The 57,058-nt window shown below is 64.4% G+C and carries 54 protein-coding genes and 1 pseudogene (2 of these 55 cut by a window edge); 27 read left to right on the forward strand and 28 right to left on the reverse strand.

The features are described 5' to 3' along the window. Positions 1–863: the 3' portion of an aldehyde dehydrogenase family protein gene (locus ACZY1I_RS13465; protein ID WP_463754888.1), read on the forward strand. 592 nt of this gene lie to the left of the window's left edge; 863 of the gene's 1,455 nt are visible here — the last part of the coding sequence; its start codon lies off the left edge, out of view; it ends in the stop codon at positions 861–863. Between the two features lie 48 nt (positions 864–911). Here ACZY1I_RS13465 and ACZY1I_RS13470 read toward each other — a convergent pair whose 3' ends face one another. From ACZY1I_RS13470 to ACZY1I_RS13480, 3 genes are read right to left on the reverse strand one after another with little or no spacing between them, the layout of a single operon-like run. Continuing rightward, a complete protein-coding gene (locus ACZY1I_RS13470; RefSeq protein ID WP_463754889.1) occupies positions 912–1,328 on the reverse strand; it encodes a Zn-ribbon domain-containing OB-fold protein in 417 nt (138 codons plus the stop codon). Between the two features lie 19 nt (positions 1,329–1,347). Beyond that, on the reverse strand, positions 1,348–2,556 hold the full coding sequence (locus ACZY1I_RS13475; RefSeq protein ID WP_463754890.1) for a thiolase family protein: 1,209 nt from the start codon (positions 2,554–2,556) through the stop codon (positions 1,348–1,350). An 18-nt stretch (positions 2,557–2,574) separates the two neighbouring features. Next, complete coding sequence (locus ACZY1I_RS13480) at positions 2,575–4,794, reverse strand: acyl-CoA dehydrogenase (RefSeq protein WP_463754891.1); 2,220 nt, start codon at positions 4,792–4,794, stop codon at positions 2,575–2,577. Positions 4,795–4,934: 140 nt separating this feature from the next. Between ACZY1I_RS13480 and ACZY1I_RS13485 the strand changes: the two genes are divergently transcribed. Beyond that, positions 4,935–5,504, forward strand: coding sequence for a TetR/AcrR family transcriptional regulator (locus ACZY1I_RS13485; protein WP_463754892.1), 570 nt, complete (start codon positions 4,935–4,937; stop codon positions 5,502–5,504). Here the strand turns inward: ACZY1I_RS13485 and ACZY1I_RS13490 are convergent. After that, positions 5,501–6,103 carry a TetR family transcriptional regulator gene (locus ACZY1I_RS13490; protein ID WP_463754893.1) on the reverse strand — a complete coding sequence of 201 codons (603 nt, stop codon included), beginning with the start codon at positions 6,101–6,103 and terminating at the stop codon, positions 5,501–5,503. The two genes, ACZY1I_RS13485 and ACZY1I_RS13490, sit on opposite strands and share 4 nt — an antisense overlap. Positions 6,104–6,120: 17 nt before the next feature. Here ACZY1I_RS13490 and ACZY1I_RS13495 point away from each other — a divergent pair, with 17 nt between their 5' ends. From ACZY1I_RS13495 to ACZY1I_RS13520, 6 genes are all read left to right on the forward strand, one after another. Continuing rightward, a complete protein-coding gene (locus tag ACZY1I_RS13495; RefSeq protein WP_463754894.1) occupies positions 6,121–7,200 on the forward strand; it encodes a DUF1214 domain-containing protein in 1,080 nt (359 codons plus the stop codon). Next, positions 7,197–8,372: a sulfotransferase family protein gene (locus tag ACZY1I_RS13500; protein ID WP_463754895.1), complete on the forward strand. Its 1,176-nt coding sequence runs from the start codon at positions 7,197–7,199 to the stop codon at positions 8,370–8,372. The genes ACZY1I_RS13495 and ACZY1I_RS13500 overlap by 4 nt, the downstream gene beginning before the upstream one ends. A 72-nt stretch (positions 8,373–8,444) precedes the next feature. Further along, positions 8,445–8,825, forward strand: a complete 381-nt coding sequence (locus ACZY1I_RS13505; RefSeq protein WP_463754896.1) for a hypothetical protein — start codon at positions 8,445–8,447, stop codon at positions 8,823–8,825. 174 nt (positions 8,826–8,999) lie between these two features. After that, positions 9,000–9,449, forward strand: coding sequence for a hypothetical protein (locus ACZY1I_RS13510; protein ID WP_463754897.1), 450 nt, complete (start codon positions 9,000–9,002; stop codon positions 9,447–9,449). Between the two features lie 293 nt (positions 9,450–9,742). After that, positions 9,743–10,189: a hypothetical protein gene (locus tag ACZY1I_RS13515; RefSeq protein ID WP_463754898.1), complete on the forward strand. Its 447-nt coding sequence runs from the start codon at positions 9,743–9,745 to the stop codon at positions 10,187–10,189. A gap of 253 nt (positions 10,190–10,442) precedes the next feature. Beyond that, on the forward strand, positions 10,443–11,825 hold the full coding sequence (locus tag ACZY1I_RS13520; protein ID WP_463754899.1) for an acyltransferase family protein: 1,383 nt from the start codon (positions 10,443–10,445) through the stop codon (positions 11,823–11,825). Here ACZY1I_RS13520 and ACZY1I_RS13525 read toward each other — a convergent pair. Further along, on the reverse strand, positions 11,822–12,298 hold the full coding sequence (locus tag ACZY1I_RS13525; RefSeq protein ID WP_463754900.1) for a MarR family winged helix-turn-helix transcriptional regulator: 477 nt from the start codon (positions 12,296–12,298) through the stop codon (positions 11,822–11,824). The genes ACZY1I_RS13520 and ACZY1I_RS13525 overlap by 4 nt on opposite strands. A gap of 76 nt (positions 12,299–12,374) precedes the next feature. Here ACZY1I_RS13525 and ACZY1I_RS13530 point away from each other — a divergent pair, with 76 nt between their 5' ends. Then, positions 12,375–13,316: a CE1 family esterase gene (locus tag ACZY1I_RS13530; protein WP_463754901.1), complete on the forward strand. Its 942-nt coding sequence runs from the start codon at positions 12,375–12,377 to the stop codon at positions 13,314–13,316. Positions 13,317–13,342: 26 nt separating this feature from the next. Here the strand turns inward: ACZY1I_RS13530 and ACZY1I_RS13535 are convergent, their stop codons facing one another. The 6 genes from ACZY1I_RS13535 to ACZY1I_RS13560 form a co-directional block, all read right to left on the reverse strand. After that, positions 13,343–13,912, reverse strand: a complete 570-nt coding sequence (locus ACZY1I_RS13535) for a cytochrome b (protein WP_463754902.1) — start codon at positions 13,910–13,912, stop codon at positions 13,343–13,345. After that, positions 13,912–14,979, reverse strand: coding sequence for a catalase family peroxidase (locus ACZY1I_RS13540; RefSeq protein ID WP_463755129.1), 1,068 nt, complete (start codon positions 14,977–14,979; stop codon positions 13,912–13,914). The genes ACZY1I_RS13535 and ACZY1I_RS13540 overlap by 1 nt, the downstream gene beginning before the upstream one ends. 186 nt (positions 14,980–15,165) lie before the next feature. Then, entirely contained in the window at positions 15,166–16,158 is a 993-nt protein-coding gene (locus ACZY1I_RS13545) for an ABC transporter ATP-binding protein (RefSeq protein WP_463754903.1), read from the reverse strand. 3 nt (positions 16,159–16,161) lie between these two features. Beyond that, positions 16,162–17,211, reverse strand: coding sequence for an ABC transporter permease (locus ACZY1I_RS13550; protein WP_463754904.1), 1,050 nt, complete (start codon positions 17,209–17,211; stop codon positions 16,162–16,164). 72 nt (positions 17,212–17,283) lie between these two features. Further along, positions 17,284–18,276 carry an ATP-binding cassette domain-containing protein gene (locus tag ACZY1I_RS13555; protein WP_463754905.1) on the reverse strand — a complete coding sequence of 331 codons (993 nt, stop codon included), beginning with the start codon at positions 18,274–18,276 and terminating at the stop codon, positions 17,284–17,286. A gap of 3 nt (positions 18,277–18,279) precedes the next feature. Next, on the reverse strand, positions 18,280–19,329 hold the full coding sequence (locus tag ACZY1I_RS13560; protein ID WP_463754906.1) for an ABC transporter permease: 1,050 nt from the start codon (positions 19,327–19,329) through the stop codon (positions 18,280–18,282). Between the two features lie 307 nt (positions 19,330–19,636). Between ACZY1I_RS13560 and ACZY1I_RS13565 the strand changes: the two genes are divergently transcribed. From ACZY1I_RS13565 to ACZY1I_RS13580, 4 genes are all read left to right on the forward strand, one after another. Beyond that, complete coding sequence (locus ACZY1I_RS13565) at positions 19,637–20,014, forward strand: STAS domain-containing protein (protein WP_463754907.1); 378 nt, start codon at positions 19,637–19,639, stop codon at positions 20,012–20,014. A 47-nt stretch (positions 20,015–20,061) separates the two neighbouring features. Next, positions 20,062–20,508, forward strand: coding sequence for an ATP-binding protein (locus tag ACZY1I_RS13570; protein ID WP_463754908.1), 447 nt, complete (start codon positions 20,062–20,064; stop codon positions 20,506–20,508). A 153-nt stretch (positions 20,509–20,661) separates the two neighbouring features. Further along, positions 20,662–22,425 carry an N-acyl-D-amino-acid deacylase family protein gene (locus ACZY1I_RS13575; protein WP_463754909.1) on the forward strand — a complete coding sequence of 588 codons (1,764 nt, stop codon included), beginning with the start codon at positions 20,662–20,664 and terminating at the stop codon, positions 22,423–22,425. A 10-nt stretch (positions 22,426–22,435) separates the two neighbouring features. Beyond that, complete coding sequence (locus ACZY1I_RS13580) at positions 22,436–23,761, forward strand: aromatic ring-hydroxylating oxygenase subunit alpha (protein WP_463754910.1); 1,326 nt, start codon at positions 22,436–22,438, stop codon at positions 23,759–23,761. A 12-nt stretch (positions 23,762–23,773) separates the two neighbouring features. On the opposite strand, the gene ACZY1I_RS13585 is transcribed toward ACZY1I_RS13580, so the two are convergent. After that, complete coding sequence (locus ACZY1I_RS13585; RefSeq protein WP_463754911.1) at positions 23,774–27,106, reverse strand: LuxR C-terminal-related transcriptional regulator; 3,333 nt, start codon at positions 27,104–27,106, stop codon at positions 23,774–23,776. Positions 27,107–27,332: 226 nt separating this feature from the next. Here ACZY1I_RS13585 and ACZY1I_RS13590 point away from each other — a divergent pair, with 226 nt between their 5' ends. The 4 genes from ACZY1I_RS13590 (at position 27,333) to ACZY1I_RS13605 (ending at position 31,615) form a co-directional block, all read left to right on the forward strand. Continuing rightward, a complete protein-coding gene (locus ACZY1I_RS13590; RefSeq protein WP_463754912.1) occupies positions 27,333–28,562 on the forward strand; it encodes a cytochrome P450 in 1,230 nt (409 codons plus the stop codon). 85 nt (positions 28,563–28,647) lie between these two features. Next, positions 28,648–29,397, forward strand: a complete 750-nt coding sequence (locus ACZY1I_RS13595) for a PP2C family protein-serine/threonine phosphatase (RefSeq protein WP_463754913.1) — start codon at positions 28,648–28,650, stop codon at positions 29,395–29,397. Positions 29,398–29,466: 69 nt separating this feature from the next. Beyond that, the gene (locus ACZY1I_RS13600; protein WP_463754914.1) at positions 29,467–31,086 is read left to right on the forward strand and encodes an FAD-binding protein; all 1,620 of its coding nucleotides are present in this window, start codon (positions 29,467–29,469) and stop codon (positions 31,084–31,086) included. Positions 31,087–31,174: 88 nt separating this feature from the next. Then, complete coding sequence (locus ACZY1I_RS13605; RefSeq protein ID WP_463754915.1) at positions 31,175–31,615, forward strand: DUF6636 domain-containing protein; 441 nt, start codon at positions 31,175–31,177, stop codon at positions 31,613–31,615. A gap of 9 nt (positions 31,616–31,624) precedes the next feature. Here ACZY1I_RS13605 and ACZY1I_RS13610 read toward each other — a convergent pair whose 3' ends face one another. Genes ACZY1I_RS13610 through ACZY1I_RS13620 form a run of 3 tightly spaced genes read right to left on the reverse strand, consistent with a single transcriptional unit; the run spans position 31,625 to position 34,452 of the window. Next, a complete protein-coding gene (locus ACZY1I_RS13610) occupies positions 31,625–32,584 on the reverse strand; it encodes an alpha/beta fold hydrolase (RefSeq protein ID WP_463754916.1) in 960 nt (319 codons plus the stop codon). A 34-nt stretch (positions 32,585–32,618) separates the two neighbouring features. Next, the gene (locus tag ACZY1I_RS13615; protein WP_463754917.1) at positions 32,619–33,497 is read right to left on the reverse strand and encodes an alpha/beta fold hydrolase; all 879 of its coding nucleotides are present in this window, start codon (positions 33,495–33,497) and stop codon (positions 32,619–32,621) included. Positions 33,498–33,540: 43 nt separating this feature from the next. After that, positions 33,541–34,452 carry an SDR family NAD(P)-dependent oxidoreductase gene (locus ACZY1I_RS13620; protein ID WP_463754918.1) on the reverse strand — a complete coding sequence of 304 codons (912 nt, stop codon included), beginning with the start codon at positions 34,450–34,452 and terminating at the stop codon, positions 33,541–33,543. A 130-nt stretch (positions 34,453–34,582) separates the two neighbouring features. On the opposite strand from ACZY1I_RS13620, the gene ACZY1I_RS13625 reads away from it, so the two are divergent. The 3 genes from ACZY1I_RS13625 to ACZY1I_RS13635 all read left to right on the forward strand — a co-directional run bounded on the left by ACZY1I_RS13625 (position 34,583) and on the right by ACZY1I_RS13635 (position 38,533). Beyond that, positions 34,583–35,146: a TetR/AcrR family transcriptional regulator gene (locus ACZY1I_RS13625; RefSeq protein ID WP_463754919.1), complete on the forward strand. Its 564-nt coding sequence runs from the start codon at positions 34,583–34,585 to the stop codon at positions 35,144–35,146. An 8-nt stretch (positions 35,147–35,154) separates the two neighbouring features. Beyond that, on the forward strand, positions 35,155–36,174 hold the full coding sequence (locus tag ACZY1I_RS13630; RefSeq protein WP_463754920.1) for an NAD(P)H-dependent flavin oxidoreductase: 1,020 nt from the start codon (positions 35,155–35,157) through the stop codon (positions 36,172–36,174). 103 nt (positions 36,175–36,277) lie between these two features. Then, positions 36,278–38,533, forward strand: coding sequence for an NADP-dependent isocitrate dehydrogenase (locus ACZY1I_RS13635; RefSeq protein ID WP_463754922.1), 2,256 nt, complete (start codon positions 36,278–36,280; stop codon positions 38,531–38,533). 16 nt (positions 38,534–38,549) lie between these two features. Here ACZY1I_RS13635 and ACZY1I_RS13640 read toward each other — a convergent pair whose 3' ends face one another. From ACZY1I_RS13640 to ACZY1I_RS13650, 3 genes are read right to left on the reverse strand one after another with little or no spacing between them, the layout of a single operon-like run. Next, entirely contained in the window at positions 38,550–39,545 is a 996-nt protein-coding gene (locus ACZY1I_RS13640; RefSeq protein ID WP_463754923.1) for a VOC family protein, read from the reverse strand. Further along, positions 39,538–40,413 (reverse strand): alpha/beta fold hydrolase, encoded by an 876-nt coding sequence (locus ACZY1I_RS13645; RefSeq protein WP_463754924.1) that lies wholly within the window; start codon positions 40,411–40,413, stop codon positions 39,538–39,540. Before ACZY1I_RS13645 ends, ACZY1I_RS13640 begins: the two co-directional genes overlap by 8 nt. After that, positions 40,410–42,035 (reverse strand): bifunctional 3-(3-hydroxy-phenyl)propionate/3-hydroxycinnamic acid hydroxylase, encoded by a 1,626-nt coding sequence (locus tag ACZY1I_RS13650; protein ID WP_463754925.1) that lies wholly within the window; start codon positions 42,033–42,035, stop codon positions 40,410–40,412. The genes ACZY1I_RS13645 and ACZY1I_RS13650 overlap by 4 nt, the downstream gene beginning before the upstream one ends. 101 nt (positions 42,036–42,136) lie before the next feature. On the opposite strand from ACZY1I_RS13650, the gene ACZY1I_RS13655 reads away from it, so the two are divergent. Genes ACZY1I_RS13655 through dmpG form a run of 3 tightly spaced genes read left to right on the forward strand, consistent with a single transcriptional unit; the run spans position 42,137 to position 44,929 of the window. Further along, positions 42,137–42,973: a 2-keto-4-pentenoate hydratase gene (locus ACZY1I_RS13655; protein WP_463754926.1), complete on the forward strand. Its 837-nt coding sequence runs from the start codon at positions 42,137–42,139 to the stop codon at positions 42,971–42,973. 7 nt (positions 42,974–42,980) lie between these two features. Beyond that, positions 42,981–43,913 carry an acetaldehyde dehydrogenase (acetylating) gene (locus ACZY1I_RS13660; RefSeq protein WP_463755130.1) on the forward strand — a complete coding sequence of 311 codons (933 nt, stop codon included), beginning with the start codon at positions 42,981–42,983 and terminating at the stop codon, positions 43,911–43,913. Continuing rightward, the gene (dmpG, locus tag ACZY1I_RS13665; RefSeq protein ID WP_463754927.1) at positions 43,910–44,929 is read left to right on the forward strand and encodes a 4-hydroxy-2-oxovalerate aldolase; all 1,020 of its coding nucleotides are present in this window, start codon (positions 43,910–43,912) and stop codon (positions 44,927–44,929) included. Before ACZY1I_RS13660 ends, dmpG begins: the two co-directional genes overlap by 4 nt. A gap of 2 nt (positions 44,930–44,931) precedes the next feature. Here dmpG and ACZY1I_RS13670 read toward each other — a convergent pair whose 3' ends face one another. Continuing rightward, positions 44,932–46,038 (reverse strand): NDMA-dependent alcohol dehydrogenase, encoded by a 1,107-nt coding sequence (locus ACZY1I_RS13670; RefSeq protein WP_463754928.1) that lies wholly within the window; start codon positions 46,036–46,038, stop codon positions 44,932–44,934. 146 nt (positions 46,039–46,184) lie between these two features. On the opposite strand from ACZY1I_RS13670, the gene ACZY1I_RS13675 reads away from it, so the two are divergent. Further along, positions 46,185–47,405 (forward strand): acyl-CoA dehydrogenase family protein, encoded by a 1,221-nt coding sequence (locus ACZY1I_RS13675; RefSeq protein ID WP_463754929.1) that lies wholly within the window; start codon positions 46,185–46,187, stop codon positions 47,403–47,405. Then, positions 47,402–48,445: a phosphotransferase family protein gene (locus ACZY1I_RS13680; protein WP_463754930.1), complete on the forward strand. Its 1,044-nt coding sequence runs from the start codon at positions 47,402–47,404 to the stop codon at positions 48,443–48,445. Before ACZY1I_RS13675 ends, ACZY1I_RS13680 begins: the two co-directional genes overlap by 4 nt. Here ACZY1I_RS13680 and ACZY1I_RS13685 read toward each other — a convergent pair. After that, positions 48,442–49,710: an adenylate/guanylate cyclase domain-containing protein gene (locus tag ACZY1I_RS13685; protein WP_463754931.1), complete on the reverse strand. Its 1,269-nt coding sequence runs from the start codon at positions 49,708–49,710 to the stop codon at positions 48,442–48,444. The two genes, ACZY1I_RS13680 and ACZY1I_RS13685, sit on opposite strands and share 4 nt — an antisense overlap. A gap of 67 nt (positions 49,711–49,777) precedes the next feature. Between ACZY1I_RS13685 and ACZY1I_RS13690 the strand changes: the two genes are divergently transcribed. After that, positions 49,778–50,167, forward strand: coding sequence for a limonene-1,2-epoxide hydrolase family protein (locus ACZY1I_RS13690; protein ID WP_463754932.1), 390 nt, complete (start codon positions 49,778–49,780; stop codon positions 50,165–50,167). On the opposite strand, the gene ACZY1I_RS13695 is transcribed toward ACZY1I_RS13690, so the two are convergent. Together ACZY1I_RS13695 and ACZY1I_RS13700 are read right to left on the reverse strand one after the other, a co-directional pair. Further along, positions 50,164–51,201 (reverse strand): LLM class F420-dependent oxidoreductase, encoded by a 1,038-nt coding sequence (locus ACZY1I_RS13695; RefSeq protein WP_463754933.1) that lies wholly within the window; start codon positions 51,199–51,201, stop codon positions 50,164–50,166. The genes ACZY1I_RS13690 and ACZY1I_RS13695 overlap by 4 nt on opposite strands. A gap of 9 nt (positions 51,202–51,210) precedes the next feature. Further along, the gene (locus ACZY1I_RS13700; RefSeq protein WP_463755131.1) at positions 51,211–51,624 is read right to left on the reverse strand and encodes a nuclear transport factor 2 family protein; all 414 of its coding nucleotides are present in this window, start codon (positions 51,622–51,624) and stop codon (positions 51,211–51,213) included. A gap of 130 nt (positions 51,625–51,754) precedes the next feature. Here ACZY1I_RS13700 and ACZY1I_RS13705 point away from each other — a divergent pair, with 130 nt between their 5' ends. Continuing rightward, positions 51,755–52,318, forward strand: a complete 564-nt coding sequence (locus ACZY1I_RS13705) for a PadR family transcriptional regulator (RefSeq protein WP_463754934.1) — start codon at positions 51,755–51,757, stop codon at positions 52,316–52,318. A gap of 1 nt (position 52,319) precedes the next feature. Here ACZY1I_RS13705 and ACZY1I_RS13710 read toward each other — a convergent pair whose 3' ends face one another. From ACZY1I_RS13710 to ACZY1I_RS13735, 6 genes and pseudogenes are all read right to left on the reverse strand, one after another. Further along, positions 52,320–52,616: a hypothetical protein gene (locus tag ACZY1I_RS13710; protein ID WP_463754935.1), complete on the reverse strand. Its 297-nt coding sequence runs from the start codon at positions 52,614–52,616 to the stop codon at positions 52,320–52,322. A gap of 80 nt (positions 52,617–52,696) precedes the next feature. Further along, entirely contained in the window at positions 52,697–53,800 is a 1,104-nt protein-coding gene (locus tag ACZY1I_RS13715; protein WP_463754936.1) for a hypothetical protein, read from the reverse strand. Beyond that, positions 53,790–54,647 carry an ABC transporter permease gene (locus ACZY1I_RS13720; protein ID WP_463754937.1) on the reverse strand — a complete coding sequence of 286 codons (858 nt, stop codon included), beginning with the start codon at positions 54,645–54,647 and terminating at the stop codon, positions 53,790–53,792. Before ACZY1I_RS13720 ends, ACZY1I_RS13715 begins: the two co-directional genes overlap by 11 nt. Continuing rightward, entirely contained in the window at positions 54,637–55,392 is a 756-nt protein-coding gene (locus tag ACZY1I_RS13725; RefSeq protein WP_463755132.1) for an ABC transporter ATP-binding protein, read from the reverse strand. Before ACZY1I_RS13725 ends, ACZY1I_RS13720 begins: the two co-directional genes overlap by 11 nt. A 65-nt stretch (positions 55,393–55,457) precedes the next feature. After that, a pseudogene (locus ACZY1I_RS13730) lies at positions 55,458–56,451 on the reverse strand (ABC transporter substrate-binding protein). A 173-nt stretch (positions 56,452–56,624) separates the two neighbouring features. Next, on the reverse strand, positions 56,625–57,058 hold the 3' portion of the coding sequence (locus tag ACZY1I_RS13735; RefSeq protein ID WP_463754938.1) for a CehA/McbA family metallohydrolase domain-containing protein. It continues 1,918 nt past the right edge of the window; the window shows 434 of its 2,352 coding nt (coding positions 1,919–2,352); the start codon falls outside the window, past its right edge; the stop codon is at positions 56,625–56,627.

Here is a 57,058-nt window from a genome sequence, read left to right on the forward strand (position 1 = left end):
ACGAGGCCGGCGTACCCGAAGGCGTGGCGAACCTGGTGCTGGGCAACGGGCACACCGCGGGGGCGGCGATCACTGCGCACCCCGATGTGGAAAAGGTGGCATTCACCGGGTCGACCGAGGTCGGCCGTGCCATCGTGCACGCCGCCGGCGAGAGCAACCTGAAGAAGGTCACGCTGGAACTCGGCGGCAAGTCGCCGGTGGTGGTCTTCGACGACGCCGATCTGTCCAAGGCCGTCCCGATGGCGGCATTCGGAACCTTCATCCACTCCGGGCAGGCGTGTGTGTGCGGATCCCGGATCTTCGTGCAGCGCGGCGTTTACGACCAATTCGTGGAGTCGCTGGCCAAAGTCGCGGACCAGTTGCCCCAGGGCGGACCCAAGGACGAGGGCAGTTTGATCGGCCCACTGATCAGCCAGAAGCAGCTCACCCGCGTGCTGGGCTACCTCGATCAGGGCCGGTCTGACGGCGTCGAGGTCGTCACCGGCGGACAGCGCGTGGACCGGAAGGGTTACTTCATCCGCCCCACCGTGCTCACCAACGTCGCTTCCACGAGTCGGCTGTTCCAGGAGGAGATCTTCGGCCCGGTGGTCGCGGTCATCCCCTTCGACACCGAGGACGAGGCTGTCGCGCTGGCCAACGACAGCACCTACGGGCTAGCCGCTACCTGCTGGACCAAGGACCTCGGCCGCGCGCACCGAGTTGCCAAGCGGCTCAAGGCCGGAACGGTGGGGCTGAACTGCCAGATGCAGTTCGACCACTCCATGCCCTTCGGTGGTTACAAGCAGTCCGGGTGGGGTTACGAGTCCGGCAAGGCCGGCTTGGACACCTACCTGCAGACGAAGATCGTCTGGGCGCAGATGTAGTCACCCTCTCGAGTGCGCGGCCAGACGCACACTCGGCACAGGCGCCCGTCAGTCGGCGGGCTCGTACCGCAGCATGGTCACATCATGTTCGGGATAGTCGAAGAACACCGGGCGCACCCGCATGCCGACGCGCAGGTCGCCGGGCTCGACGTTGACCATCTCGGTGGAAAACCTTGGGCCCTCGTCCCATTCGACGATGCCCAGCAATTGTGGAACGGCGTCGGCGAAGTGCGGGCTGACCGGACGGTGGGCCACGGTGTAGGAATACAACGTTCCCATGCCAGAGATCTCGCGCCATTCCAGGTCGTCGGCCAGGGTGCGCGGGGCGCGCACCCGCGGATAGAACACAAAGCTCTGCGATGACGGCGAGTACTGGATAACGATGCGGTGCTGGGCCAGCGCATCCCAGAACGGCGCGGTCGTCGGCGTCTTGACAGGCATCGGACGATCAAAGCTGATAGCCATCTTGGTGACCCTTCCGTTCTCAATCGCCTTGCAGGACGAGCGCCGTTTGTTCGGAAAGGATTCCGCCGTTGCCCGACACGAAGGCACGGTTACAGTCGGCGACCTGCGCCTCTCCCGCGCGCCCCATGATCTGGCGGGTGGCGTCGCAGACATGGTGCATACCACCGGCTAACCCGGCCTGGCCGAATCCGAGTTGGCCGCCGGCGGTGTTGAGCGGAAAGTCACCGCGGAAGGTGAGGTCGTGGTTGGCGACGAACTCCAGGCCCTTGCCCTTCTCGCAGAAGCCCGCGTCCTCGAGCGACAGCATGACCGTGATGGTGTAGCAGTCGTAGATCGAGACCATATCCATCTGATCCCGGCTCAGGCCGGTCATACCGAACGCAGTGTCGGCAGCGGCCGTCATGGGCGTCTGCAACAGATCGTCGGCATAGGTCGGCGTCTTGAACGGCACGTGTTCACCGAAGCCTTTGATCCAAACCGGGCGATTGCGGCCCTTTTTGGCGAGATCGGCATTCGCGACTACCACGCCGGCACCACCTACGCACGGCATGACGATCTCCAGCATGTGCAACGGATCGGCGATGACCGGACTTGCCAGCACATCGTCGACGGTGAGCGGTTTGTCCTTCCAGATCGCGCCCTCAGTGTGGTTGGCATTGACGCGTTGGTCGACGACGATCTTGGCCATCGCCCGCTCGTCGTAGCCGTAGACCGCCGCATAGCGCTGGGCCACTTGACCATAGGGTCCGTTCTGGCCGAGGTTCCCATAGGGAATCTCGAATTCGGCTTGCGGAGAACCGTATTGGTTGCTCGATGAACCGAAGAACATCGCGTCCACCAACGGTCGAGGCTTCTTCTTCGACGTCGGCGTGATGTAGCGGGACGGCAGTACGCACAGGACGGCGTCGCAGATGCCGAGTTCGATTGCGGCAGCCGCGCGCCAGACCATCGCTGCGGCGCTGGCTCCGCCGAGATCGACCAGCTCCGCGAATCGGGCTGGCACTCCCAAGTATTCGGCGATCGTCGATGGCACGAAGATCTGCGACTCGGCCAGATGAGACGTGACAATGCCGTTGACGACTTCGCCCGACAGTCCGGCGTCGTCGAGCGCGGCGGCGCCGAGCTCAGCCCATTGTTCGAGAACGAAGGGCGCGGGCGAGGCCTTGTTCAGCCGCTCGGGTGGCAGCTCCACATAACCGACGATTGCGGCTTCTCCGCGTAATCCCATGGGCCGTACTCCTGTTCACTACTTGCGCGGCAGGCCGAGAATCATCTGGGCGATGATGTTCAGCTGGATCTCCCGGGTTCCGCCGCCGAGCAGTTCGGCGGGAAGATGCAGATACCGTTCCACCACAGCCGGTTCGGAGTCGGCGACCATTGCCAGCCGTCCCGTCAACTGCAGTGTGGCCTCAAATGTACGTCGCAGCAACACGTTCATTGCGACCTTGGCGATACTGGACGCCGGCCCCGACGGCTGACCGTCGAGTAAGCGAAGAGTTTCGCGCACCCCGAGGGCCTTGATGGCATTGGTGTATGCGTCGAGTTCGCCGAGCGCGCGCAGCACATCCTCGCGGTCCGGCCCCGGTTCCGACGCGATCTGACGCAATGTGGCCGCGCGGTCGAACTTGACGTAACCGCTGATCGCCGAACGCTCTTCGGCCATGGTGGCGATGGCCAGACCCCAGCCGCCGACTGCGTCCCCGAGCAACATGTCGTCGGGAATGAACACATCGGTGAGGAACACCTCGTTGAAGTGGGCTTCGCCGGTTGCGGTCTTGATCGGCTGGATCTCGATCCCGTCCGAACGCATGTCGAGGATGAAGTAGCCGATACCGCGGTGCTTGCTGGCCGCCGGGTCGGTGCGCGCCAGCAGCGCCCCGAAATCCGCCCGGTGTGCCGCGGACGTCCAGATCTTGTGCCCGTTGATGTTCCAGCCACCGTCGACCTTTGTCGCGCGGGTGCTCAGAGCGGCGAGATCCGAGCCGGCGCCCGGTTCGCTGAACAGCTGGCACCAGGCGATCTCGCCACGCTGTGTCGGCGGTATCAGCTTCTCCTGCAGTTCCTTTGACCCGGCCCGCACGATGGACGGCAGGATCCATTCGGAGATGCCCAGCGAGGGACGGACCAAGTCTGGCCGCTTGGCGAACTCGTCGTCGATGATGAGCTGCCGCAGTGCCCCCGCGTCAAGGCCCCACGGCGACGGCCAATGTGGCGCGAGCAATCGGGCATCGGCGATCAACGTGCGTTGCGGTCCGGTCTTGAATTCTTCGTAGTCGCTCTGACGTCCCGGGTGCTCATTACGCAATCCCATTGCGGTGTCCAGGGTTTCGGCGACACCAGACCGGAACTCCGCTTCCGCGTCACCCAAGTTCACCGACATGTCCCGTTGCAGGGTGCAGGTCAACCTGCCCAGCCGTCGGGCCCAGCGGTTGGCCGGGCCGATCGACGCCGCCAGGCTGATGGCTCTGCGCCAGTACAGGTGCACGTCGTGTTCCCAGGTGTACCCGATCGCACCGAACATCGTCAGCGCATCCAGCACCAGGTCCGGCGCCGGGGACACCGCGATCACCGCCGCACCCGCCGCGGCGATTCGGTGCTGATCGAGCGACTCGTCGACGGCGCGTATCGCATCCCAGGCCGCCGCGGTCGCCAGTTCACTGTTGATCAACAGCATCGCCGCGCTGTGCTGCAGCGCCTGGAAGGTGCCGATCACCTTGCCGAACTGCTCCCGGATGCGCAGGTGCGCGGTGACCGCCTGGACACACCACTGCGCGATGCCTGCCGTAGAACTGGCAACCAAACCGACCACAACACACTCGGCCCGGTCCGGGTCGATACCGGTGAGCACCTCGGTGACGCTGTGGTCGGTGAGGCGAAGCCGCCCGACGTCGGTGACGATGTCGGTGCCGTCGGCGGATTCGGCCGCAAGACCTGATTGTTCAGCGTCCGTCAGCGCCCACACGATGTCGTCGTCCTCCGTGGCGGCGGCCACCAGGATCGTCCGTGCCGAACAGACACCCGCGGTCACGTCCGAGGCACCGGACAGTAACCACCGATCACCGTCGCGCCGCGCGCGGAATTCCCCGTTACCCGGAAGGATCACCGCCGCAGGCGTTCCGGACGCAAGCTCGCGCAGCAATGCCTCAGCGGCAGGTGTGTTGTCGGCCAATTGCGCGACCGCACCCGTGGTCACCGTCGGCAGCAACGGACCGGGCAACAGCGCCTTCGCCGCGGCTTCCAGCACACACGCGGCGTCAATCAGGCGGCCCCCCTGGCCCCCGAGCGACTCCGGGAGGTGCACCGCGTGAAAGCCATTGGTTACCAACGCGTCCCACCATCCGGGCAACTCCCCGGCGGTAAGCGCGCCGATGTTCTCCCGCGTCCCGGCGATGGGCGCATGTCGGGCGGCGAACTGCACGACGGCGTCACTGAGCTCTTGCTGCTCGGCGGTCAGACCAACCGTCATCGAGTGATAACCTTCCCTTCACGAGACGAACCGTCTCGTCTTGTGGAAGACTACCGGCGCGATCCAAAATCTGTAAAGCCGGGCCCCAAAGGCCGGCCGCAGCACCTAGAGATTCGAGCAGCACGAACAAGGACCATGGAATGGCCACCGAACTCACGCCACGGCGCCGCAGCGAGAAATCGCGCACGGCGATCATGACCGCCACGCGTGAGTTGCTTATCGAGCGCGGATTCGACGGCTTGACCATTGAGGCTGTCGCCGCCCGGGCCGGCGTGGGAAAGCAGACCATTTATCGCTGGTGGCGCAGCCGCCCGGCGCTTGTCGCCGATGTCCTACTCGAAGATGCCGACAAGATCCTTGCGACGATGAATTACACCCACGATCTGGCCGCCGACCTAGTGGAATGGGTGGGCAAACTCGCCGCGAGTCTGACGACGGCACGCGGATCAGCGATGCTTCGCACCCTGACGGTCGCGAGCATGGAGCACGACGACACGGCGAACAGATTGCGCGACGGCTTCGGAATGCCGCTGCACGACAGCGTCCGCGCCCGACTGGTGGCCGACGGAGTCGACGAGACCACCGCGCAGTCCGCGGCCGATGCCATCGTGGGTGGGGTGGTCTACCCGATTTTGTCTGCCGGACAGGCATATTCGCGTCGGCGAGCCGAACTGACCACCCGGCTCATCGTTGCCGCACTGACTCGCTAGCCAATAGCGATCAGGGCCAGACCCTGGCGCACCCGGTCGGGTAACGAACCTCCGTTGGCTAGCCAGTCGTCCAGGGCGATCCGCACCGACGCCATGGCCAGCGCACCGATCAGGCGGGGGCGGGGATCCTGCTCGGTCAGCCCAGGCAAGCGCACTGCGATCAGCTCGGCAATCGCAGCTTCGTACCGCACGTAGATGCGTAGCGTCCAGGCATCCAGTGTTTCCGACGACCGCGTCAGGGTTGCCAATTCCCTTATCTGGTCTTCGATTTCGGCGAATCCGTCGCCGAGCGCGTGGAAGGCGGCGATCACCGCTTCGGTGGCGGTCAACTCCGGCGGCTGCGCTGCGACCGCCGCGGTGATCCGCTCCAGCCAAACTACGTTCACACCCTCGGCGACGGCATCTTCCTTCGAGTTGAAGTAGCGAAAGAATGTCGCCCGGCCGATCGCCGCAGCATCAGCGATGCGGTCGATCGTCGCGCTCGCCAATCCCACATCGGCCACCAGCCGCGCAGCGGCCGCGGCGATACGCTGCCGCGTCGCCGCGCGCTTCCGCTCCGAAAGAGATTCTCGCGAATCGCTGGATATTTGGTGAGACATAGTCTAATTATGAGACTATGACTCAAGCAGAGGCAAACAAGGCCCTGCCCGCGTGGCAGTTCTTTCAGCAGATGCTCAACGACGTCACGAAGATCGTGACCGAGGACGCCGAGTCCGAACGCGAACTCCTCGAGGGACTGCGGGTGATCGCTCGGGTGTCGTCGCTGTGTTCACAGATGGCCGTCGAGGCCGACCTTGCGCAACCCGTTTTCTTCGACATGTGCTCGCCGAACCGGATGATCGGTGGCCCCAATCCTGACGGCAACTACTACCTGGGGATGATCCGCGGTGATCGCCGCTACCGGATCACCGGCACCCGCGGCACCAGCGCCTACCTCGGCCTGCAGATTCTGGCCGGCACCGGGCTGACCCCGCGGCGGATGTCCGGGTACCTCAGCGATAAAGATCTGCAAGTGAATTCGGGCGATTTTGCCGTCGTGCTGTCTACCGATGAGCCCCCGGACGGCGCCGGCGGACAGTGGCTGCAGATTCCAGCGGACGCGTCGTCGATCGTCGTCCGCGAATACATCGGCGACCGCGCCTCCGAGGAACTGGCCACCCTGCAGATCGAGGCCCTGGACCCCGACCCGTTAGCTCCCGTGACAGATGCCGCCCTGGCAGACCAGTTCACCGCGATGGCCTGGTCGCTGATGAAGCTCGCCACCCTGCATCGCACGATCAAGCCCGAACTACTCACCAGTCCCAACACGCTGCTCACCGCCGAGGCCGCCGACCTGGGCGCAGCCGACACCACGCCGGACAACCTTTACATGATCGGGACGTACCGCCTCGAGCCGGATCAAGCTCTCGTGCTGGACATCGAACCGCCCGACACCAGGTACTGGAACGTCACGCTCGAGAGCATCTGGCACGAGTGCCTGGAGCCCCGCCGTCGGCACAGTTCGGTGACCAACCACGGAGTGCAGCCGGATTCGGACGGGCGGGTGCGCATCGCGATCTCGGCTGAGGACTTCGGATTCGGCCACTGGCTCGACACTGGTGGTCGCCATCGCGGCTTCATCGTGCTGCGCTGGCTGGACAACCCGAAAGCACCCGACGTCAAGGTGTCGGTGCGCCGGCGGGAGGTCCACGCATGACCACGCTGTCCGACAGGTTCGCCCCGGAGCAACTTATCGCTACCGCATGCGAGCAGTCCGGAAACGACGACTTCGGCGCGGACGGGTGGCAACACGGGCTGGAATTGGTTGCCGACGGGCTGGTCAACGAGGCGAGGCTGTCGGTCATCGGAGTCGAGATCGCCCATCTCGATCTGATCCGTGCGCTCAAGAACCGGCTCGACATCATCGCTTGGCGCAAGCAAAATCCCGACATCGCCACCAAGGGAATCAATGCACCGATCGTGATCGTCGGGCAGCCCCGCACCGGAACAACGATCCTCTACGACCTACTGGCCCAGGACCCCGATCTGCGGGCGCCGTTGACATGGGAAGTCGACGCGCCCTGTCCGGTACCGCAGCCCGAGACCTATCACGACGACCCGCGCATCGCGCTCACGCAGGCCAGCCTCGAGATGTCCGAGCAGATCATTCCCGGCTTTCTCAAGTTCCACCCGATGGGCGCGCTGGTCGGACAAGAATGCGTCCGGATCACCGCCAGTGAATTCACCAGCATGATCTTCTCGGTGCAGTACCGGCTGCCGAGCTACTACCGCTGGCTGCTGCATGACGCCGATCACGCCGGCGCCTACCGATTCCATCGAATTTTCCTACAGCACTTGCAGTCTGGCGTGCCAGGCCAGTGGCTGTTGAAATCGCCGGCACACCTGTGGCAGCTCGATGCACTCCTGACCGAGTACCCGGACGCTTTGATCGTGCAGACGCATCGCGACCCGCTCAACGTCATCTCCTCGATCGCTGCCCTCACCCACCATCTACGACGAATGGGCAGCGACGAGTCGGACATCGCCGAGTGCGCGACTCAGTCATATGAAGAGATCGTGGTCGGCTTGGAGCGTGAGATGGCGCAGCGCGACAGCGGCAAGGTTCCGACCGACCGCGTGATCGACGTGCTGTACTCCGACTTCGTCAACGACCCGTGGGCCACAATCGCCGGCGTCTATCAGAAGCTGGGGCGCCAACTTCGGCCCGATACCGAGCAGCGGATGCGGGATTTCCTGGCCGCCCATCCTGGCGACGGCGGGCGCGGACGCTACACCTGGTCGGACACCGGACTCAACGCCGATGAGGTACGGGAACGGGTGCGCCGCTACCAGGAGCGCTATGCGGTACCGACCGAACAATTGCGCTGACGGAACAAATCATCTAGAAATGAATTCGTTACATCTCCCACATGTGTGACGAAAGACATAGGATTCCAATTTGTGACGACTCCGTCCAATCCTTATCGCAACGAACGACGGCTTCTCTCGCATCAGCTGCAGATGCGAGGCCATGTCCTCCACCGCAGGCAGGCGCGGCGGCTGAGCCAGCGCTTCGCGGTCGTCGGCGTAGACATCCAGCCGACGCGCCTTCAGCAGCTGATCATCGGCTCACCGGTAGCGGACAAGGAATTGGTCGATGTCAATTTCGCCCTAATTGCCATGCAATACAATCGCGAGAAAAAAATCGCGAAAGGCGCGCGCTTAAAGCGCCGGTTCAATCATGCAATTATCTGCACTGGATTAATGCTGGTGGCGCTGAATTTCCTCTTCTGCGTTGCCTATCTTTTCTTTAGCCTGACCCAACACGCCTCCGGGATGTGAGGTCGACTCAGCCACTGCCTGCGCTATTGCACAGCTGCTGAACTGCGCTTTTGGGGTTGTGTAGGCGGTTCTGGGTCGTGACGCCAGCGTCGCAGCCCAGTGCCCGTCCCGACCTGCACTCGGATTGTTGACGGAATTGCCGATAGGTGATTGTTTGCTGAGAAATGTCATCGAATGCGTGCGGTGCGGCAGTCGCATGTGCTAAGCCGTGGCATTGCCGATTGCGATGGCGGCAAGAAATGCCGCAAACTTGAGCGCGACTCTATAAAGGCCAGTCCGGCCGCGAGGAATCAGCTGCCGCCGGAACCACCCGCCGGAGCCATCGACGCCACGACCATGCCGCGGAGCGATCGGCGCGCCTCACCCGCTGCCACCAACACACCCATCGAAGCGACCGTGCGCCGTCGGCTGATCGGCCGCACGCCGGCGGCGGACCGCGCCGAAGGTGGCCTGGGTCGATTCCCCCGCGACGGCGGAGCCGAAGGCTGGGCAGCGGTCACCTCCGCGGCAGCTCAACTCTTGACGGGCGAGTATGCCGCCGCGACGGGCGGAACCTGTGGTTTAGATCGGGAATTCATTTTCCGCAGCGCACCATATTTTAATCTTTTGTACACCGTCGGTTAAACGGCCGGCGCAATTCGCGCAGCCGCCCTTCGGCATGGCAACAATCCCCTACTTTGAATATTCGGCCCCTTCCGCGCCGATGGCATCGCGCGACAGCGCGCCTCACCAGCACTGGTGCACAACAGCTTTCACTGGCCGCCGAGCGCACCGGGGCCTCGGCGGCCAGTTCAAATCGAAGTCATACGAAAAACTATTGAGGACATCGATTTACGCCTCTTACAATCTTGAACATTGAGCGTCCGAGGCCTTAACCCGCTCCGACCGCGGCAAATCACCCCTATTAAGGCGGAAGCATGAAGATCAATGTATTTACCGCGGCAATTGCAATCGCTACCGCCCTGGTGCCTTTCGCAGCAGGCCCTGCCTGGGCCGAGGACTTAACGACCAACGGCGTCTACCTGTACCACGACGAAGACGGTGACACGGGAAAGTGGACCATCAGGACTACCTGCACGCCGGACTGCGTCGCCCACGTGACGACGTCATCAGGCCGGGGATTCGATGCCCAGCTCGTAGACGGCCGTTACACCAACACGCGAGAAATCCCGGAGGGTGTGACCTGTCCTGGTTATACCGCCGGGGACTATGGCCGTTGGATCCCTCCGAGCGTGCATCCGATCACCGTCTTTCAGTGGTGGGACCCGCAAACGCTCACCGGGGAGGTGGACTACATCGAACACTCTGCGCCATGCAACGTCTCTGACCACAACGACAGGTTCACACTCCACAAAATCGGCTAGTGCCGGTTCGCGAGTGAATGCTCCCCCGTCGTGTGGGGCTCCCACTTGTGCGCCTTTCATGAATCACCCGGGGCAGCCGCCCAATCTTCTCTCTTTCGCCGCTGCGATCGGCGGCAACGGCGGTCCCGGGGGTCTTCCCGGCGGGAAGGGCTCTCCCGGATCACCCGGACGGCCCGGTCCGGCACCGGCCATTGCGGCAAGTCAAGTAGAACTACGCAGGCATCTACCGTCACCTGTCGGCAATGCTGCTGGGATGACCACTGTGATGGGCTTTCCCAGCCCTGCTGACTTGGCCGCGCAAACTCCCGCTGACCGGGACCGCGCCATCGACGTCATTCGCATCACCGCCCTGATCGGAGTGGTGATCGGCCACACCGTGATGGCCATCAGCATCATCCGCGGTGGTGTGCTGATCTGGGACAACCTGCTCACCACCTCGACGGTGTTCCAGGCTCTGACCTGGATTTTTCAGATCATGCCGTTGTTCTTCTTCGCCGGTGCCGCGGCATGCCTGACCTCATGGCAGCCCGGCACTAACTGGGGAAATTGGCTACTGAAGCGCTGCACACGACTGTTCCGACCGGTGTTCTACTACTTCGCGTTCTGGGCAGTCACCCTGGCCGTGCTGTATCCGGTACTCCCCCAACATGTCTACGAACCGGTAGCCGGGATCAGCATCCAGCTGCTGTGGTTCCTGGGCGTGTACGTGTTCGTGTTGGCCGCGATGCCGGTCCTGTACCGAATCACCACCACCGCCCGCCTTGCCGCCGGGGTTGTCGTGGTCTACGCAATGGTTGCGGCCATCGACGCCATCCGGCTGCACTGGCCGGCGCTGACACCGATCGGGTATCTGAACATGGCGGCCTGGCTCATCCCCGGCATGTTCGGTGTCGCCTACCGACGACAACTGATCACCGGGCGTGCCGCGCTGGTCACGGCAGTCGGCCTACTGGCCGTCAACGTTGCTCTTCTGCAATGGGGGCCATACGAGTTGAGCCTGGTCGGCATCGAAGGTCAGCACCTGGCCAACATGAGCCCGCCGTCACTGCTGCTCGCCGGCCACGCGATCGTGCTGAGCGCATTGGCCATCGCGGTGGCGCCCGCGATCAACCGGTGGGCGCAGCGGCCGCGGGTGTGGTGGTTCACCGCGATCGGCAACTCGGGGGCGATGACTCTGTACCTGTGGCACATGCCGGCGCTGCTCGGCGTGCACGTGCTGTTCGACAGCTTCGGCCACCCGCGATTCCCGGGTCAGGCGGATTTCCTCGCGGTCACCTTCGAGCAGCTCTTCATCATGATCGGCGTGGTCGTCGTGCTGTTCGTTGCGCTGCGCCCCTTGGAAAACAATCCCCTGCCGGGTTGGGACGGTGTCCCGACGATCACGTCGGCGTGGCGTGGCACCGGTGTCGGCGTGCTGTTGTGCGTGGCCGGGGCGGCGATCCTGGCGGCAGTGAAGTGGGGACTCAAGGACGACGGGCTGGTCTGCGTCGCGGTCATGCTCACCGCATTGCTGGCCGCTCGCTTGCTGGCTTCTCGCTCGTCGGCCGCTCGCTCGCCGGCTTCGAAGCGGCTACCGCACGAACGCGCGGTAACCCGGGCGGACGCCGGCGATTCGCGCGGTGCGCTGACGGTCTAGAGCTGCGATGCCGCCGCGCCGGGCTCTTCGGAGTCTGGCGCGGCCAGCAGCATCTGAAGCGTCCGACGCAATTCGCTGAGGCGTTGCTCTCCCAGCACCTCCTCCCACTTCCTCTCCAAATCGACTGCGTTGGTACGCATTACCCGTAGCACCTGGCGCCCGCGTTCGCTGAGTTCGATGATTCGAGTGCGAGCGTCATCTGGGTTGGATGCGCGAGTCACATAACCGTGCCGCTCCAGCGCCGTGATCGCCTGGGCCACCGCCTGACGGCTGACCCCGAGCCGATCTGCCAGATCGGAAGCATGCAATCCTCCGGTGGCCAACGGAACCAGAGCTACCGCCTGGGCGGGGCGGATGCCATCGAATCCAGCGGCCGCGAACGCTGACCTCAATCGCGGGCCTCCGCTAGCCGCCAATAGTCGCACCAGTGCGGGCACGGTCGATTCCCACTGGCCATCTGCGAGTCGTCGCATGGCTGAAGAGCTTGCCACGTTCTGTGCTTTTGACAAGTTACTTGTCAATTTTCAGATCGGCTGCCACCATGGGTTGATGGCATCACGTTGCGCCCGGATCGTCGCCGTCCTCGCCCTTGTGGCGGTGTCGCTCTTGATGAGCGGATGTTTCGGCGGCGGTCACGCGGTGGGGTCACCAGATAGCCCAACAATCCCGGTCGGCCAGTCCTCACAAAACATCGAGTGGGCCGGTGCCAGCAGAACATTCAATCTTTATCGGCCGCAGGGACTCAGCGGTGCGGCGCCGCTGGTGGTGATGCTGCACGGCGGATATGGCGACGGAGCCCAGGCGGAACGCGCCTACTATTGGGACACCGAGGCCGATAAGGGCCACTTCCTGGTCGCCTTCCCCGACGGTCTCGGCCGGGCGTGGAACGCCGGATCGTGCTGCGGCAATCCATCGGCAACCAACCTCGATGACGTCGGGTTCATCACCGCGATGGTCGGCGCGATAGAGCAACAGACGCCGATTGATCCGGCTCGGGTGTATGTCACCGGCATGTCGAATGGAGCGATGATGTCGCTCCGACTGGCCTGCGAGACCGACATGTTCGCCGCAATCGCCCCCGTGGCGGGCACCACGATGACCGACTGCTCGCGGGCGCGTCCTACCTCGGTACTGCAGATCCACGGCACCGCCGACGCCAGCGTCCCGTATAACGGTGGGCCGGGTAAATCGTTGAAAGCCAACGGAACTCCACGTGTCGATGGGCCGCCGGTACCGATGGTGACGGCCGCGTGGCGGGCCATCGACGATTGCCCGGCGCCAACCTCGACCACTGCTGGGCAGGTGACCACCGAAACGGCCGGGTGCCCCGCTGGCCGCACGGTGGAACTAATCTCGGTGGCGGACGCCGGCCACCAGTGGCCCGGTGGTGTCCGCGGGCCGATGTTGGAACGACTCGGCCTCCCCGAGCCGTCGACGGCGCTCGACGCCACGGACACCATCTGGCAGTTCTTCAGCCAACACCAAAGATGAGCGGCGCCTAGGTCGTAACGGTCGTACTAGGAGTCAGCCTGCTCGGGTTGTTTGGTGGGCCACACCGCCATCCGGTCGATGAGCCGGTCGCGCAGCACGAATGTGTGAAACAGCACCGCGCAGACGTGCGCGGTGAAGGCCAGAAACAGCAGTAGCGCAAGGATTTCGTGACATTGCCGCAGCACCGCATAGAGATCGATACTGCGCGGTGCAATCGCCGGCAGCTGAAACGGGCCCAGCGAGACAATCGGGGTCCGCACCGCAGAGAGCATTGCCCAACCGACCAGGGGTTGGATCAGCAGCAATCCGTACAACAGATATTCCGACCACGAAGCGATACGGCGCTCGGCGGGCCCCATGGTGGCCAAGAACGGCGGCAGGTGGTGAGTGAGGCGATTCGCCAGGCGTATCACGGCGAAGATCAGGATCAGCACCCCCAGCGGACGATGAATGGCCAGCAGCAATGAGTACCAGCTCAGCGAAGCCACCATGGTCACGCCGATCAGTAGCTGCGCAATGACCATCGGAGCCATCAACCAGTGCAGGATTCGCGAGGGGACAGCGAAACGTGCTGTGGTGGTGATTGTTTCGGCCATCAGACGCGAACCTCGCTCGGCGACTTGGGTTCTCCGGCGCGGCGGGTGAACGAGCGTGCGTAAACTGCGGACCGGGCACGGGGAATGGGATCGTCCGACAGGGCTATTCCGTCCGGCAGCACCGTCGGGTCGAAGTTGATATCACGCGCATTGCCGGGCTCCTCGGTCTGCACCGCGGTGATGGTGACGGTGCCCGCGTCGATGGTGCGCCGCGCCGGTGGCCAGGGTTTTGTGGCGTCGTTGGTCGGATCACCGTTCTCACCGACGGTGAGGACCAGGCGCCACTGCAGCGGACGCTGCGCCACCGCGTGGGCGAGGTCGTCGAACAGGTAGTCCCTGCCCGGTGCGGGTGGCGAGGTGTCCGGTGCGCCCAGGGGAACCACCGACCAGCGCACCGGAACGGTGACGCCGGCTTCGTTGGTGAATCGAAAAGCGTTCAGACCGTTGAAGATACTGTTCGCGAACCCCGCACTCGGCGGTGACTGCTTGATGATCTTCATCGCCGCGGCGGTCTCAGGATGGCGTTCGAGAAACGCGGCCATCCGCTGCGGGTCGGGTTTTCCGGTGTCGGGTTGCGGCTTGGACGCGAGCAGACGCTCGTAGAAGCCCTCCGGTGTGCTGTCGGTGAAGACAGGAACATTGATCATCGCGGTGCGCCACTGTTGGCCGTCGGACGTCTGGAATATCAGCCCCAGGCCGCGGACCGTGTCCGGTTTGTCGGCTTGGTCGGGCAGACCACCCCCGAGCGAGAACCGACCGACAATCGGCACGGTGCCACGTCGGAATACCGAGGCCCGGCAGATCTTCGACCCCGACCCGCTGCTTGCGAAGGTCCCTGTCGCACTGAGTCCTTTGGCGTGATTGCGACGGAACCCATCGTGGTGGCCGTACACGTTCTCGAACCGATCGGTGAACCGTCCCGGGGTCAGCGCATCGGGTCGCAGCCAACCGCCGGCGTAAGCAAACCCGGTCACGTCCACCGCGGCGAAACCGGCCACCGCGCCCAGTCCCAGCAGCGCGCCCCTGCGCGTCAATGCGGAACGAAGCGGATTCTGTGCAGATTGCATTTCGGCGGAGTCGTCATTCTCATCGTTGCCGTGATCGCCGGTATCCGTGCCCACCATCTCGCTTCGTCCCCTCCTGGTCGGCTAATTCGTGCAGTCACAGTGTCGGTGTCCTGGGCACCATCCGCACTACGAGGTAGTGACGAACTCCGTTCAACGGACGATCGGAGTTGGTGTCGGCCCGCTGCGTCAGTCGGCGACCTGGCGGTGTTCGAACATGTCGGAAATGCCGCCCAACCCCAACCGCTCCCGGAAGGATTGCGCCGTATAGCCGACGGCAACCGCGTCGGTGCGGGCTCGTACGGTCGCCGAGCGCGGCATGTGGAACAGCACGCCCATCTCACCGAAGTAGTCGCCGGGACCGGCGATCTTGACCAATTCCTCACCACCGTCGGCTAATTCGCGCACGATCTCGAATTCGCCCTCGGACACCAGGTAAATCAGGTCGCCCATGGTGCACTGCTCGAACAGCACCTCGCCGGCCTTGCACCGCACCGTCTCCGGGGGACGGTTCGTCGACGCAACCGCAGGGGGCACCATCTCGATCACCCGATCGGCCATCGGCAGGATGCGGCTGTCGTGCGTCGCCACCACCACCACCCGATCTCCGTCGGCGAGGTCCCGAATCAGCCGCAGCACCTCTTCCACCTGTATGAAGTCGAGGTGCGCAGTCGGCTCATCGGCCAGAATCAGCGGCGGGTCCAGCGCGATCGCACGTGCGACCGCCACCCGCTGCTGTTGGCCACCGCTGAGGTCGCCCGGGCGGTGCTTCATCCGATCCCCAAGATTGACGCGCTCGAGCAATTCGATCGCACGCTTGCGCGATGCTCCGCGAGACATTCCGGCGCCGCGCAACGGAACCATGACGTTCTCCAGTGCCGTAAGGCTCGGCACCAGATTGAAGGCCTGGAAGACTATCCCGACCTTCTCCAGCCGATATCGCCCCATGTCCGCGCCCTGCAGCGTGGTGATGTCGAGGCCGTCGAACTTGATGGCCCCGGACTTCGGCCGCAGGATGCCGCCGAGGCACGACAGCAATGTGGTCTTCCCGCAACCACTGGGGCCCAACAGGATCAGCAGTGATCCGGCGGCTACGTCGAGGCTCAACCCGTTGATCGGCCGCAGCGCGTAGCCACCGCTCGAGTACTCGACCACAAGGTCCTGAATGCTCAGATCACCCATCGGTCAGGGACCCCCAAAGGCGAGTGCGGGATCGACCGAGACCGCCCGTCGCAGCCCTGCGACGCTGGCCAACAGGCCGATCGCGACTGCGATTCCCGGCAGCGCCAGATAGGCACCGGCGGGAATCACGACAAGCATCGGAAAGGCCGGCGCCAATAGCTGGGCCAGGATCACACCCAACACTGCCGCAAGCAACGCGACGACCAGCGCCTGGAGCGCGAGGCCCATCAGGATCGATTTCGTAGGGATCCCAATCGCTTTGAACACCGCGAAGTCGCGCAGTCGTTCGAGCGCCGACAGGTACACCACTGACCCGACGATCAGCACCGCCACGATCCACAGCAAAAAGGCCACGATCGTGATCGCATCGACCGCGACTTTCAACGGACGCATCAGATCGGTGACACCGACTGCCCGGTCGACGAGCTGATAGCCGGCGGGAACCTCCTTCGGGCTACCCGTGATGGCGATCGATGTCACCATCGGCTGCCCGTTGTACGACAGCTGCTGCAGCCCTTCGGTAGTCAGAAAGATGTTGGGCATCTTGGCCAGTGCGGTGGAGTCGGGCACGATGCCCACCACACGCAGGCTCCGCGAACCGACCTGCACGGTGTCGCCGACCAGGCGATGCAGGGTGCTCGACACCGCGACCTCGTCCGGTGTCGACGGCGCCCTGCCCTCCGAGACGCGAGGCATGCCGGGTCCGTGTTCGGGGGCGCCGAAGGCCGTCGAGTTTCGCGTCGCCGAACCTTCCCTGATTGCGGCCGCGGCGGTCGCCAGCGGGGCAGCGGCCTTGACACCCTGCTCGGCGGCTATGCGGGCCAGGTCGGTTGGCGCGAAGGGGGTGGAACCCAGAAACGGCCCGGCAGCGCCCGCCTTGACCACGAACGCGTCAACGTCCATGGAATCGACAGTTCGCTGCGCCTCGACCCGGAACCCGTTCGCGAGTCCGGTCAGCACGAGTGTCATCGCGAACACCAGACCCGTGCTGGCGATGGCGATGACCAGGCGACGCCTCCGCCATTGCATGTCACGCAATGCCGCGAACAGCATGCACTGACGCTACCGCCGCGAAACCCCGGTGAACAGGGCCTTTACCAACACTGTCAGCGCCACAGCGCCGAATTAATCGCTGTTGAGCTCGCGGTGTTCGATCAGGTCACGCATGCCACCCACGCCGAGACGCTCCCGGAACGCCTGGGCCGTATAGCCGACGACCTTTGCGTTGGTGCGGGCTCGTGCCGTCGCCGACCGCGGCATGTGGAACAGCACGCCCATTTCGCCGAAGTAGTCGCCAGGTCCGGCTACCTTGATCAGTTCCTCGCCGCCGTCGGCCAATTCGTGCACCAACTCGAATTCGCCTTCGTGCACGACGTAGATCAGCTCGCCCATCGTGCTCTGCTCGAACAGCACCTCGCCCTTTTTCAGCTCGAACGTTTCCGGTGCCCGGTTCGTGTCGGCGAAATCGGGTGTCAGCTCCACCACCCGGTCGGCCATCGGCAACATTCGGGCGTCGTGGGTCGCGACGACAACCACCCGGTCCCCGTCGGCGAGTTCACGGATCAGCCGCAGCACTTCCTCGACCTGAATGAAGTCGAGGTGGGCGGTCGGTTCGTCGGCGAGGATCAGCGGCGGGTCCAGTGCGATGGCCCGTGCGACGGCGACGCGCTGCTGCTGGCCACCGCTGAGGTCACCCGGACGATGCTTGATCCGCTCACCGAGGTTGACGCGCTCGAGCAATTCGGTGGCGCGCTTGCGCGACGCGGAGACAGACTTTCCGGCGGCGCGCAGCGGCAACATCACGTTCTCGAGAGCAGTGAGGCTTGGCACCAGGTTGAACGCCTGGAAGACGATCCCGACCTTGTCGCGCCGGTACTTGGCCAGGGCCGATCCCTCGAGCGATGTGATGTCGAGGTCGTCGAACTTGATTGCCCCGGACTTCGGTCGCAGGATGCCGCCGAGACACGACAGCAACGTCGTCTTCCCGCAGCCACTGGGTCCGAGCAGGATCACCAACGACCCTGCGGACACATCGAGGTTCAGCCCGTTGATCGGCCGCAGCGCATAGCCACCGCTGTAGTACTCGACGACGAGATTCTGAATGCTGAGATCACCCACTGCTTAGGGTCCTCCAAACGCCAGAGCTGGATCGATGGCAACCACACGCCGCAGGCCGGCGAGACTGGCCAGCAGACCTATCGCGATCGCGACCACCGGTAGTAATACATAGGCAAGCGTCGGCACCGAGACGACCATTGGGAATAACGGCGCCAACAGCTTGGAGAGAATCACGCCCACAACTGCCGCGAGCAGCGAGACGATCAGCGCCTGCAGCGCCAGTCCCGCCAGGATCGAACTGGTCCGCGTGCCGATTGCCTTGAATACGGCGAAGTCACGCACCCGCTCGAGGGCCGACAGATACACCACTGATCCGACGATCAATACCGCCACGACCCACAGCAGGATCGCGATGATCGTGATCGAGTTCACCGCGACCTTCAACGGCCGAATCAGGTCGTTGACGGCGCCGTTGCGGTCGTAGGTTCGGTAGCCGTCTGGCAAATTCCGGGCGCTGCCGGTGATGCCGATCGAGGTGACCATCGGCTGACCGTTGTAGGCCATCTGCTGCACGCCCTGGGTTGTCAGGAAGATATTCGGGATCTTCGCCAGGGCGGTGGAGTTCGGCACGATGCCGACGATCTTCAAGACGTGCGAACCGATCTGGATGGTGTCGCCGAGGTGGCGGCCCAGGACGCTAGACGCTGCGACCTCATCCGGCGTCGCCGGAGCCCGGCCCTCCGAGACCGGCGGCATGCCGGGTCCGTGCTCGGGGGCCCCGAACGCGGTGACGTTCCTCGTCGACGAGCCGTCCCTCATGATGGTGCCGACGCAGGCCAGCGGCGCCGCCGCCGTGACCCCGGCCTCGGCTCGCACCCGGGCCAGGTCGACATCGGGAAACGGCGTCGAGCCCATGAACGGTCCGGCCGCGCCGTCCTTGACCACGAATGCGTCGACCCCGAGCGAATCGACGGTCTGGCTGGCCTCGACGCGGAAGCCGTTCGCCAGCCCAGTGAGGACAAGGGTCATCCCGAAAATGATTCCGGTGCTCACGATGGCGATAACGAGGCGCCGTTTTCGCCATTGCATATCGCGCAGAGCAGCAAAGAGCATTCCCAGAACCTACCAACGCGCACAAGCCCCAGAGCGGATTTTGTCCAGGCGTTGGACGTCCGCGAGTTGGCCGCGGCAATCGGAAGGTCCCAGCCGACGCCTCATGGGACTGATTCGTCGACTGTTCGACCGGCACCTGTCAGGGCTTATGCGCGGGTGGCCTAGAATCGGCATCTGTTATCTGCCGCTGCGCTCCGTAGGTGGCGCAGGAAAATGGCGATGTTCGGCGGGTTGAATCCACAGCCCTGACTTGGCGTGGTTGTCTGAGAACTAGCATTGTCCCGCGAGGACGGATTTGAGATAGAGCATGGTCGATCAGCCCGGCGATCCAATCAATCGAGCGACTTTCGAGGTCGAGCAGAACGAGACGGATGGTGCCGTCGTGCTCGCTGTCGCTGGCGAGGTGGACATGCTCAGCGCCCCGCAGCTCGCTGAGGCGATACGCACGGCCGTTACCGCCAAGCCCGCGGCGCTCATCGTTGATCTCACCAAGGTGGAGTTCCTGGCCTCGGCCGGGCTGAGCGTTCTGGTCAACGGGCAGGCCGAGGTCGAGCCGCCCACCAAGTTCGCGGTGGTCGCAGACGGGCCGGCCACCAGCCGCCCGATCAAGCTGATGGGGATCGACAGCCTGCTCTCGCTGCACCGCACCCTGGACAGCGCGCTCAACTGGGTCAACGGTGCCTGAGCCGGAGCATGCCGGCGCGGGTTGGACCCGCTGACCAACGGCCTGCCATGACACCTTCTGACGATCGGTCCCGTTTCATCCGACGGCATGTCGCGGCAGATGCGTCCAACGCCACCCGTATCCGCGTGGAATTCCGAAACTGGCTTGACCGGCATTTCACGCTAGGTGCCGAACGGTTCAGTGACCTGGTGCTGGCCGTCAGCGAAGCTCTGGCCAACGTCGCCGAGTTCGCCTATACCGATGTTCCTGAGCGCACCGACATCCCTGACCACGGGACCATGGATGTCAGCGCCGCGTACGACGCCGACTCCGACACCCTCGCCGTGACGGTCAATGACCGCGGCCAGTGGCGGCAGCATCCGTCAGCTCTCGACTTGAGCCGAGGGCGCGGCATCCCGCTGATGCACGCGCTCGCCGACGAAGCGAACATCGAGGGCACACCGCACGGCACGCAGGTCACATTGACCTGGAATCGGCTGACCGCGGCCGGCTGAGTCGCGCCCGGGAACTCAACCCACCGCCCCGGACTCACACCCGGTGGCCTTTATTCATTGACTCGCGCCACTGGGGCGCATACGGTCGATACATACGCTACGCGTCGTAGCGTAATAACCACTCAGCCTTGGTTAGTTGCCCTTGGAGGCACCATGTTCGACCTGAAAATCATCGGTGGCACTGTTGTCGACGGCACGGGGGCCGAACGCTACCGCGCCGACCTCGGCATCAGGGACGGCAAGATCACCGACATAGTCCGCCGCGGCGATAACTCGCCCGGCCTCGACAGTGCCGAAGCCGCCGAGACCATCGACGCGACCGGGCACGTGGTGGCGCCCGGCTTCGTCGACATCCACACCCACTACGACGGGCAGGTGAGCTGGGACAGCTCACTGGAACCATCGAGCGGTCACGGGGTGACGACCGTGGTCACCGGCAACTGCGGCGTCGGCTTCGCCCCGGTGCGTCCCGGCACCGAAGACTGGCTGATCAGCTTGATGGAGGGCGTCGAAGACATCCCCGGTACCGCACTCACCGAGGGCATCACCTGGGGCTGGGAAACATATCCCGAGTACCTCGACGCCATCGGCAAGCAGCAGTACTCCATCGATGTCGGCAGTCAGGTCGCCCACGGCGCCATCCGCGCCTACGCGATGGGTGACCGCGGCGCCCGCAATGAGCCGGCCACCGCGGACGACATCAAGGCGATGGGCAGGTTGGTGACCGAGGCTGTCGAAGCCGGCGCGCTGGGGTTTTCGACGTCACGCACCATGGGCCACCGGGCGATGGACGGCGAGCCCGTGCCCGGCACCTTCGCCGCCGAGGACGAGCTCTTCGGTCTCGGACGTGCGATGGCAGCCGGCGGTCAGGCCGTCTTCGAACTGGCTCCGCAAGGCTCGGCGGGTGAGGACATCATCGCGCCGAAGAAGGAACTGGACTGGATGCGGCGACTGAGCGCCGAGATCGACCGGCCGGTGTCCTTCGCGCTCATCCAGGTGGACGCCGACCCGAAGCTGTGGCGCGAGATGCTGGACCTGTCCGCGGACGCGCACTCCGAAGGCGCGCGTTTGTACCCGCAGATCGCGGCCCGTCCATTCGGCATGATGATCGGCTTCCAAGGCCACCATGGCTTCAGTCACCGACCCACCTACCGGCGACTGAAAGCCGAATTCGGCCGCGGGGAGCTGGCGCAACGCCTGGCCGATCCCGCAGTGAAGGCCGCGATTCTTGCCGAGGACGACTTGCCCGTCGATAAGAGCCTGTTGTTCGACGGAATGTTCGCGTTAGTCCAGCACTCACTGCATCGTCTCTACGCGCTGGGTAATCCGCCGGACTACGAACCCGCACCGGACCGCACCGTCAAAGCGATCGCGCAAGCCCGCGGCGAGAGCCCCCTGTCGACGCTCTATGACCTGATGCTCGAGCGGGATGCAACCTCCATGCTGATGCTGCCGCTGTTCAACTACGCCGAGGGCAACCACGACGCCATCCGGGAGATGCTGTTGCACCCGGCCGGCGTGCTGGGTCTGTCTGACGGCGGCGCACACTGCGGAATGATCTGTGACGCTTCCTATCCCACCTTCCTCCTGACACACTGGGCCCGCGACCGTCAGCGCGGTGACAAGCTGTCGTTGGAATACGTGATCCGTAAGCAGTCCCGCGACACCGCGCACCTGTTCGGCCTCACCGACCGCGGCACCATCGAGCGGGGCAAGAAGGCCGACATCAACGTCATCGACATGAACGCTCTGACGCTGCACCCCGCGGCGATGGCGTGGGATCTGCCGGCCGGCGGAAACCGGATCTTGCAGAGCGCCAGCGGCTATGCGGCGACGGTGGTCAGCGGAGCCGTGACCCGTCGAAACGACGTCGACACCGGAGCGCGTCCAGGCCGTCTGGTGCGCGGAGCCCGTTAGGGTTTCGCGCGTGAACGTGATCGCGGGCAACCCCACCCGCACGCGTGACGAGGACGCGATCGGCACCCCGCCCGCATCGCCGACGCTGGTACCGGCCGAGCGCTACTACTCCCCTGCGTTCGCTGCACTGGAAGTCGAGCGGATGTGGCCGAAGGTGTGGCAGGTCGCATGCATGGTCGACCATGTCGCCGAGCCGGGCGACTACTTCGAATACCGTTGCGGCCCATACGGAATCCTGATCGTCCGTGATGACGACGGGATCTTGCACGCATTTCAGAATGCGTGCCGCCATCGCGGCAACTCGCTGTGTGCGGGATCGGGCTCGGGACTGCGCGAACTCAAGTGCGGCTACCACGGCTGGACCTGGGATCTTGCCGGTGCACTCAAGCGGGTGCCCAACCGCAAAGGCTTCGGTACGCTGCGCATGTCCGAATTCCCCTTGTTGCCAGCGAAAGTCGATACCTGGGGCGGGATGGTGTTCGTCAATCTCAACATCGGCGCGATGCCGTTGATCGAGTACCTGGACGCGATCCCCGAAGATATCGCCTGGTGCAAAATCGACGACTTCCGCTGCTACGCAACGCTTACCGTCGACGTCGAAGCCAACTGGAAGACAATCGCCGACGGCTACAGCGAGACTTATCACATTCAGACGCTGCACCCGGAATTGCTGCGCTGCGTAGACGACATCCATGCGCCACAACAGATCTGGGCTCACACCGGCAAATCCGATCAGCCATATGGCGTACAGAGCCCTCGCTTCGAGGGCGCGCTGAGTGACGAAGAGGTCTGGGAATCTTACGTTTACACCCAGGGTGCACTCATGGGCGCGGCCGAAGGCACACCATTTCCCAGCGATGAGCGGCAGCCGGGACAGACGGTTGCCGACCTGATTGCGGACCGTACCCGTGCCTTCGCGGCTAGCCGCGGGGTCGACCTGAGTTGGGCCGACAACGACCGGGTTACCCGACTGCATCAGTACAACGTGTTTCCGAATATGACGTTCCTGGCCAACGCCGACCATCTGACGATCATGACGTCGCGGCCCGGGCCGGATCCGGATCACGGTGAATTGACCATGTTCCTGATGACGCGGATGTCGCCGGGCTCAGCACGCAACAAGCCGACTGACATGCGGATGGCGGCCGGTGATGCCGAACCCGGAATCGTTCTCACCCAGGACATTCGGTTGCTCCCCGGCCTGCAACGCGGCCTGCATCAGCCTGGCCTCACCCACCTGACGCTGTCCAACGAGGAACGGCGTGTCATCAACATGCACCGCAACCTTGAGCGCTACCTCGACCTGCCGGAAACCGAACGGATGACCGGCGGCTGAGTTCCCGGCGCCTCAGCCGCGCCGTGCCGCCTCTTGGGCGAGTTGGACGCGCGACGCCAGACCCAGTTTTGCGTAGACGTGGGTGAGATGGGTCTCGACGGTACGCGGTGAGATGAAAAGCCTTGCAGCAATGTTTTTATTGCCCAAGCCATCACTGACAAGCCGGACCACATCGAGTTCGGCCGGAGTGAGCGAGGCCCAGCCGGTGGACGGGCGCTTGCGTTCGCCGCGGCCGCGTCGCGCGTAGGCGATCGCCTCGTCGGTGGACAGCGCGGCGCCCGCGGCGCATGCGACATCGAAATCATGCTGCCCCATGAATTCTCGAAGATTCGTGGATAAAGTTTCCCGGTCCGCGCGGTGCATCGCGTAGGGCACCTCCCCGGTGCGCTGCCGGATGGCGTTGGCGGCGCCGAATAGCCGGGCCGATTCCGGATAGCTCTCACTTACGACGCCAGTGCGAGCGAGGCAGTCGAGGATGTCGGGAACCCCGACCTGCACCTGCGTAACGGCCGCCAATTCCAGCGCGGCGTGCGCATCACGACCGGCCGATTCCAGGTCACCTGCGACGAGCGCCACGCGGGCATGGGTGGTCAGTGCCCACATCCGGTGGTAGCCCGCGGTCGCCGACACGGCTTGGTCGGCCCAGCCCCTCGCGGCCACGAGATCGCCTGTTGCAAGATCGATTTCGGCTCTGAACCGCAAGTTGTTCGAAGTGAACCCGACATCTGGTAGGCGACTGTAGACCTGCGCATGGGCGTCGTTCGCAGCGGTGACATCACCTGCGAAAAACCTTGCGGTAGCAAGCGAAAGATAGCCCAGATCTTCGAGGAGCCCACCGAGTTCGGCCCCGGTTTCGACGGCCGATTCGGACGAAGCCACCGCATCCACGGTCCGGCCCTGCCAACCCAGGACGAAGCTCTGTGTGAGCAGAGCGTTGAACCGGGCCAACGGATCGCCGGCGGCGTGGGCGCCGGCGATCAATTCAGACAGCTCAGCCTCGGCGCCCTTCAGGTCGCCGAACATCGCCAGTGACGCACCGATTCCCCACACGCGGCATAGACCTGCGGCGAATCGGTCACCAATCGCCTCGGCGAGCTCGCGGCCTTCTCGGCCGGCCGCATGCGCCGCCACTGCGTCGCCGGCCATGGTCGCGGTGTAAGCCTGAAAGGCCAACAACTGGCTCAGTCGCCACTTGTCACCCAAATCGCGAGCCAACTCGATAGCCTCGGCAAAGTACGTCGCGGCTTGCTCGGGCGCGAAGGCCGCCGTACCGCAGCATGCGGTCAGCGCACGCACCACCAGTGCAGGCTCTTTGAGTTGACGGGCGAGCACCAAAGATTCGTTGGCCTGTTCTCCGCGCTCCGGTACCCCCACCCAACCGTCGAGAAGTGCAGCGTCGGCCAGCGCGCGCGCCAACACCGCCGGCGCCACCTCACGGTCGATGCCGTCTGCATCGAGATCAATCTCGAGGTCAAGATCGGCCAGCGCCGTATCGATCCAACTCAACCCTTCGCGCAAACGGCCCCGAGTGAGCCATAGCGGCTGTAGCGACGACGCGATCTGCAGGGAAAGCTCAACGTCAAGGTTCTCTCGGCTCCACGAAAAAGCGGCACGCAGATTGTCGATCTCGATCTCGGTCTGCTCGACCAACTGCTGGTGTCCGGTTGCCGCGGGCACTTCGAGCAATCCCGCGATCCCGGCGTAGTGGTCGCGGTCGCGGGACCGCATTGCGTCCGCCTCACCAGACTCACCGAGCTTTTCCGACGCGTACTGACGCACGGTCTCCAATAGCCGGTATCGCGTTCGGCCGCCGGTGTTGTCGGCCACCACCAGCGATTTGTCCACGAGCAGCGTGAGCTGGTCCAACACCTGGAAGCGCTCCACCTCGGTAATTCCCGCGACGGCCCGCGCAGCGGCCAGATCGAACCCGCCCATGAAAACCGCGAGCCGTCTAAACAGCACCCGTTCGGCATCCGTCAACAGCGCATGCGACCAGTCCACCGACGCGCGAAGCGTCTGCTGGCGGCGCACCGCGATGCGACCTCCGCCGGTCAACAACCGAAAGCGGTCGTGCAGACTGCCGACGATCTCGTCCAACGTCAACGCACGGACCCGGGCCGCCGCCAACTCGATGGCCAGCGGCATGCCGTCGAGGCGGCGGCATATCTCTCTGATCGCGTCGACGTCATCGTCGGCGAAATGGAGATCAGATCGCGCCCGCCGCGCCCGGTCTACGAACAGCGAGACCGCGTCCCCATCCAGCGATAGAGACGGCACCCGCCAGGTCACTTCGCCGGGAACATCGATCGGCTCCCGACTGGTCGCCAGCAACGTTAATCCGGGGCAGGCCGTCAGCAACCTGGCGGTCAGCGAAGCAACAGCGTCGAGGAGGTGTTCGCAGTTGTCCAGCACCACCAGCATCTGGCGGTCTCCCACGGATCGGATCAGCGTGTCGGTTGTAGAGCGGCTCGGCTGATCCGCCAGGCCGAGGGCACCGGCCATCGCTATCGGCACCAGATCGAGATCGGCGATCGGCGCCAGGTCGACGTACCACGCACCGTCGGCGAAATCGGCTGCCAACTGCCCGGCGACCTGGATCGCCAGCCGGGTCTTGCCCACTCCGCCGGCGCCGGTCAAGGTGACCGGCCGGTCGTTCGCGAGGATCCCCCGCACGCCGTCAATCTCGGCACCGCGGCCGACAAAGCTGGTGAGCTGCACCGGCAAGTGTTCAGCAACAACATATTTCGACGTTCGTAACGGCGGAAAATCGTTCTTGATGTCCGGATGACAGAGCTGCACCACCCGCTCGGGACGTGCGATGCCGCGCAGTTCGTGTCTACCGTGGTCGGTCAGCCACGCATCGGCGGGAAGCGCGTCGACGACAATGTCCTCGGTGGTGCCCGACAACACCGTCTGGCCACCGTGGGCGAGATCGCGCAGCCGCGCCGTCCGGTTGATGGTCGGGCCGACGTAATTACCCTCGTCGCGCAACTGCACCTCGCCCGTGTGCAGGCCAATGCGCAACCGGATGGGCGCGAGCGGCGCCCGCTGCAACGCCAGGGCGAACTCGGCTGCCGTCGACGCGCGTGCGAACGCGACGACGAAGCTGTCGCCTTCACCCTGTTCGACCGGCCGCACCCCACCGGGGACAGCAAGCAGGTCGGCCAGCGTGCGATCCAAACGCGCGACGGCGGCAGTCATCTCCTCCGGCTGGGTCTCCCACAACCCAGTAGAGCCCTCGACATCGGCGAGCAACAGCGTCACGGTCCCGGTTGGTAGCTCGCCCACGCCCAACTCACTCCAGGTCAACGGCGGCATATCCGCACGTGGATCAGTTTCGGTCATGCTAGCCAGCATCCGGTGGCGGCGAGCTGCAAACATCGGGGAAATCCCGTAGACGGCGTGGCTCTGGCACGGGCGGGCTCGTTGACTCTGCGCCCAGGGCGGGGCCTTCTCGCACTTTGTCGCCCTAGCCGCAGAATCAAACGCTTCCACAATTTGCGAGCTATCCCCGATGGTCTGGCGCGGCCGAAACCCGATAGTCGATTTCGAACCGACCGAGGAGGACACCATGAGTGTGACGATTCACTGTCCCAGCATCTTCGAAGCCGGGCTGCCCGCGATCAACTACGCAGACGCTCAGCACCCCGACGAAGCCCACGCAATCATCGCCCGTACCCGCGCCCAATCGCCGATCGCCATCGGTCCGTATGGGCCCGAACTGCTGACCTATGATCTGGTGCACACCGCCCTGCGCGACCCGCGATTCCGGGTGCCACAGGGCATGTTCCTTGCGGCTCAAGGCATTACGTCCGGCCCGCTGTGGGAGCGCATCGCGACCAACATCCTCAGCCTCGACGGCGAACGGCACAACCGGTTGCGCCGGCTGGTGAACAAGGCATTCACCCCCAAGGCGACCATGAGGCTGCGCAGCACGATCGTCGACATCATCAACGGCTTGGTTGACAGCGTCAGCAAGCGCGGTCACTGCGACATTGCCACCGAGATAGCCCGCGAGTACCCGATCCCGGTGATCTGCGCGCTGCTCGGCGCGCCGGCCGAGGATTGGGAACTGTTCTCCAACTGGACTGATGACATCTTGGAAGCCTTCGGCTGGAACGCCGCGAACCAGACCCCGGCCATCCTGACCGCCTGGGAAGCTTTGGACACCTACCTCGACGACATGATCGCGCGCCGGCGCCGCGCCCTGACCGACGACCTGATCTCCGACCTGATCCGCGCCCATGACGACGGCGATCGACTCAGCGCCGACGACCTCCGCATGCTTGTTGCCGCGTTACTCCTGGGCGGCACCGATACCACCCGCCTGCAGTTGGCCGCATCGGCGCACGTCCTGTGCGATCACCCCGATCAGTGGGCGCTGCTGGGCCGGCGTCCCGAACTGGCGGCCAGCGCTGTCAACGAGCTGATCCGCCATTCGCCGATGACGTTCATTACCTTGCGCATCGCCGTCCAAGATGTCGAACTCGCGGGCGTCAGGATCCCCGCCGGCACCATCGTCGTCGTCAACACCGGCGCGGCCAACCGCGATCCCGCAGTTTGCGAGGATCCCGATCGTCTGGACATCAGTCGAGTAGGCGCCCCGCCGATTCAGACGTTCGGGGGCGGTACGCACTACTGCCTCGGAGCAAACCTCGCCCGCCTCGAGTTGGCCGAAGCGCTGGCGGTCATCACCCGGCGTCTGCCCAACGCCCGCCGCACCGGGCCGGCCCCGTGGCGGCCGGTAAACGCGTTGGGCGGACCCGTCACGCTGCCTATCCATTTCGACGTCACACCCTGACACGAGGGCCGCACCCGGTATCGTGCCGTTCTAACCATCCGGTGCTGTCCAACGAGGAGCGGCGCGTGCTCAAGTCACACCCCCAATGACGGAGGTCGGTTCGCTTTCATTCGCGGGTCTCAGCGATATCGGCCGACTGCGCGGCACTAACCAGGACCGCTGGGGTGCCGATCCCGACCAGTCCCTGTTCATCGTCGCCGACGGGGTGGCCTGTAGCAACGACGGCGCACTGGCCGCCGCCCTGGTGGTCGAGTTGTTGCCGGCCTATGTGACCCGGCACGTGACGGCTCTCGACGCTGACGACGCCGCCGAGGCGCTGGGACGCGCGCTCATCGAATATTGCGGCGACTTCCGCCTCTACGCCAACACCGATCCTCGTGCCGCCGGTTCCAACACCACCGTGGTCGCGGTCGTCGTCGCGGAGTCGCGTGCCTTGATCACCCACCTGGGCGACAGCCGCGCCTACCTGTTCCGCGAACAGCAACTGGACCAAGTGACCCGCGATCACAGCCTGATCCAGGAACTGATCGACGCGGGTGAGGTCGCTATCGAAGATGCCGGCCGGCACCCGGCCCGGGCCACGCTGACCCGGCACGTCGCGATGTATCCACGCGCGCTGCCCGATAGCGCCGCGGTCGCGCTGTTGCCAGGTGACCGGATTCTGCTGTCCAGCGATGGATTGCACGGCGTCGTCGAAGATGCCACCCTGGCCCAAATCCTGGATTCGCATCCCGACCCCGACGACGCCTGCGCGGCGTTGATCGAAGCCGCCCTGCAAGCGGGTGGTCCCGACAACGTCACCGCGATAGTCATCAACATCGCCATAGACACGTAATAATGCGCCGCTGCAACCCATTTCGGGCCATTCACTACAGTTCCCACGAGCAAGAGATCGGGGTAGGGCATGACCAGGTCCGTCGAAGACGATTCGACGAGCTTCACTGAATCCGCTGACGTCGTAGTAGTCGGCTTCGGCGCGGCGGGTGCCTGCGCCGCCATTACCGCCCGCGAACTGGGCGCTGAAGTGGTCGCATTGGATCGCGCCAACGGCGGTGGTTCGACCGCAGTCTCCGGCGGGATCATCTACGCCGGTGGCGGTACGTCGGTTCAGCGGCAGGCCGGCGTGCAGGACAGCTACGAGCAGATGCTGACCTATCTTCGCCTTGAAGTCGGCGACGCCGTCAGCGAGCAGACGCTGGAATCGTTCGTGACCGGCAGTCCCGAAATGATCAGTTGGCTAAGCGATTACGGAGTTCCGTTCGACTCCACCCTGTGTCCCTACAAGACGTCGTATCCGAACAATCAGTACTACCTGTATCACTCGGGTAGCGAAAACGCCGGCGCCTTCCGTCGCCACACGCCACCCGTGCAGCGCGGGCACCGGGTGAAGGGGAAAGGCGTGTCCGGCAAGCAGTTATACGCGCCATTGGCCGAATCTGCTCTGCAACTTGGGGTTACGCTGCATCCACACACCACGGTGACCAAGCTCGTGCAAGATTCCGCCGGCCGCGTGACCGGTGTGGAAGCGACGACGATGCACTACGCACCGGCCAAAGTGCGTGATTTGTATTCGAAGCTGGCGGCGCTGTCTACCAAGCCCGGCATCTACTACCCGCCGCTGCGCAGCTTGATGGAACGGCGGCTGCGAAGGCTCGAGCGACGCCACGCGCGCCCAGTGCGCATTGAGGCACGACGAGGCGTAATCGTCTGCGCCGGAGGCTATATGGCCAATAAGGAATGGATCCAGCGGTTTGCGCCGCAGTACACCGGCGGTTTACAGCTCGGTACCAGCGGCGACGACGGCAGCGGCATCGCGCTGGCGCAGAGCGTCGGCGCGGTCACCGAACGGATGGACAACGTCTCCGCCTGGCGCTTCATCACGCCACCGAGCGCATTCATCAGCGCGATCATCGTCGACGAGCACGGGCTGCGCATTATCGACGAAAGCCGCTACGGCGCCGCAGTCGGACATGCCATGGTGCGGGAACACGACGGCAAGGGCTGGATTCTCGCCGACGCGGCATTGATGAAAGAAGCTCGGCGGCAAATGATCAGGCAGCCGTTGTGGTTTCAGCGCGCCCAGTCCGCGGCGCTGATGTTCCTCGAGTCGGTCAAGGGCGTGTCGGTGCGCGACGTCGCTCATCGGGCCGGCATTGACCCGGACGGACTGCAAGCCACCGTCGAGGCGCACAACAATGCCATCGATGCCGGCATCGAAGACCCCGCGGGAAAGCCGACGGATTTTGTGCGCAAGATTGGCCAGCCGCCGTACACGCTGCTGAATATTTCGATCCGGCCGAACCTGTTTAATCCCACGCCCATGCTCACGCTGGGCGGTATTCGCGTCGACGAAGGCACCGGCGCCGTGCTCGACGAATCCGGCATGCCGATACCTGGCTTGTTCAGCGCGGGACGCACCGCCACCGGAATCTGTTCCAATTCCTACGTCAGCGGACTCTCGCTGGCCGACTGTGTGTATGCCGGTCGCCGTGCCGGCAGGTCCGCGGCGAATCAGTCCGTCTGAGGCATTTTTGGGATTGGTAGCGCGGCACACGTCCTGTACTTGCGGGTAGCTCCACTCACCCGACAGGACACCTATGAAGATCGCCAGCATGACGCTGCTCGCAGCGTCGCTCACTGCGGCACCGATCGCCTTTGCGACGACCGCGCAGGCCGAAACCGACTACCAGATGTTCCAATCGCCGTCGGGCAACATCCACTGTCACATCGACAGCACGCGACCCGAACCGATCGCGATGTGCCAGATCCGTGGCTACACCTATCAGAGGCCGCCGGCGTCGGTCGCGGCGTGCCCACGTGGATCGGAGCCGGGAAGCACGTTCCGGCTCAATCAAGGACAACCGGCCCAATTCGCCTGTGATTACGCCAATCTCGACTCCGGCTATTCGGGCAGCTGGCCGACACTTGACTACGGCCAGACACTTTCCGCCGGAGCGATTTCGTGTGTCAGCGAGCCCGCGGACATCACCTGTACCGACAGCAGCAACGGTCACTTTTTCCGGGTGTCCCGCGAGGCGTACCAGCTCGGTTGAGCTTCGGGCTCAACGTGTTTGGGACGACCGCCGAATCACCAGCTCGACAGCGGCGGCTACCAGGTCTGGTTGTTGCATTTGAATGAAATGGTCGCTGCCGGTCGCCAGGAGGTGCGGTGTCTCCGGCCGCAGCGCAATCAGTGCGGACGCCGCGTCGCGCCACACCTGTTCCAATTTGGCGCTCTTCTCGGCAGGGAGGTCCGCGGGAACCGTGAACGGTTCCGTCCTGGTCAACACCACGGTGGGCACCGGCGGGAAAGCCGGCGCCTCGGCGACCTGCTCGACACTGCGGTCGATGTCGACCAGTTCGAACGACGGCGAATTGGCGAACCGCGGCGGTGGTCCGTCCAGCGCCTGCCGGTAGGCCGGCCAGTCCGATCCCAGCAGGGCGGGTATTTCGGCTCCGAAGGCGTCGACGAAAACCAACCCCCGCACCTGCTCGGGATGGGTCTGGGCGAAAAGGCGGATGAACAACCCGCCCAACGAATGTCCCGCCAGAACGAACGGACCGGGCAGGTGCGCGGCGTCGAGCAGCGCGTGCAGGTCGCTGACGACGTCACCGGCGCTACGCGGCATCGCCACCGGTGAACTGCGGTCGGAGATGGACGGCGGGTCGGAGTAGCGCAGCGTCCCGGGCCTGTCATAGGCGCAGACGCGATGCTCATCGGCCAGAGCGCTCAGCAGGGCTGGCCCTACCGCCGGAGCGACCGCGACCGCTTTACTCCACGCGTCGGCCGCATTGTGATAGCCCGACTCCAAAATGACCGTGGGGGATCCGCGACCGCGACATTCGAGGTAGAGGTGACGTCCGTTGCCGATCTCGACCGGACCGGAGAAGTCGCCGCCCGAACCCGCGGCCGACGCGAGATGGCTGCCCGGCGGTTCGGTGCCGCAGCCCGCCAACCCCAAGACCAGTGCCCCTGCCAACAGGACCAGCCGAAAACGAGGGAACTTCTGCCGCGGCCGCATCGGGCCATTGTGTCGTTAGACGTACCGGCCGACGTCACCCGCCACCACGACGCGGGGCCATCCGCACCGCGGCCGCGACCGCGACCGGGGCCTCGGATTGCGGAAAGTGGCCGACGCCAGGGAGTTCGGTCACTTCCGCCGTCGGCAGCATGGAGATCGCTTCCTGCAGTACGTGACGCCCCGACACCGGGTCATCCAGTCCCCATACGAGGTGCAGCGGACCGTTCCAGTCGGACAGGGCCTTTTCCCACCGCCGATGGTGCTCGGCGCGTTCGGCGTTGTAGCGAATATGCAGATGCGCCAGCTTGTGGCCGTCGTGTCGGGAGACCCCGAACCAAAGATTGTCGAATTCGTCGTCGGGGATCGGTGATCCGCGCACCGCGTCCAGTGCGGTGCGGAATCGCTTCGCACCGACCAGACCGGCGATGACCTTGCCGATGCCAGGAAGGATCAGCAGCTTTTGCAGACGAGTCGGACGGTAGGCGCTGTAGACGATCCCGCTGTTCAACACGACCAGGCTGGAGATGCTGAACCCGAGCCTCCCGGCCAGCGAGCGGTCGATGAGTTCCTGACCGACGATGCCGCCATAGTCATGGATGACCAACCGCACCGAGTCCAGGGACAGGTGCGCCGCCAAATCCTCGATCATGTCCGCTGATTCGGCGACCGAGTAGGAGTACGGATTCGGCTTGTCGGAGGCACCGTAGCCGAGGAAGTCCACGGTGATTACCTGGTGATCGGCAGCGAGGTCGTCGGCGACTTCAGCGTAGTCGTATGACCAGGTGGGAAATCCGTGCAGCATCAGCACCGTTGGTCCGCTACCGCGACGACGAAAGGCAATGCGGTGACCCCGACGGCTGGTCAGGGTCTCGCACTGGCCAATCCATTCCTTTGCTCCAAGCGCGTCACTCATCACACCATGGTGCAACCGCGCGACACGCATTTCTATGCCGACGTCAGCCGACGGGAAAGACCACTCCGGTCAGTTCCTCGGACACCGTCCACAGCTTCTGCTGCAGCGCCGCGTCGTGTGACTGGTCGCTGGAGGCAACAACTTTCGGATAGCCCCGGGTTTCCTGGAATCCGTCGGGCCCGAAGTACTGCCCACCAAGGACGCCGGGGTCGGTGGCGGCGCGCAGCGTCGGCAGTGCACCCAGGTCGGCCTCTTGGAAGAGCGGCTCGATCAATGGCGTCGCCGCGACGAGCAGTCGGGGCATGTTGCGGGTCAACTCGGTTTTCGAGCCGCCGGGGTGTGCCGCGACAGCGACGGTAGTCCCGTGCGAGGCGAGGCGCCGCTGAAGTTCGTACGTGAACAGCAGATTGGCGAGCTTCGATTGCCCGTACGCGCCGACCCGGCCATAGCTGCGTTCCCATTGCAGATCGTCGAAATGAATTGCGGCACGAATCCGGTGGCCGAGGCTACTGACCGTGACTACCCGCGAGCCCTCGACCGGCAATAGTCGATCCAGCAACAGTCCGGTCAACGCGAAGTGGCCCAAATGGTTGGTGCCGAACTGCATTTCGAAGCCGTCCTGGGTCTTCGACTTGGGCGTGTACATGACGCCGGCGTTGTTGATCAGCAGATCGATCCGGTCGTGGTCGGAGCGCAGCTGGGCCGCGGCGGCCCGAACCGACTCCAGCGACGTCAGGTCGAGTTCTTGCAGCGTCACGTCGGCGCCGGGTGTAACTGAGCCGATACGCGCCGCGGCCTCCTTGCCCTTCTCCAGGTTGCGCACGGCGAGCACCACATGTGCGCCGTGGTCGGCGAGTGCGGCGGCGGTCTCGTACCCGAGGCCGGTGTTCGCACCGGTGATGACCACGACCCGGCCGGACTGGTCGGGGATGTTGGCTGCGGTCCATTTCGTCATGAGGGGCTCCTCGCTATGATTTACTAAACGGGGCGAGCGCTCCGCTTGCTTAGCACTATACGGAACGCGCGCCCCGTTTTGTCAACCGTGGATCGCGGATCAGCCGTTTCTGCTGCTCAGGAGGTGCGACGTGACTGCTACAGATCGGCCGGTGCGTGCCGACGCGGCCCGCAACCGGGCTCGCGTGCTCGAGGTCGCCTATCAGACGTTCGCGGCCGACGGCCTGTCAGTGCCGATCGACGAGATCGCCCGCCGCGCCGGGGTCGGTGCCGGAACCGTCTACCGGCACTTCCCGACCAAGGAGTCCCTGTTCCAGGCGGTGATCGCTGACCGAATGCGGCACATCATCGATGACGGACGGGCGCTGCTGGAATCCGAACTACCCGGCGAAGCGTTCTACACGTTCATGCGGACCATGGTGTTGCAGTGGGGTGCCGCCGATCGGGGACTGGTCGAGGCCCTGTCCGGTGCCGGTATCGACGTCAACAGCGCGGCGCCGGAAGCCGAATCGGAGTTTTTGAGCCTGCTCGGCGAGTTGTTGCGCGCCGCCCAGCAGGCGGGGACCGCTCGGCACGACGTCACTGTCCCCGAAGTGAAGACCTTGCTGGTCGGGTGTCAAGCGATGCAGGGTTACAACGCGGAACTGGCTGACCGGGTGACAGGGTTGGCCCTCGACGGAATTCGGAGCAAGTGAGTGCGCGCATGTTGACACAACTCGGGATCACGCTGCCCGTGCTGGCCGCACCGATGGCCGGCGGCCCCACCTCACCGGCGATGGCGATAGCCGCCACCCGGGCCGGCAGCCTCGGCATGCTGGCAGCAGGCTACAAAACCACCCAAGCCGTCGAGGAGCAGATCCGACAGTTGCGTGCCGAGTCAATTCCTTTCGGCGTCAACGTCTTTGCCCCCAACCCATTACCGGTGGCCCCTGAGGACTATCACCGCTACGCGGCCATCATCCAGCGCGACGCCGAGCGATTCGGCCTGACACTTCCTGCCGAGCCGATCGAAGATACCGACGCGTTCGACGACAAGATCCGACTGCTGATCGACGACCCGGTCCCACTGGTGAGTTTCACCTTCGGCATCCCACCCCAGCAGGTCATCACCGCCCTGCGGAAAGCGGGGACCGTCGTCGTTCAGACGGTCACCACCGCGGCAGAGGCGCTCACCGCGCGTGACGCCGGCGCCGATGTTCTGGCGGTGCAGGCGTACACCGCGGGCGGTCATTCCGGCACCCTGCACCCCGCCACGCCCCTGACGCCGACGCCGCTCCCCGACCTGGTCAGAGAAATCACTGCGGCCGTCGACCTTCCCGTCATCGCCGCCGGCGGCCTGGCCACCCCGCAGGCGGTGGCCGAGGTGATCCGCGCGGGCGCGGTAGCCGCGATGGTCGGCACAGTGTTGCTGCGCGCAACAGAAAGCGGCGCATCGGCCACTCACCAGGCCGCGCTGGTCGACCCGGCCCGGACCGAAACGGTGATCACCCGCGCATTCACCGGCCGGCCCGCACGCGGACTACGCAACGCGTTCATCGACGCTCACGAGGCCGGCGCGCCGTTGGGTTATCCGGCGATTCACTACCTGACCAGCCCGTTGCGCAAGGCCGCCGCCGCAGCGGGTCAGCCTGACTTCGTGCACCTCTGGGCCGGGACTGGCTACCGACACGCAACCGCGGAGCCCACCGCCGAGATTCTGCAGCGCCTTGCCGGCGATCTGTGACCCCGGACATCCGCCCAGGCGACGAAGCCGGGATACTGGTGACCGCGGTTACAAAGCAGAGCACTTTCCAGACTGACCGACAGTGACGCCGGGGAGAAAACGCATGAGCGCCGACCAGCCGACCATCATCTACACGCTGACCGACGAGGCGCCCTTGCTGGCGACCTACGCCTTCCTACCGATAGTGCGCGCCTTCGCCGAACCGGCGGGCCTCAACATCAAGACCAGTGATATTTCGGTGGCCGCCCGCATCCTCGCGGAGTTCCCCGAAGAGCTCACCGAAGAGCAGCGCGTGCCCGACAACCTTCGCGAGCTGGGCAAGCTGACGCAGGACCCCGACACCAATATCATCAAGCTGCCGAACATCAGCGCATCGGTGCCGCAATTGGTGCAAGCCATCAAGGAACTGCAGGGCAAGGGCTTCAAGATTCCCGATTACCCGCAGAACCCGAAGACCGACGAAGACAAGAAGGTTCGCGACCGCTACGCGAGATGCCTTGGCAGCGCCGTGAATCCGGTACTGCGAGAAGGTAACTCGGATCGTCGTGCACCCAAGGCGGTCAAGGAGTACGCGCGCAAGCACCCGCACAGCATGGGTGAGTGGTCGATGGCATCGCGCACCCACGCGGCGACCATGAAGGGCGGCGACTTCTATCACGGTGAGAAGTCCTTGACGCTGGACCGAGACCGCAAAGTGAAGATGGTGCTCGAGACCAAGAGCGGCGAGACGCTCGTGCTCAAGCCGGAGGTAGCGCTGCAGGACGGCGACATCATCGACAGCATGTTCATGAGCAAGAAAGCCTTGTGCGACTTCTATGAAGAGCAGATCCAGGACGCGTACAAGACCGGCGTGATGTTCTCCCTGCACGTCAAGGCGACGATGATGAAGGTTTCGCACCCGATCGTCTTCGGCCATGCGGTGAAGGTCTTCTACCGGGACGCCTTCGCCAAGCACCAAGAAGTGTTCGACGAGCTGGGTGTCAACGTCAACAACGGGATCGCCGATCTCTACGACAAGATCGAGTCGCTGCCCGCCTCGCAACACGACGAGATCATCCGGGATCTGCATGCCTGCCACGAGCATCGCCCCGAGTTGGCAATGGTCGATTCGGCAAGGGGTATCACCAACTTCCACTCACCCAGCGACGTGATCGTGGACGCCTCGATGCCCGCGATGATTCGCGCCGGCGGCAAGATGTACGGCGCCGATGGACGGCAGAAGGACACCAAGGCCGTGATGCCGGAGTCCACCTTCTCCCGCATCTACCAGGAACTGATCAACTTCTGTAAGACCAACGGCGCGTTCGACCCGACGACGATGGGCACCGTGCCGAACGTGGGCCTGATGGCGCAGAAGGCCGAAGAGTACGGCTCGCACGACAAGACCTTCGAGATCTCTGAGGATGGCGTCGCCAACATCGTCGACATCGACTCCGGCGAAGTTCTGCTGACGCAGAACGTCGAAGCCGGCGATATCTGGCGCATGCCCATCGTCAAGGACGAACCGATCCGGGACTGGGTCAAGCTCGCCGTCACACGCGCGCGGAACTCCGGTATGCCGGTGGTCTTCTGGCTGGATCCGTACCGGCCGCACGAGAACGAACTGATCAAGAAGGTCAAGACCTACCTCAAGGATCACGACACCGAGGGCCTCGACATTTCGCTGTTTTCGCAGGTCCGCGCGATGCGGTACACGCTGGAGCGGCTGATTCGCGGGTTGGACACCATCGCCGCCACCGGCAACATCCTGCGCGACTATCTGACTGACCTGTTCCCGATCCTGGAACTGGGCACCAGTGCCAAGATGCTGTCGATCGTGCCGCTGATGGCCGGCGGCGGCATGTACGAGACCGGCGCCGGTGGTTCGGCGCCCAAGCACGTCCATCAGTTGGTACAGGAGAATCACCTGCGCTGGGATTCCCTCGGCGAATTTCTCGCGCTGGGCGCCTGTTTCGAGGATGTCGGCATCAAGACCGACAACCAGCGGGCGAAGTTGTTGGGAACCACGCTGGATTCCGCGATCGGCAAGCTGCTGGACAACAACAAGAGCCCGTCCCGTAAGACCGGCGAGCTGGACAACCGGGGCAGCCAGTTCTACCTCGCCCTGTACTGGGCGCAGGAGCTCGCCGCTCAGGACGACGACGAAGAACTGAAGAAGCACTTCGCCAAGCTCGCCGACACCTTGGGCAAGAACGAAGACAAGATCGTCAGCGAACTGAACGAGGCGCAGGGAGATGAGGCCGACATCGGCGGCTACTACTACCCTGACCCGGACAAGACCACCGCGGTCATGCGGCCGAGCAAGACGCTCAACGAAGCCATCACCGGCGACAAGAGCGCGGCGGACCCGCGGGCCTGAACGGCACTCGAAGGGACTAGTCCGGGATGCCGGCACCCGCCAAGGCGGGCACGGTGTCTTCACGGTGCAGCAATGAAGCCGCACCGATCTTGAACTGGTGGAACTTGTCCAGGATGGTCTGGCCTTCGGGCGTGTGACCCCAGAGGCTGATGCCTTGGTATGTGGTTGGCTCCCAGGTGGTTTCGTCGACGACAATCGGGTTCCAGCCGACCTCCCACTCGAATCCCGATGGGGTCATGGCGTAGAAGGACAGCTCCTTGTCATTGGTGTGCTGGCCGACTCCTAGTGCCATGTCGAAGCCCAATGCCTTGACCCGCTGGTAGGCGGCCGTCATGTCGTCGAGGTCGGCGACCTGAATGTTGCAGTGCTGCACACGGGTACGAATCGGGTTGAGCGGCAACCGGTTAGCCGCTGCGACAGCGATCGAATGGTGACGCTCGTTGACCCGCAGAAACCGGATCTTGAACTTGACGCCGCTGATTGTTTCGTCGATGAAGTCGGTCAGTCGAGCGTCGAAAACGGTGTTGTAGTAGCTGCGTACTTGGTGCGGTTTCTTGCTGGTGAGCGCGACATGACCCAAACCGGATGCGCCGGTGACGAACTCGCGGGCGATCATGTCGAGTGCGGTGTCAGCGGTTTTGGCCCGGGTGAAGATCTCCTGGGCCAAACCGTTGGGCCCGGGAAAGCGCACCAACCGCTCCACGCCGCGGAGCGCGGCTTCCTCCGGAGTGCCCTCGACGACGGGCACGCCGTGCCTGGTAACCCGGGACAGAATTTCGTCAAAGGTGTTGTGGTCGTCCAGTTCCCAGCCGATTGCGGTGACATCTTCGGCGGGGCCGCGTTGCAGCAGGAAGCGACACTGGTAGTCGTCGAGCCGGAAGCGCGTCACGCCGGGCAGCGCCTCGTCGAGGTGCATGCCGATGGCGTCACGACCGAAGCGCTGCCAATCGGCGAACTTGTTCGTTTCGATGACGAGGTAGCCGAGGTGGGCCCGGCCGAAAACGCTAGGCATGGGCCAGCCTCGAATCCGCCTGCAGGAACTCGGAAACGAGGTCGTTGAATAAGTCCGCGCGTTCCCATTGCATCCAGTGGCCGGTGTGGGACGTCATCACCAGTTCGGCGTTGGGCATCGCGTTGAGTAGCATCGGCCCGCCCGAAGGCTTGTTCACCTTATCGTCGCGCCCCCAGAGCACCAGCGTGGGCGTCCTCAGGTTCTTCAACCGCGAATCGCGAGTCAGGTCCATCCGCCACAGAGTGCGCAGGGCGAGCGGTCCGGACGGCCGGCGCAACGGCGGGTTGGCGACCACGTCGGGATCTATCGACGCCTGGTACCGCAGGTCGATCAGTTCCTCGGGCACCGCATCACCGTCGTGAACGAGGTAGCTGCGGATGAAGGTGGCGAGCTTGTCGCGGCTGGGACCGTCGCCGCCGTAGTAGGACAGCAGGCTGTTGAGGCCGGCGGTGGGCAGACCTCGCGTGGTGCCGATGCCGCCGGGACCCATCAGCACCAGCTTGCCGACCCGATCGGGCGTGTCCAGGGCCAACCGCAGCGCGGCCGCGCCGCCGTAGGAATTGCCGATCAGATGCGCGGTGTCGATGCCGAGTTCGTCGAGCAGACCACGCATCGAGTCGGCCAGGTGGCCGAACGGATCGGCCTGCTCCACGGATTTGGTGGATCGGCCATATCCAGGCATGTCAGGCACGATCACCCGGAACCGACCGGACAGTGCGTCGATGTTGCGCGAGTAGTTCGACACACCGGAGGCACCCGGTCCGCCGCCATGGAGCAACACGACGGCCGGGCCGGTGCCTGCTTCGGCGAAGAAGATCGGCTTTCCGTCGACGGCGACGGTTGTTTCAGTGAGTTGGGCGGTGGTCATGCGGGAACTCCGTTCGAGCTCGATGTGACGGGGAGGTCGGCCGCGGCGATCGCAAGCGCGGCTGAAGGCCGGGCGCAGCGGGTCGCCGCCATCGGGCTACAGTCCAGTCCATCCGGCGGCGGCGCCAGTACGCCGGCGGAATCGGTTGCGGTGTAGATGAATCCGTCCGGCCGGACGATCACAGCGCTGACCTTCCTGTCTCGGAGCCAGGCGGTCAACGTGGTGTCGCGCACCGGGATCGTTGTGATGCCCCGCTGCGTCCAAGCTTGCGAACCGGTGGGCAATGCCCCTTTGTGCAGTAGCGTCCACCGGCCCGCCATGACGTCGTCGAGTCGCATCCTGGTGCCGCTGTCGTCGATCACCCAGGGCTGAATGATCTGCCGGCCAATCGCTTTGGACGCGGTGTCGTCAAAATATCCGTCGGGGTAATAGGACTCGGGTATCCAGTAGAGCTTCTGCCCCTGCCGCGCTAGCAGCTGCGACTTGGTGATGACCCGCAGGGCGTGGTTGCGGACCACAGCCAGCACACGGTTGCGTTCGGTGATGACGCGGCCGAGGAACACCGCCCGCCTGGTCACCTCGGTGACGTGCGGTTTGCGTTCGGTCTGATAGGAGTCCAGCAGCGACTCGGCAGCCTGGCCCCGGAGCACCGCGGCGAGTTTCCAGCACAGGTTGGCCACATCGCGAACGCCCGCGGCCATCCCCTGACCGATCCAGGGCGGCATCGCGTGCGCGGCGTCCCCGGCAAGAAACACCCGGCCCACCCGCCAACGATCCGCCACCCGGACATGGTGGCTGTAGATCACTGCCCGCAGGATCTCCACATGCTCATCGGTGATGCCCGTTTCGTTGAGCACTGCCCACACCGCCGCGTCACTGACCAGGTGCTTCTCGTCTTCGCCGGCCCGGGCCGGGTATTCCCACCGGTGGTGCCCCAATGGTGTGGGGCAGTCCACAGTGGGCCGTTCGGGGTTGCAGTGAAAACGCATGCGGTCGTGGTAATCCCACTTCTTGACCACCTTGGTGTCGATGACCACCCACCGCTCCGCGTAGGTCTTACCCGTATAGCCGACGCCCAACTGCCCACGGGTCGGCGAGGAACCGCCGTCCGCGGCGATCACGTATGAGGCACGTATCCGCTTCAAGCCGTCCTTGCGGAGGTCGGCCAACAGCAGTTCCACGTGATCGCCGTCGTTGCGCACCCGCAGGCATTCGTGCTCGAGCAACACCTCAACGGCGTCGAAACGCTCCACGCCCGCACGCAAGACCTGATCGACTGCCGGCTGGTAGATGAACTGCTGCGGAGGGTGCCCACAGCCGCGTCCGGCGATCAGTGTCTCGTAGAACGCCTTGCCGTCAGCGTCGACGAACGCCACCGGCCGGTCGGCCAGCATCTCCTCTTGCAGCCGATCGGCCAGACCCACCGACTGCCATACCCGCATCACTTCCTCGTCGGTCGAGATGGCCCGGGCCCGATTGTAGATGTCGGGATCACGTTCGATCACAACGACTTTGAGGCCGAGTTGGCCCAACAGGTTGGCGGCGGTGGCGCCGACCGGCCCGTAGCCGACGATAGCCACGTCGCAAGTCGCGTCAGCCGCCGGTGATCCCTTATCGCTCACTGTTGACTCTCATCCCTCGTGTGTCGTCACCAACACTTGTTCTGTAATGATCACTACGGTAATGTAGCGATCGATACAGAGTCAATACCCAAAGGAGCGCCATGCCGGATCAGGATCAACTCGAGCGACGGTCCGACGTGGTGACCGACGCCGCCGCGCTGCTATGGGCAGCCGCGCGAGACCGTTCTCCCATAGCGCCGGTGACCGAGACCGCACCCGGACTCACCCTCGCGGACGCGTACGCGATTCAGCAGGTCAACCTGCATCGTCGTATCGGCGACGGCGCAACGTTGGTGGGCCGCAAGATCGGGCTGACATCGAATGCGATGCAGACACTGTTGGGCGTCGACGAACCCGACTACGGATACATCCTCGACGACATGATGATCGACGGAGACCGCGTCGACACCGCCCGATTTTGTAGTCCCCGGGTAGAGCCCGAGATCGCCTTCCTGCTGCGGGATTCGTTGCGCGGCCCTGGAATCACAGCCGACGACGTCCGCGCCGCGACACAGTCCGTTGCGGTCGCGCTCGAGATCGTCGACAGCCGTATCGCCGACTGGCGGCTCACCCTGGCCGACACCGTTGCCGACAACGCCAGTTCGGGCGCGGTCGCCCTCGGCGATTGGGTGCCCTACACCGACGACCTCGTACTCCCGCAGGCCCTGGCGTCACTGCGCCGCAACGGCTCCGAAGTCGACTCCGGCACCGGAACCGCGGTGATGGGTGATCCCGCCGCGGCCGTCGCGTGGTTGGCCAATGCGCTGTCCGCGTACGGCACCGAACTGTCCGCGGGTCAGTTCGTCATGTCCGGGTCGTTCACCACCGCGGCGTTTGTGTTTCCCGGTGACATCGTCGAGACCACGATCAGCGGCCTCGGCACCGTCTCGCTCGAGTTCAGCCAGTCCGAGAGGGAAACGATCCATGGCACAGCGTGATTGGCCGATAGCCATCATCGGCTCGGGCAACATCGGCACCGATCTGATGATCAAGATCATGCGCAGTGACGGCCCGCTTCGGGTCGCCGCGATGGTGGGCATCGACGCAGTTTCCGACGGCTTGGCCCGGGCCCGACGCCTGGGTGTGCCGACCACTTCAGACGGCATCGAAGGGCTGCTGTCGATGCGCGAATTCGACGACATCCGAATCGTTTTCGACGCCACCTCGGCCGTCGCGCACCGCGCCAATTGGGCGAGGTTGGCGCCGACAGGTGTGCGCATGCTCGACCTGACGCCGGCCGCTGTCGGACCGTACTGCGTTCCGGTGGTCAATCTCGATGCGCATCTCGACGCCCCCAACCTGAACATGGTCACCTGCGGCGGGCAATCGACCGTGCCTATCGTGGCGGCCGTCGCGCAGCACGGGATTGTGTCCTACGCCGAGATCGTCTCCTCCATCTCGTCGAAGTCCGCCGGTCCGGGGACCCGCGCCAGCATCGACGAATTCATCGAAACCACCTCAGCAGCATTGCAATCCGTCGGTGGTGCACAACGCGGGAAGGCAGTGATGGTCCTGAATCCCGCTGACCCGCCCGTGCTGATGCGCAACACCGTCTATTGCCTGGTCGACGGGGATGTCGATGATGGTGCGATCGCACGGTCGGTGGTGGACATGGTGGCGCGGGTCAACGCCTACGTACCCGGATACCGGCTTACTCAGGGCGTGCAGTTCGAAACTTTCACCGCTGACAGTCCGCTGTACATTCCCGAGACCGGAAAGTTCGTCGGCACTCGCGTGACCGTCCTGCTACAAGTCACCGGGGCCGGTCACTATCTGCCCGCCTACGCCGGCAACCTGGACATCATGACCTCGGCAGCGCAGGCCACCGCGGAGCGCATCGCCGCGCACGCCAGCCAAAAAGCCGGAGCAGCATCGTGATTCAGCTATATGTCAGCGATGTCACCCTGCGCGACGGCATGCACGCCGTACGCCATCAGTACACCCTCGAGCAGGCAGTGACGATCGCCGCCGCACTCGATGCGGCCGGAGTCGATTCCATCGAGGTGGCCCACGGCGACGGACTGGCGGGATCCAGCTGCATCTACGGTTTCGGTGCGCACACCGACCTGGAATGGATCGAGGCTGTCGCGGGGGTTACGCAGCGCGCCAAAGTCGCAACGCTGCTGCTGCCCGGCATCGGCAGCGTGCGTAACCTCAAAGATGCCCACCGCGCCGGCGCCGGCGTGGTCCGGGTGGCCACGCACTGTACCGAGGCCGACATCGCGGCTCCGCACATCGCGGCGGCCCGCGACCTCGGCATGGACACAGCCGGCTTCCTGATGATGAGCCACAAGACCACGCCGGCCGCGCTGGCCGAGCAGGCCAGGCTGATGGAGGGTTACGGAGCCACCTGCGTCTATGTCGTCGACTCCGGCGGAGCGATGACCATGCGCGACGTCGCAGAACGCGTGGACGCGCTGCGCCAAAGCCTCTTGCCCACAACCGATATCGGTATCCATGCCCACCACAACCTGTCATTGGGCGTGGCCAACTCGATCGTTGCCGTCGAGCACGGGGCCCGCCGGGTGGACGCTTCGTTGACCGGCATGGGCGCCGGCGCCGGCAATGCACCGCTGGAAGTGTTCGTCGCCGCTGCCGACAAGATGGGCTGGCAGCACGGGTGTGACCTGCATGGGCTGCAGGACGCCGCGGAGGATCTGGTGCGCCCTCTGCAGGATCGCCCGGTTCGCGTCGACCGCGAAACCCTCACTCTCGGGTACGCGGGCGTCTACTCCAGCTTCCTGCGACATGCCGAAAACACCTCCACCCGTTACGGTATCGACGCCCGGACCCTGCTCGAAGAAGCCGGCCGCCGCGGCATGATCGGCGGGCAGGAAGACATGCTCGTGGACATCGCCCTGGACCTGACCCAGGTAGCGGTGGGACAGCGATGACCTCAGTGGATGATGACGCCGCGAATGTTTTTGCCGTCCCGCAGATCCTGGTACCCCTGGTTCACGTCTTCGAGGCGGTATCTGGTCGTGACAAGCTCGTCGAGCTTCAGTTGACCCGCGTCGTAGAGGCGCAACAGCCGCACAATGTCGTACTGCGGGTTAGCCGAACCGAATAGCGTTCCTCTGATCGTCTTTTCGGTGAGGGTGAGCATTGCACCAGAGACGTGGATGGTCGCCTTGGCGGGGTCGGCGAGACCCACCACGACGATCGTGCCGCCTTTTCCGACGATGTCGAACGCTGCCGAGATCACCTCTTCGTGCACTGTGCCCACGGTGACGATCGCCTGGTCCGCGCCTTGGCCCCAGGACAATTCATGTACCTTCGCGGCTGCTTCGAAGGCACTTTCGAACGCGTGGGTCGCGCCGAACTTGACCGCGGTGTCGCGCTTGAGGGCGACGGGATCGACGACAACGACGTACTTGGCGCCGGCGTGCACCGCTCCCTGCACGGCGTTGATACCGATTCCGCCGATGCCGTAGATGACGGTGATGTCGCCGGCGCGGACGTTTCCCGCGTAGGTGGCACTGCCCCAACCCGTCGGCACTCCGCAGCCGACCAGGACGGCGACGTCCAGCGGCAGCCAGTCATCGATCTTGACGACCGAATGCTGGGAGATCGTGGCCTTCTTCGCAAAAGTGCCGAGCATGCACATGGCACCGTAATCGGTTCCACCACTGCGGAATCGGAATGACCCGTCCGGCATACAGCCTTCCAGGATCGTCGCGCCCATATCGCAGAGGCTCTGTCTGCCGGTCGAGCAGTACCGGCAGTGCCCACAGCTCGGGATGAAGCTGCAGACAACGTGGTCACCCGGCTTGACCTTAGTCACGCCGGGACCGACGTCCTCAATAACACCGGCACCCTCGTGGCCACCGACGATCGGGAATCGAGGTGGCAGGTCGCCGTCGGTGAGATGCAGATCGGAGTGGCACAATCCGGCTGCCGTGTAGTTGATCAGGACCTCACCCGCGCGCGGCCCGTCGAGGTCCAGTTCCATCAACTCAAAAGGGCGGCCCGCTTCGAGCAGTACTGCGGCGGTTGTCTTCACGGCGAACTCCTACCTGCTCCGAAGTGGGGCGCACTTGTGTTCATACGCCGACCTCGGCACACCTCGCAACGAGATCATCGAGTCGGTGTAGGAAAGAGGGCACACCGGTTTGCCGAAGGCCGGTCGTCGAGAGATCAGAGGTGCTCATGTCCCTGTTCGATGTGTCGGATCGCGCAAAGCAGTATCAGTCGGATCTGCTCGAGTTCATGGATGCCAGTGTCTATCCGGCCGAGACGGTCTACGACGAGCAGATGCGGGAGGCGGGCGATCCGCACTTCCACCCGCCGATCCTGGAAGATCTCAAGGCGGAGGCGCGAAAGCGTGGGCTGTGGAACCTTTTTCACCCCCACCCCGAATGGGGTCCGGGGCTGACCAACCTCGAATACGCGCCGCTGGCCGAGATCATGGGCCGCAGCCACCTCGCCTCCGAGGCCTGCAATTGCAGCGCCCCGGACACCGGGAACATGGAGGTGTTCACGCTGTTCGGCACCGACGAGCACAAGGAGCGCTACCTCAAGCCGTTGCTCGACGGCAAGATCCGCTCGGCATTCGCCATGACCGAACCGCGGGTCGCAAGCTCGGATGCGACCAACGTCGAGCTGTCGATGGTCCGCGACGGCGACGACTACGTTCTGAATGGACGAAAGTGGTTCGCGTCCAATGGAATGCACCGCAACTGCAAAGTCCTGATCGTGATGGGCAAGACCGATCCGACCGCGGCGGTGCATCGCCAACAGTCGATGATGGTGGTGCCGATCGACGCACCCGGCGTCGACGTCCGGCGCAACCTGCCGGTCTTCGGCTACCAGGACCGCGAGGGGCACGCCGAGATCGACTTCGTCGACGTGCGGGTGCCGACCAAGGACGTGCTCAAGGGTGAAGGCGAGGGATTCGCGATCAGCCAGGCCCGACTCGGCCCCGGGCGTATCCATCACTGCATGCGCGCAATCGGCATGTCGGAGCGCGCGTTGGAGTTGATGTGCAGGCGAGCCCAGTCACGGGTCACCTTCGGAAAGCCGATCAGCGACAACGCCAATGTGCGCGACTGGATCGCTGAGTCCCGCATCGACATCGAGATGATCCGGTTGCTCACCCTCAAGGCTGCCTATCTGATGGACACGGTCGGCAACAAGGAGGCCCGCACCGAGATCGCCGCGATCAAGGTCGCCGCGCCGAACATCGCGCTGAAGATCGTCGACAGGGCCATTCAGGTGCACGGCGGTGGCGGCGTTACCGACGACTTTCCGCTGGCCATGGCCTGGGCACACCTGCGCACGCTGCGCCTGGCCGACGGACCCGACGAGGTGCACAAGCGGGCCATCGCCAGCCAGGAGCTACGCAAGTACCGCGAAGGCGCAGCGAAGTGACCCAGCAAGTTGTCGGCGTCGACGCGGGGGCGATCTCACAATGGCTCACTCAGCTGGGCATTGAGTTCTCCGCGCCCCTGCAGTTCCAACGGATTGGTCTGGGCCAGTCGAACCTGACCTATCGCGTCAGCGACTCCGACGGCCATGCGTGGGTGCTGCGCCGCCCACCGTTGGGTCACCTGCTGGCCTCGGCCCACGACGTGCTGCGCGAGGCCCGAATCATCGCCGCGTTGTGGGACACCGATGTGCCGGTACCGCAGATACTGGGCACCACGTCGGATCCGGAGTTCTCCGATGTGCCGCTGGTGTTGATGGAGTTCGTCGACGGTTTGGTGGTCGACACCATGGGAGTCGCCGAGGCGCTGACACCACAGCACCGTCATCAGATCGCCGTCGACCTGCCGGCAACACTGGCCAAGATTCACGCCGTCGACCTGGCTGAGGTAGGCCTGACCGACCTCGCCAGTCACAAGCCGTATGCCCAGCGCCAGATCAAACGCTGGGCCGGGCAGTGGGAGCTGTCCAAGACCCGCGAGTTGCCCGAACTCGACGACCTCACTCGCAGGCTCGCCGCGGCGGCACCCGAGCAACGCGAAATCAGTCTGGTGCACGGCGACTTTCATCTGCGCAATCTGATTACTGACCCTGATCCTGGCCCCGGAGGCGGTCGCGTAGTGGCCACCCTGGATTGGGAGCTGTCCACACTCGGCGATCCGCTGGCGGACATGGGAAGTCTGCTCACCTACTGGGCGGAACCCGGCGAGGCACCGCCTGGCGACTACGCGCCCTCGACCTTGGCGGGTTGTCCCAGTCGCGCCGAAATGACCAAGCTGTACCTGGACAAGACCGGTCGCGATCCGACCGCCCTGCAGTACTGGCATGCGCTCGGGCTCTGGAAGCTGGCGATCATCGCCGAGGGCGTCATGGTCCGTGCCCTGAACCGGCCGGAGAACAAGGCTTCGGCAGGCACACCCGACACCTCATGGATCGATGCGAGGGTGCGACGAGCCAGCGAAATTGCCGCTGCCGCAGGGATTTAGCTCGCCGGTCGAGGACCTTCGGACCGCCTGCCGAGCAGGTAATAGGTGCGCATCACACCCTTGCCTTTGACCTCGATCTCGCCGCGCTCCTCGAACTCGAATGCGTGATTGAGTCGGTTATAGACGTCGTGCGGCACCTGAATTCGGCCCTCGACGTCGGTGGCTTCCATCCGAGCCGCGACATTCACCGCGTCGCCCCACACGTCGTAGAAGAATTTCCGGGCTCCGACGACGCCGGCCACCACAGGGCCCGCCGCCACGCCGATACGTAATGGCACCAGTCGGCCGCGTGAATCCTGCAGCCCGGCAACTGCATCCGCGATGTCGAGGGCCAGGTGAGCCAAAGCTTCGAGATGGTCGGGGCGGGGCTCCGGCACACCACTGACGACCATGTACGAATCGCCGCTGGTCTTGATCTTCTCCAGGCCGTGCCGGTCAACGAGTACATCGAGTCGGGTGTAGAGCTGATCGAGAAATCGGACCAATTCGGTGGGTGAGGTGTCGCTGGCCCGCCGGGTGAAACCGGCGATATCAGCGAACAGGACCGATGCGTCGTCGTACTTGTCGGCGATCACGGCGTCGGATCGATTCTTCAACCGCTCGGCGATCGACGTCGGCAGAATGTTGGCCAACAGCGCCTCGGATCTGTTGTACTCGGCCTCGATCGCTCGTTCTGCGGTGGTGATTTGGCGTAGCGCAAACCAGACGGTCGCGACCACCATCAGCCACGCGGAGGCTATCGACACCACAAATCCCACCGAGTAGGCCCAGTCGGGTTGGACCCCGGTCTTCTCTGGGACCAGCAATTCCATGGCGATGGTCAGCCCCGCGCCTATCGCCGCCAACACTGACGCCAACACGATGTGGTCGATACCCAGCACCAACACGATGGTCGATGCACCCACCAGGTAGTAGAACTGCAGCCCGGATCCCGAGCCGACATGCATCGTGATGGCGGTGACCAGTGCGTATGCCGCGAGGGCAAACGTCACCGGCGCGACCAGTTCACCGAAGCGGTAGAGCGACGGGATCGTGAGAAAGACCGAGGTGCTGATGACGCTGAGGGCGCCGAGGACGATCCCGCCGTGTCCGATGAATATCGACACCAAGCCGAAGAACCCGCCCACCATCGCACCGATTCGGGTGGTCAGGGTGAGCACCCGCTCTTGGCGGGCAATACTTTCGGCGCGCTGCAGGCTGGGCGTGGCGAGACGACCGCGCGCACCCTGGCCCGGCACTGCCATTGACCGGGCTCGGAGCGCCATGGGTGCAGCGTAGCTCCCGAGCGTCGACCCCCTTGTCGGACCGCTCAGACCTGTAAAAGATAGGGCCATGACAGACTGCGCGACCGAAACCGGCCCTGACTCCGTGGTACGGGAATTCTGCAAACTGTGGCTGACCTCCGACATCGACGCCATCGTCGAAGCCTTCACCGAGGACGCCACGTACCACAACATCCCGATGCCCATCCTGACCGGCCGCGAGGAGATCCGTAATTTCCTCAACGGTTTCCTGGCCGCGTTCGACGGCGTCGATTTCAGGATCCACCGCCAGGTCAGCCACGGTGATCTCGTGATGAACGAGCGCACCGACGTACTGCGCAAGCAGGACGGCGGTGAGGTGCCGCTACCCGTGATGGGCGTCTTCGAAGTCCGCGACGGCAAGATCGCCGCGTGGCGCGACTACTTCGACATGGGCACCATCACCGCAGCGCTCAGCTAGACAAGCTCGCGCAGCGTCTCGATCAGCTTCACCCGCTCGCCGGGCGTCGCCGCGATCGGCGCCACATTCAGCGTGGTCACCCCGGCTTCGCGATATGCGGCCACACGTTCTTTGACGAACTCCCTGGAGCCGATCAGGTTGACGTCCCGAACCAGTTCGTCCGGAACGACTTTGGCGGCGCCCTCTTTGTCGCCGGCCAGGTACAGCTCCTGGATCCGGTCGGCTTGCGGCCCGTAGCCGTATTTGGTCGCCAGGGTGTGGTAGAAGTTCTTGCCCTTGGCTCCCATCCCGCCGATGTACAGAGCCAGATGCGGCTTGACGAATTCCCTTAGCGACTCGACGTTTTCACCGATGGCCAGCGTCGGGCCGGCGAACACCTCGAGCTTGCCCAAGGCGGGGTCGCGCCGTGCCTGGCCCGCCGCAAGCGCCTTGCCCCAGACGTCCTGCGCCTTCTCGGGGAGATAGAAGATCGGTTGCCAGCCCTCGGCGAGTTCGGCGGCTAGCTCGACGTTCTTTGGCCCCAGAGCGGCGACCAGGATCGGAATACGTTCCCGGACAGGATGATTGATCAGCTTCAGGGGTTTGCCAAGCCCGGTGCCCCGTTCCGGGGGCAGCGGGATCGTGTAGTGCTCTCCTTGGTACTGCACCCTCTCTCGGCGCCACACCTGGCGGCAGATTTCGATGACTTCCCGGGTGCGGGCGATCGGCGCGTCGTAACTCACCCCGTGGAACCCTTCGATGACCTGCGGTCCGGAAGCGCCCAGTCCGAGGGTGAAGCGGCCGTCGGAGACATAGTCGAGCCCGGCCGCCGTCATCGCGGTCAGGGTGGGCGTGCGTGTGTACAGCTGCAGAATGCCCGAGGCCAGCTCGACACGTTCGGTACTGGCCGCCAGATACCCCAGCCCGCTCACCGCGTCGAACGAATACGCTTCGGGGACAAAGACAATGTCCAAGCCGGCGCGTTCGAGGTCGGCCACTTCGGCGGCCACCTCTTTGAAACCACCCGCGTAATTGATGCCTAATCCAATGCGCATGAGGTGTCCCTACGCGGTGGCGAGGGTATTGGCCAGCTCGAGTGCCTCTTGCTGGATCCGGGGGAACTGGGCACCCATCGCCTCCGACAGCGCCGTCGCGCCCGACAGCGGCCGCACCATCACGGTGAACTCGTCGATCAGACCGTCTTCATTGAGGTGCAGGAAGTCGCAGCCGTTGATCTTCTTGCCCGCGACGACGGTCTCGAACACGAACGCGTGGTCGCGGCCATTGCTGTCGTGGATTTCGCGGATGTAGCGGAAGTCCTCAAAGACGCGCAGCACGCCGCGCAGGATGGCCGCTGTGATCGGCTTGCCGACGTAGGGCTTGAACGCCACCGGACTGGTGAACACGACATCATCGGCCAGCAATGCCTGGATGGCCGCCTCGTCCTGCTCTTCGACAGCTCTCCGGAAGGGATGCACGGAACTCACTGGATACCTCGCAATAGTCACTTTGTTGAGTAGGTGTAGCTGACGCTAGAGGCTGTTCGGTCATATGTCTATAGGCAAATAATCACTTTATTGAATAGGTGCATCGTTGTATGATCGGTCGATGTCGCTTCGTGACGCCGTGCTGGCCGCTCTCCTTGAGGGCGAGTCGTCCGGATATGACCTGGCCAAAGAGTTCGATGCCTCGGTGGCCAACTTCTGGATGGCCACTCCTCAGCAGCTGTATCGCGAGCTGGATCGGTTGTCCGAGCAGGGCCTGATTCAGGCGCGCGTCGTTCACCAAGAACGCCGACCCAACAAGCGCGTGTACTCCTTGACCGACGCGGGGCACGAGGCGATCCAACAGTTCACCGCCAAAGCGCCCAGACCATCGGTGATCCGCGATGAGCTGATGGTCAAGGTCGCGGCCGCCGATGCCGGCGATACGCGCGCCGTGCGCGACTCCGTGGCCGAACGACTGCAATGGGCGTTGGCCAAAGTCGAGCGCTATGAGCGCCTTCAGGCACGACTGCTCGCGGGTCGCACCGAAGACGAGTTCCTCACCCAGGCCGAACGGGTAGGTCCCTATCTGACGTTGCTGCGGGGCATAGCCTTCGAGCAGGAAAATGTTCGGTGGGCCGAGCGCGCCTTGGCGGTCATGGGGCGCCGGCTACCTGTGCAGGCCTGAGTCAGAACGCCGACCAGTACGGCTCGTATTGAATTACCCGCTGCATGAACTGCAACGCGTCCTCGCTGTCCGTTCTCGGCTCGTCGCCGTGCGTCAGCGGACACGATTTCGGGTCAACTCTTGCCAACCACACGCCTTCCAGCGTCTCATCGCGACCCCCGGACGTGGGTGAGATCAGATCGGCCGCATACCCCAACGCGCCGGGCTCGGTGAAGCCGTCGCTGTAATCCAAATACTGACCGTCGGTCAGCGTCACGACGTGGTAGTGCGGCAGCTGAGCCAGCTGATCTGAAAGCATGGGCGCCTCAAGGATATTGGTCGGCACAGAATACCCTGCAGAGGGCGCCCCCGCACCATGTCAGCACTACGGACCCCGGGTCAGCTCCACTCGAAGGGCCGGTGCAAGGTGATTGTGCGTTCCGCAGGCTGATACCAGCCCTGCGGCGCGTGCTGGTCGGTGTGCAGGTAGCACTGCACACGAATCTCTTGGCTGCCGGGTGTGAAGGTGAGCAGCCTGCTGACCGGCAGCGTGGTGATCGGCATGTGGTGTCGACTCAGCGATGCGACGTTGAGAAACCAGGTTCCCCAACGTTGTTCGATGTGCGTCTTGCCGCCGTGGTTGTCGTCGGGATGGGTGTGGGTGTGCCCGGCCAGCCACAGCGCGACCCGATCCGGATGATCTGCCAGGAAAGATTCGAACCGTGCCGAATCTGGTTGGCTGTCAACCCAATAGAGATAGGACGCTCCGTTGGGCGTTCCCTGGGTAAAAGGCCGGTGGTAATGCTCATGCCATTGGCCGTCAGATCCCCTACGTACGCCTTCCCACTCCCCCGAGGCGACGGTGGTGTCCTTGAGCACGTAGTGGTGCACCGAAATGACATTGAGCTCGGGGTGGCTCAAGACCATGTCCTGCCACCACTGAAAAGTCTCACCGCTGACCACGCCGCCGGGATTTCCGCCCAACGTGCCACGCCCGACCTTCTGAGTCGGCTCATTGCGGTCGCTCATCATCAGAAAGAGCAGGTTCCCCACTTGAAATGAGTACCGCTCCCAGGACCCGGTGGTCGGGTAGCGGCGGGCTTGCGGGTCTACTCCGGAGGATTCGGTGTGCTCGCCCAGTGGGTCGATCCATTTGCGCCACCACCACGCTTCCGACTCGTCCAGGCCGCTGCGATCATGATTGCCGCACACGCTGTAGATGTCCTCGCGGCGGTGCTTGCGCAATGCCGCGAACTGATCACGGATCTCGAGTCCTTCGGCGTCGTCGGGTAGGTGGTGATGCGCCCCCGACATGTCTCCGACGTCGAGCGCCAGATCCCAGTCGAAAGGCGGCCCCCCATCGTCGCCGCCACTCTCGGAGTGAACGATGGCCTCCGCCAGACTGTCTCGGCCATGGAGCTTGTCCGTGCCCACATGCGCGTCACCGAATGCCCACAGCCGAAACGGTTCTCCTCCGGCGGGGCCGTTGCCGTCAGGCGTCATGGTGATCCAGCAGACCCCAGCGACGCCGGACGGCCCGGTCTGCCGCGCTGAACAGCGCGTCGACGACGATCCCGATCGCGAGAATCACGATCATCACGGCGATCGCCGACGGCATGTCGGTGAGGTTCTGGGCGTTATCGAGAAGCACGCCAATCGAAGACTCGTTGGCGACCAGCACGACGAGTTCACCGGCCATCAGACTGCGCCAGGCGAAGGCCCAGCCCTGCTTGAGTCCCGTGACGAACATCGGCAGGGCGGCCGGCAAGATTACATACCGGCACAGCGCAACGGAATTCAGCTGCAACGTTGTCGCTGCCCGCAACAGCAACGGCGATATGTGGTCGACACCGGCGATCACCCCGATTGCCACCGACGGTGCGGCACCGATCACGATCACAAAGAGGATCGCCGAAGTATGTAGACCAAAGAAGATGATGGCGAACGGGAACCAGGCAATCGCGGGCATGGTCTGTAGGCCTGTGATCAGCGGCCCGAAGGCGCTGCGCAACAGTCGATTGCGGGCAATGAGTGCGCCGGCCACGGAGCCGATTGCCGCCGCGAGGACGAATCCGGTTACCGCGCGGCCCATCGTGGTGGTCACCGCCTGCCACAGCAACTCCTGATGCAGTTGCTGCCAGAGGTTCTCGCCGACGGTGGCGGGCCCGGGCAGCACGTAACGGGATTTCCATCCGCTCAGCACGACCAGTTGCCAGGCGCCGAGCACCACGGCGATGCCGATCAATTTGGGCCACAACACGCCGACCAGTCGGTGTGCGACACCGCGGCCCCCCAGCCCGGAGTTCGCCGGCCGGGCCCGACGGACGGCGTCGGTGAGATCAGTTGCCATTGCTGTCACTTCTGTTTCGATCAGGTTGGTCGCTCCGATTTAGCTTCTCCGTGATGTGCGCGGCCAGTTCCGCGACTTCGGCGGTGTTGATGTCGCGGGGCCGCGCCAGTTCCACGGGAAACTGTTCGACGACGGTCGCGGGTCTCTTGCTCAGCAACACCACGCGGTCGCCGAGGCGCACCGCCTCGCGGACGTTGTGCGTCACGAAGACGACAGTGAGGTTGCGGGCCGCAACGATCCGTTCCAGCTCGGCCTGCAGGCGGTCACGCGTCAACGCATCAAGGGCGGCGAACGGCTCATCCATCAGCAGCACATCGGCGTCCTGAGCAAGCGCGCGAGCCAGCGCCACCCGCTGCTGCATACCACCGGACAACTGGTGTGGGCGCTTGTCCGCGAAATCCGACAAACCAACAGTCTGCAGCAGTTCGCGAGCGGTCGTTCGCCGCTGGCGGCGGGGAATCGCCCGCGCCCGCAGCGCAAGTTCGACGTTCGCCGCCGCGGTCAGCCACGGGAACAGCGCCGGCTCCTGGAACATCATGGCGACGCGGTGCGTGCCGGTGTCGACCGATCCGGAACTCGGCTTGTCGAGCTTGGCGATCAACGACAGCAGTGTGCTCTTACCGCATCCGGAAACCCCGACGACGCAGACGAATTCGCCTGCGCCGACGGTCAGCGACAGCGGGCCCAACGCCGCTACCGACGTGTGCCCTCTGCCGTAGTTCTTCGCTACCTGGTCCAGGCGCAGTGCCGGCGGATCTGGCTTATCGGCAATGGTTTTCGGCACCTTGACACCCGGTAATACGGTCATTGTCACGCGGCCACCGCCGGCTTACCGCCCGCCGCCAGCTCGTGGTTGAGTGGTCCCAGATCGAAGATCCCGTCGAGGTTGAGCGGCTGCAACAGGCCGACCGCAACGGCCTTGCGGACCTGGTCGTTGAGCGATTGCACGCCAGGATCATTGGTGAACGTTGTCTCTTGGAACGATGCCGTCAACACCTCGGGCGACAGGCCCTGCCCCAGCGCCTTGGTCAGCGTGGCGTTGGCCGATCTCGCAGCCGCATCGGGGTTGTTGTGAATTGCTTCATTGGCCTCGATCTGCCCGCGCACCAGGCTCGCCACCACGTCGGGGTGGGCGGACAGGAACTCCTGGCGAACAACCAGAATGGTGATGGTGTTGGGATCATCCCAGAGCCGGACGCCACCGGCGTTGACCAGTTGCACATCGTAGGGCGCAGACTCGATGGCGCCATCGATCTGATTGCTGACGAACTGTTGCACGATCGCCGATTCCGGCGTGGTCGGCTTGATCGCGACATCGCCGCCCCCCTGCGGGTTGGTCTTCAATCCGTTCTTCAACAGCCAATCGCGCAGGCTGACGTTCCTGCGCGCCGCCGAGCGCGGGATCGGCGACCGTTTTGCCGCGCAGATCCGCCGCCGTCTTGATGCCCGGCTTGACGACCATCGAGGTGCCGCCGGTCGCGGAGCCCGAAATGATCTTGATGGCAGTGCCATTCGACCGCTGCCAGGCGTTGAATGCCGGATTCGGGCCGACGTAGGCAGCATCGAGCTGGCCGGCCAACAGCGCCGTGGTTTCCGCGGTGCCCTGGCCGAACGGTTGCGGCTCGAACTTCACGTTGGGTCCGAGATTCCTTGCGAAGGCACCGTTGTCGATGCCGACCAGGGCCGACGCGTGGGTGACCCGGGTCAGATAGCCAAGGCGCAGGGTCACACCAGACGACTTCGACGTAGCGGCATTGCCGGAGCACCCGACCAGAGTCGCCGCTGCCAATACCGTGGAAATCATTGCCAGATAGAAAGATTTGGAAAGCGACACGGGTACTCCAGAAAAAGAATGTGAATTGGTGACAGGGTCCGGGCCGGCGGCAGGTCAGCCGGCGATGCGTGAACCCGGACACGCCGCGCGAGTGATGCGACCGAAGTCGACGTGTCTGCGCCGGATCAGTGCGCGATTCCCCATCAGCTCGGTTCCGTTCGGGGCCGTGCGATGAACAGCGGACTGGTCCACACCTGGTGCCCGTCGCGCTGGGTGGCCCGCAGATAGATCGCGCTGTGCTCGCGCGGCAGATGCGCCGCCACGGCACCACTGACGGTAGTAGGCAGCGTGGCGGGTTCGGCGATGCGCTCGGCGCGGATTCGCAAGTTCAAGCCGCCGGCACTTTCCTCCCGCCAGGATTCGGCGAGCAGTTCCGCACCGGTCACCGTCATGCTCACAGATTGGTCGTCCTCGAGCACTGTGGTCTCGATGTGAAGCCGGGCTTGCGCGAGGTCGGAAACGCGCACAATGACTCCGATGTCCGAACCGTAGGTCGCGGTGCGCCAACTGACGACCTGGTCGGCCTGCTCGATCGTCTGTTCGGGATGACTTGCCGCCCAGGGCGTTACCGAATTCA

Source organism: Mycobacterium sp. IDUB_37 (assembly GCF_055419245.1).

Coding starts and splice junctions, on each gene's coding strand:
- ACZY1I_RS13495 (WP_463754894.1), top strand. CDS start 6,121: ATGACTCAAGCAGAGGCAAACAAGGCCCTGCCCGCGTGGCAGTTCTTT.
- ACZY1I_RS13545 (WP_463754903.1), bottom strand. CDS start 16,158: ATGGGTGATCTGAGCATTCAGGACCTTGTGGTCGAGTACTCGAGCGGT.
- ACZY1I_RS13585 (WP_463754911.1), bottom strand. CDS start 27,106: ATGACCGAAACTGATCCACGTGCGGATATGCCGCCGTTGACCTGGAGT.
- ACZY1I_RS13500 (WP_463754895.1), top strand. CDS start 7,197: ATGACCACGCTGTCCGACAGGTTCGCCCCGGAGCAACTTATCGCTACC.
- ACZY1I_RS13525 (WP_463754900.1), bottom strand. CDS start 12,298: ATGCGACGACTCGCAGATGGCCAGTGGGAATCGACCGTGCCCGCACTG.
- ACZY1I_RS13530 (WP_463754901.1), top strand. CDS start 12,375: ATGGCATCACGTTGCGCCCGGATCGTCGCCGTCCTCGCCCTTGTGGCG.
- ACZY1I_RS13520 (WP_463754899.1), top strand. CDS start 10,443: ATGACCACTGTGATGGGCTTTCCCAGCCCTGCTGACTTGGCCGCGCAA.
- ACZY1I_RS13710 (WP_463754935.1), bottom strand. CDS start 52,616: ATGCTTTCAGATCAGCTGGCTCAGCTGCCGCACTACCACGTCGTGACG.
- ACZY1I_RS13565 (WP_463754907.1), top strand. CDS start 19,637: ATGGTCGATCAGCCCGGCGATCCAATCAATCGAGCGACTTTCGAGGTC.
- ACZY1I_RS13630 (WP_463754920.1), top strand. CDS start 35,155: ATGTTGACACAACTCGGGATCACGCTGCCCGTGCTGGCCGCACCGATG.
- ACZY1I_RS13570 (WP_463754908.1), top strand. CDS start 20,062: ATGACACCTTCTGACGATCGGTCCCGTTTCATCCGACGGCATGTCGCG.
- ACZY1I_RS13635 (WP_463754922.1), top strand. CDS start 36,278: ATGAGCGCCGACCAGCCGACCATCATCTACACGCTGACCGACGAGGCG.
- ACZY1I_RS13615 (WP_463754917.1), bottom strand. CDS start 33,497: ATGAGTGACGCGCTTGGAGCAAAGGAATGGATTGGCCAGTGCGAGACC.
- ACZY1I_RS13535 (WP_463754902.1), bottom strand. CDS start 13,912: ATGGCCGAAACAATCACCACCACAGCACGTTTCGCTGTCCCCTCGCGA.
- ACZY1I_RS13490 (WP_463754893.1), bottom strand. CDS start 6,103: ATGTCTCACCAAATATCCAGCGATTCGCGAGAATCTCTTTCGGAGCGG.
- ACZY1I_RS13640 (WP_463754923.1), bottom strand. CDS start 39,545: ATGCCTAGCGTTTTCGGCCGGGCCCACCTCGGCTACCTCGTCATCGAA.
- ACZY1I_RS13590 (WP_463754912.1), top strand. CDS start 27,333: ATGAGTGTGACGATTCACTGTCCCAGCATCTTCGAAGCCGGGCTGCCC.
- ACZY1I_RS13605 (WP_463754915.1), top strand. CDS start 31,175: ATGACGCTGCTCGCAGCGTCGCTCACTGCGGCACCGATCGCCTTTGCG.
- ACZY1I_RS13510 (WP_463754897.1), top strand. CDS start 9,000: ATGCGTGCGGTGCGGCAGTCGCATGTGCTAAGCCGTGGCATTGCCGAT.
- ACZY1I_RS13575 (WP_463754909.1), top strand. CDS start 20,662: ATGTTCGACCTGAAAATCATCGGTGGCACTGTTGTCGACGGCACGGGG.
- ACZY1I_RS13645 (WP_463754924.1), bottom strand. CDS start 40,413: ATGACCACCGCCCAACTCACTGAAACAACCGTCGCCGTCGACGGAAAG.
- ACZY1I_RS13715 (WP_463754936.1), bottom strand. CDS start 53,800: ATGACGCCTGACGGCAACGGCCCCGCCGGAGGAGAACCGTTTCGGCTG.
- ACZY1I_RS13620 (WP_463754918.1), bottom strand. CDS start 34,452: ATGACGAAATGGACCGCAGCCAACATCCCCGACCAGTCCGGCCGGGTC.
- ACZY1I_RS13655 (WP_463754926.1), top strand. CDS start 42,137: ATGCCGGATCAGGATCAACTCGAGCGACGGTCCGACGTGGTGACCGAC.
- ACZY1I_RS13600 (WP_463754914.1), top strand. CDS start 29,467: ATGACCAGGTCCGTCGAAGACGATTCGACGAGCTTCACTGAATCCGCT.
- ACZY1I_RS13690 (WP_463754932.1), top strand. CDS start 49,778: ATGACAGACTGCGCGACCGAAACCGGCCCTGACTCCGTGGTACGGGAA.
- ACZY1I_RS13610 (WP_463754916.1), bottom strand. CDS start 32,584: ATGCGGCCGCGGCAGAAGTTCCCTCGTTTTCGGCTGGTCCTGTTGGCA.
- ACZY1I_RS13515 (WP_463754898.1), top strand. CDS start 9,743: ATGAAGATCAATGTATTTACCGCGGCAATTGCAATCGCTACCGCCCTG.
- ACZY1I_RS13540 (WP_463755129.1), bottom strand. CDS start 14,979: ATGCAATCTGCACAGAATCCGCTTCGTTCCGCATTGACGCGCAGGGGC.
- ACZY1I_RS13705 (WP_463754934.1), top strand. CDS start 51,755: ATGTCGCTTCGTGACGCCGTGCTGGCCGCTCTCCTTGAGGGCGAGTCG.
- ACZY1I_RS13470 (WP_463754889.1), bottom strand. CDS start 1,328: ATGGCTATCAGCTTTGATCGTCCGATGCCTGTCAAGACGCCGACGACC.
- ACZY1I_RS13560 (WP_463754906.1), bottom strand. CDS start 19,329: ATGCTCTTTGCTGCTCTGCGCGATATGCAATGGCGAAAACGGCGCCTC.
- ACZY1I_RS13720 (WP_463754937.1), bottom strand. CDS start 54,647: ATGGCAACTGATCTCACCGACGCCGTCCGTCGGGCCCGGCCGGCGAAC.
- ACZY1I_RS13550 (WP_463754904.1), bottom strand. CDS start 17,211: ATGCTGTTCGCGGCATTGCGTGACATGCAATGGCGGAGGCGTCGCCTG.
- ACZY1I_RS13480 (WP_463754891.1), bottom strand. CDS start 4,794: ATGACGGTTGGTCTGACCGCCGAGCAGCAAGAGCTCAGTGACGCCGTC.
- ACZY1I_RS13595 (WP_463754913.1), top strand. CDS start 28,648: ATGACGGAGGTCGGTTCGCTTTCATTCGCGGGTCTCAGCGATATCGGC.
- ACZY1I_RS13675 (WP_463754929.1), top strand. CDS start 46,185: ATGTCCCTGTTCGATGTGTCGGATCGCGCAAAGCAGTATCAGTCGGAT.
- ACZY1I_RS13475 (WP_463754890.1), bottom strand. CDS start 2,556: ATGGGATTACGCGGAGAAGCCGCAATCGTCGGTTATGTGGAGCTGCCA.
- ACZY1I_RS13485 (WP_463754892.1), top strand. CDS start 4,935: ATGGCCACCGAACTCACGCCACGGCGCCGCAGCGAGAAATCGCGCACG.
- ACZY1I_RS13685 (WP_463754931.1), bottom strand. CDS start 49,710: ATGGCGCTCCGAGCCCGGTCAATGGCAGTGCCGGGCCAGGGTGCGCGC.
- ACZY1I_RS13695 (WP_463754933.1), bottom strand. CDS start 51,201: ATGCGCATTGGATTAGGCATCAATTACGCGGGTGGTTTCAAAGAGGTG.